This is a genomic window from Fusibacter ferrireducens (genome assembly GCF_015352425.1).
Lineage (GTDB): Bacteria > Bacillota > Clostridia > Peptostreptococcales > Acidaminobacteraceae > Fusibacter_A > Fusibacter_A ferrireducens.
The window spans coordinates 1-41,159 of sequence record NZ_JADKNH010000022.1 but is presented as its reverse complement, the minus strand read 5'-3'; the positions used below and the strand labels follow the sequence as shown (position 1 = coordinate 41,159).

Here is a 41,159-nt window from a genome sequence, read left to right as displayed (position 1 = left end):
ACCGTGCTTTGTAGTGTAATCTTCTCCTTAGTCTAATAATATCAGAATGGTGAAAACCGCACACCATTTTTTCATTACTATTTGTGCCGCCAGCGGTAGCGGCGGAATGGAGGTTATTATGGAACATCTTTTTTCAGAACGAGTAAAAAAAGCTAAAGCATCAGAAATTAGGGAGATTTTAAAACTAACTCAGCAACCTGAGATTATTTCATTTGCAGGTGGATTGCCTGCGCCTGAATTATTCCCAATTGAAGAGATGAAGGCAGTAACGCTTAAAGTACTTGAAACTATGGGAAAGGATGCACTTCAGTACAGTCCTACTGAGGGTTACGATCCACTGAGAGAAAAGATTGCAATGAGGATGGCAAAACAAGGTGTTCATGCTCAAAAAGAAGATATTTTAATCACCAGCGGTTCCCAACAAGGGCTTGACTTTACAGGAAAAGTTTTCATAAATCCGAACGATTACGTACTCTGCGAAAGTCCTAGTTATTTGGGTGCTATCAATGCTTTTAAGGCATATGAGTGTCAGTTTAAAGAAATCGATACAGATTCTGATGGCATGATCATGTCACATCTTGAATCCATAATTAATCAAACAGAAAACGTCAAGTATATTTATGTGATTCCTGATTTTCAAAACCCATCAGGGAGAACATGGTCGCTCGAAAGAAGAAAAGCACTTGTTGAAATAGCGAATAAGTACAACCTTGTAATCATTGAAGATAATCCATATGGTGAATTGAGATTTGAGGGAGAGTCACAGCCAGCAGTTAAGTCGCTGGATACAGAAGGTAGAGTGGTCTACTTGGGCACTTTTTCGAAAACGTTTTCACCTGGATTGAGAATTGGCTGGGTATGTGCGAGTGAAACGCTGCTTTCCAAGTATATTACTGTTAAACAAAGTGCAGATTTACAGTCGAGTTCAATAAGTCAAAGAGAACTTGATGTGTTTTTAGAGGACTATGATCTTGATGCGCATATAGAAAAGATTAAAAAAGTCTACAAGCATAGAAGGGATCTTATGATTTCTACAATGGCCGATCACTTTCCAAGGCAAGCTCATTACGAAGTACCTCAGGGCGGATTATTTGCTTGGATTGAATTACCAGAGCAGATTGATGCAAAAGTGCTTATGGAAAAAGCCGTAGCGCGCAAAGTTGCATTTGTACCCGGTGGATCATTTTTCCCTAATGGAGGCCATGAAAACACAATGAGAGTAAATTACTCCAACATGCCTGACGACAAAATTGTAGAGGGCATCATCAGATTAGGTGCGTTATTGAAAGAAGAACTATAAATCAGAATGCCATCTGGCAATCTCCGTATTTGATTTAAAATTAAATCAGAAGTATTTTATGAAATGTGATACCTTTTATGAACCGACTCCAATGAGTTATGTTTAATAATCTAACTCATTGGAGGTCGGTTTTTTCGTGCGGAATTCTTTTGAGCGGTTATCTCATACCTTTTTAAGTTTCAATTGCCTAGAGATTGGTATTTTCAAAAGGCAAAATTTTAATACTTCTTTATCCGTTATAAAAGTTATATACATGGGTATAATCAAAGAAAATATGGGATTGGTGATGTGATGAAGTTGTTAAAAAAATATCGATACAGCTTAAATTTTAGAATTACTATGATCACAATTGTATTCATCATTTTGGGTATGTTATCCATGATACTCTATACCAACGCATCTGTTGCAAAGCTCACGGATAAGACCTTGGGAACGATGGATCGAGAGCTTTATTATTTGATCGATGAATACTATACAAACTATATCAACGAGATTAGTTTGAGGATAGAGGAAAACTATAATGGTTATATGGAAGAAATTCAAATATTGGGTCAAATTTTCCAAGAAGTATTTGATAAAGAAGAGGATCTAGCGAGGGTTTTATCCGTGATTAAGGAAGACCCATATTTTAAAGATCAGATTATCTTTAATGGTAAATGGGGGCAGAATACTTCTGATGAACCTACAACTGTATTTCTTGGCAGCTGCCTCTATGATGATAATGGTGAGATCAAGCCGGATGTACAAAGTGCCATTGATAAAACCGCTATCTTTGATTTGATTATGCCTGCATTTTATAAGCATGGTAAGGATAAAATGCAAGTTTATTACACCGGTGGAGAAGATGAAGATTACACTCGAATGGCACCGTGGGCTGATATTGGACACAGTGTTTATGATATCTATCCAGAAATATATGATCGGCCAATATGGGATGTTTTTAATCCTGGATTGATAGAGGATTGGACTGAAAGGATGCTTGAAAAGGGGATTGGAAATCCTAATTTGATTAGAGTTTCACATCCCATCCAAGATGGTATAACGGATGGTATTGTTTTGAGCCTTACTCACCCCATATGGGATCGAAAGACTCAAACTTTTAAAGGACATGTGGTTTATGATATCACGATTGAATCCGTTATTGAGCAAGTTGAATCCATTAAAATCAGCAATAGTGGTTTTGCAATGCTCATACAATCTGATGGCAATATTTTTGCCATAAATGAAAAAGGCGCTTCTGTATTAGGCCTTAAAGCTGTGGTAGAGGATACAAATTCCAGTGCATCAGGTACAGGGTTTAAGAGCTTTGGTAGATATATTCAAGATAGCACAATGGAATCCGTCCGAAATCTTAAATTTCTAGAAACCAATGAGATCAAGGAAATAGATTTAAATGGAGAAACGTATCTTTTTATCCACAAAAAGATGAACTCGTTTGTATCGTGGACACCCCAATCAGGGTTCTACGATGAGGCATGGACGCTTGCTTTTTTAGTGCCAAGGGATGAAATTTATAAAATGTATATTAATTCGGAGAATCAGATTAAGAATGACCAAGATATCGCCATTAGACAGCAAGTTGGTATAGGTGTTGTAATTCTAGGATTCCTAGTGGTCTTTATTACTCTATATAATACCAGAATGACATCAAAACTCAACGCATTAACTCAAAAAGTTAAACAGATGAAGGCCAATAATTATCAAGTTGACTTCGATATTCATTCTGAAGACGAGATTGGTAAATTGGCAAGTGCCTTTGAAGACATGCAACATGAAATTCAAGATTCACTTTCAAGGTTGAAAGTACAGAATGAACTTCTTAAAAATGAAATTGATGAGCGCATTAAAAAAGATCGTATTATTGACTATCTTGAAAACTTTGACTCTCAAACAGATTTGCTCAATAAAAAAGCACTTTTAAATATGTTAAAAGATTTAAGTTTGGATCACGATCAAACCTTTGCATCACTTATTATTATAGGGCTGGATGAGTTTAGAAAAATTAATGATGCCTATACTTTTAAAGTAGGTGATGAGATCATTCAGGCATTGGCGACTAAGTTAGACCAAGTTGCACAGAGTCATGAGCTACTCTTTAGGATTGGTGGAGATGAATTTGCAATTCTGTTTAAAGGCAAAGATCTCAATGAACTCATTTTAAAAGTAGAGGAGATTAGCGCTCTATTCAAAAAGACATTTAGCATTAGAATGCACGATGTCACTTTAAGCGCTTCAATTGGTATAAGTACATTTCCACATGATACAAGCGATACCTTGGATCTTTTTAAATATGCCAACATTGCGATGAATCACGCTAAAGAGACTAACCGTGGGGGTAGTGAATACTATAATGAAGCAATGAATTACAGTGCGCGCAATCGAATTGAGATGATTCACGAACTCAATCAAGCTATTGAAAATAATGAACTGAGTTTAAATTTTCAACCCATTGTTGAAATTGAAACCAACAAAATAGCAGGTGTTGAAGTTCTTTTAAGATGGCGATCCAAAAAATTTGGACATGTTTCACCAACTGTTTTTATCAAACTCGCAGAGCAATCTAAGCTGATTGTAAAGATTGGCAGTTGGGTGCTAGAAGAGGCTCTCAAAGCACTAGGCAGGTTTGAAGCTGCTGGGTTTGGGCACATAGAAATGGCCATTAATATTTCTGTGATTCAACTGATGCAACATGATCTTGTTGAAGAGACGAGAATCCTGTTTGATAAATATCCTGTTAAAGATAAACAAATCACTTTCGAGGTTACAGAAGGACTCTTTATCAATGACTTTGAAAAAGTACGCACGACTTTTGATGCTTTAGAAGCGCTAGGGGTACAAATATCAATAGATGATTTTGGAACGGGTTATTCATCGTTATCCTATCTTAAGAATCTTGCAATAAATAGACTTAAAATTGATCGCTCATTTATTTCAGAGCTCCATGATAAAGCAGGTGGAGAAATTACAAATGCAGTTATTGCACTTGCAAATAATCTAAATCTCAGGGTCATTGCAGAAGGCGTTGAAAACGTTGAACAATTAGAGCATCTTCGAGAACGGGGTTGCGATGAAGCACAGGGATTCCTTTTTTCGAAGCCACTGGATTTTGAACATTGTATTGAGTTTTTAAAGCAAGATCGACTATAAAATAGAGACTCTTATTCTAACCGATATAGAATAAGAGTCTCTCTATGTTTTAACCTAATTTTAATATGAAAATGTTATTTTAAGATAGAGAAAAAATAAAGGGTGAAGACAATGTATAATAGGGCTTTAAAAGAATTAATCAATGAGTGGCATCATCTCAAAGTCAGTTCCACAATAGAGGGCAAACGGTTTACTGCTAAAGAGCAACAAAGGGAGTATAAATTGATCATGTCGTTGATTACCTCTATCATGGCGTTGCTAAAACAGCCTTATGATCAAAAAGCTTTTGATCAGATGATTAAAGATTATATGGATGAAAGCAAAATTTTAGATACATCCAATGTGGCGCTGCTCTTTAATAAGGAAATGATACAAGCTACTATAGATTTTTATGAACAGGCAAAAGCTTTCAATAGCGAGATGAATATTGAAGATATAGGTCAAGCCATGAGAAATGTCTGGATCATCAATTTGATTCAGCAGTTAGAAGGCAAACCCTCTAAATTGAGCAGCAGTGCCTTTGGATATAGTATGCTTTACCCGTACACGGATAATTTATTAGATGATACGGATATGGACCTGTCTTATAAAAAAGAAATTATGACTCGATTTGGGAAACGTCTCGCGGGCCTTCAGAGTAATTCAGATGATGCTTTAAACCCCTATGAACAGGACTTGTTTAAGCTGATTGCAATGGTGGAATCCGAGTATGAGAGGGATGACCATCCAATGGTATATGAAAGCATGCTGGGGATACACCATGCGCAACTGATGAGTCAAAGACAGCATTGTCTTTCGATACCCTATGAAACCTCTATTTTGGAATATACTTTTGAGAAGGGCGGGACCTCTGTATTGGCAGATGCCTGCATCGTTTGTGGAAAGTTGACAGAAGCCCAGATGCTTTTCTATATGCAATATGGCATTGTGCTTCAATTATGTGATGATTTCCAAGATATGGTCGAAGATCAAACCCATAGGCATCAAACGATTTTCAGCCAATTGATGGGACATTATAAATTAGATCCATTGATTTTAAAAACACTGTCATTTAATGAAAAAATGATTCAGAGATTGCCTCAAAAAAAATGGGCCTCTATTTATCGCAATTGTATTTTGATGATGATTGCCTTTTCCAGCTTAAATTATAGAGCATACTTATCACGCGATTTTTATAAAAAATTGATTGCTTATGCGCCTTTGACCAGAAGGCAATACAAAAAAATAGAAAGAGAAGTAAAGCGTTCGCAAAAGGTATTGCTTTTACCGGATACAATCAAACTTTTTAAGACCTACATCTCTGAAATGAGCCTTGACATCTAAAAAGAGTAACGGTATTATTATGTAAAGAAATGCATAATAATGCCGTTTTGTTTTGGAGGTTAATGTGGTGAAAAATATATTTGTAGACGGACAACATGGGACAACAGGTTTAGAAATTAAACGTTATATAGCGAAGCATCCCATGCTTGCTCTGGTTGAGATTGATTATGAGGAAAGAAGAGATTCAAATCGACGCAAGACATTAATGAATGCTTCTGATGCAGTAGTTCTCTGTCTTCCTGAAGAAGCTAGTATTGAAGCTTTAAGCTTGCTCGAGAGTCAGAAAGTAATCGTAGTGGACACGAGTACTGCGCATAGAACGCATTCTGAATGGACATATGGTTTGCCAGAGATGAATGTCAATCAAAAGGCGCTTATTTCGGAGTCTTTTAGAATTGCCAATCCTGGATGCCATGCATCGGCAGCGTTATTGGCGTTGTTTCCATTGCAATCAAAGGCACTCCTAAACAAGATGATGCCATTGACTTTGATCTCACATACTGGCTATACAGGTGGTGGAAAAGAACTGATCAAAATGTATAAAAATACAAAAAAACCAATTAGTGCTCAACATTATGCACTGGGACAAATGCATAAGCATATTCCTGAAATCATGAAATTTGGAGCACTTGAAATTAGACCTACCTTTTTGCCGATCTTGTGTAATTACCCTCGTGGTATTTTGCTCAGCATACCGTTTCATCAAAGTAACTTTGCACATAAGATCTCTTTGACGGAGATCTACAACACTTATGTTGATTATTATAAAGAATCCGTATTTGCAGTTGTTCATGAACCCAATAGTACTCAGAAATACCTTCATGGAGAAACGTCGGAAACCAACCAATTTGAAATTTTTATCAATGGGACGGATGAGAACTTTCAAATTGCAGTGAGAATTGATAATTTGGGTAAAGGCGCTTCAGGTGCAGTGATACAATCGCTAAATCTGAGATTTGGATTTCCAGAGGATATGGGCTTATAACATATATTTGAGGCGTTTACAATTTGATAAATTGGATATAAATGGGGAAAGGACATAAGAAATAATGGGGTGTTCGCATGTATCAAATCTTATTGTATGATGAAGCTCAATATATCCGATCTAAAGTCAAAAGTATTGTAAAGCGCTTCCAAGTGGAAACTTTTGAAGCGGGTTCTATACTGCAACTCAATCGTGCTCTCAATGGGACTCAAGGTGAATTTGATCTAATTCTGGCAGATCTTAATTTTGATAATGAATCAGTTGTTATATGGTTTGAAAAATATTTAGAGTTGCATCCTTTTACGCCACTTATTATTTATACCAGCACAGTGACGAGAAGTAATTTGGCCAGCGGTCTTAGATTGGGTGCTAAAGATTATATACTCAAATCCAGTGAAGATGATTTCTTGATAGAACGCATTATGAAGCATTTACAAGCTAAGGCTGTGTCCAATGTGAAAGTAGACCAACCAGAGCAGATCGTCATGGACTTGCAGTCTTTCTTGACAAGTGAAATCAGAAAGGCTCAGAAAGGGCGTTATGAGGTGAGTATTTGTTTAAGTTCAATTCAACCTGAGGATCATTCAGTGAAAGATGAAAAATTAGGTCATAATGAAGGGTCAATTATTATTCAAAAATTTAAAACAGAATACTGGGAAACCGATGTTATGTTCCAATTTGGCGTTTATTCGTTTGTTAGCTTTTTTCCTTTTTGTGGACATGAACAGGTTTTGGTTGTAGATCAGAAACTACAGAATGTTTTTCAAGAGATCAAGCGTGATTATGTGAGTTTGAGAGGGTTTGGCTTGGTTAATAATTTTGTGACATTTCCACATGATGGTGAAAACAAGCAAGAAATTCTGAAACAACTTGAAAAAATAATGCAAACAGATTAAATTTGAAAGTGTGATTATAGATATTTTTCTGTTACAATTGTTATAATAAATAAAAAAGAAATGGGAGTAGGCATGGCTAAAAAAACCATTGAAGATTTATTGATTACACTATCTTATTTAAGGCTTGTCATCATTGTGACGACAACAATCATAATGTTGCTCATCACAATAAATGGTTCTGATACAAAGACTCTATTGAGTCAATATAAAATAGGGTATTTGGCCCAAAATTTTAAAGATCTCAAGGGGAGTCCGTCTATAGTGTCTTTTTTGAGTTCTATTTGGCGCTATTTTGTTGAATTTTTATTGGGGAGCTTGGGTTTAATATGTTTGTTAAAACAGCAATTTGTAATCTATTTTCTTTTGTTACTCGTATCAATTGCCTTTTCTTTTTCGCTACAAGCTGAAATTGCAATTATTATTGGAATGGAAATAGCGCTTCAAATGGTGTACTCTGTAAAATGTAAATATTCGTGAAAATGCAATAGAGAAAATTTTAAAAATCCAGAAGAGGTCAAGCCAAAGGTTTGCCTCATCTGGATTTACTTATGTTAAATATATAGGGTTTAAATGCGTTAAAGGCATGTGATTAGCCAATTTCTGACACGTGAGCATCCAAACTTTTAAAAGGGATGGATGAGTTGGTCAAAGACATCGCCATAACTTTCCCGAAGGACTAGACTTGCGGTGTGATCATAGGGCGTTTCTGTCTTGTTGATTAAAACGAGATTTTTACCCTTATAGTATCTTAAAAAACTTGCAGCAGGATAGACCACAAGCGATGTCCCTGCGACAATTAACAGATCAGATTCTTGAATTGCCTTTACGGTTTTAGACATTACCTCTTGATCCAAAGGTTCTCCGTATAAAACGACATCTGGTTTGACGAGTCCCTCACATAGAGGGCATTTGATCGTATCTTCTCGTGTATTGAGAATCCAGTTCATATCATAAAATGCGTGACATTTAGTACAATAGTGTCTATGGACTGATCCGTGCAATTCGATGACATTAGATGAACCTGCCGCTTGGTGTAGGCCATCTATATTCTGTGTGATAATGGTACTCAATCCCATAGCTTCAAGCGCGACGGTTGCAAAATGACCTTTGTGCGGTTTGATGTTTGGAAGCAGAAGATATTCTTTGAGAAATGCATAAAATCGATCTGGATGTTTGTAAAAGTAATCGTGGCTTAAGATTTCTTCTGGAGAAACATCGTATTTTTTCAACGAGTATAGACCATTTTCCGATCTGAAATCGAGGACATTACTCTCTGTGGAAGTACCGGCACCGCCGAAGAGAACGATATTTTTACTTTCATGAATGAGTTTTTTTAATGTATCTATAGACATAGGCCCTCCTTATTGGTAATTTTCTATCTATAAGTATATGACTTTAAATGTGAAGATGCAATGCACATGCCCTTTATCTTGGATGGATGCGTTTAAAATAAGTTCATCTATGAAAAACAATGTTGAAAGAATATGACTTTTTGGTTTAAAACAGGTAAAATAGTAAGGGAACTTGATAAATAAAAGAACGCATAAGATTCTTTTATTAAGTAAATATTCACTAAATAATTTTGTTTATTGATTATATATGGGAAAGGGAGTACAAATATGGCAACGATCAAAGATATTGCTGAGAAGGCCAACGTTTCCTCTGCTACAGTGTCAAGGGTGTTGAACTACGATAATACCCTGTCAGTATCAGATGAAAAGCGTCAATTGATATTTGAAATTGCAGAATCTATGGATTATATGCCGCCTAGAAAACGCAATATCAAGAAGACTCAAAAGAAGCTCAGAATTGGGCTCGTACACTGGTACACAATGAGCCAAGAACTGGATGATCCATATTATATGTCAATACGACTTGGAATTGAGAAGACGTGTTATGGAACGAATATTGATATTATAAAGATCTTTAGACCGGATGAGTATGATTTCGGCAGTCTTGATCGGATGGATGGTTTTATTGCAATTGGCAAATTTACAGAGTCTCAAATAAAAAAATTGGCGGAAGTATCTTCCAATATCGTGTTTGTGGATTCTTCTCCTATGGAAGAACAATTTGACAGCGTCATCATTGATTTTGAAAAAGCAGTCGTTGGTGCACTGAATTACCTTTGGGAGAATGGACATAGAAAAATTGGCTACATAGGTGGTCGAGAATACATTGGACACGAAAAAATTGCCCTTGGAGAGCGACGTGAAGCGGTATTTAGAGATTATATGAAAAGTCACGAAGCACTGGATGAAGATCAAATTTACATTGGTGATTTTCTGGCGGAATCTGGATATGAGTTGATGAAAAAAGCGATTAAGCAATCGGGAAATTTGCCAACGGCATTTTTGGTTGCAAATGATTCCATGGCAATTGGCGTCTTAAGAGCTGCTCATGAAATGGGATTAAAAGTGCCAGAAAACATGAGTGTTATCGGATTTAACGATATTCCAACGTCCAAATTCACAGCACCGCCATTGACCTCGGTTAGAGTGCATAAGGAATTTATGGGAGAAACGGCAGTTGAACTTTTGCTTGAAAGGATTTTAAAGAAGAGAGTCATTTCAAAAAAAGTGGTTGTCCCGACGGAATTGTGCATGAGGGCAAGTTGTCGGAGCATTTAGATAATAATTGTGACGGTTTCATAAAATAGGACAGTTTTATAGAAAAATACGAATCTAAAATTGTGACGAACACAAAATAATTTTAGGAGATCATTAAGATGAAAAGACGAGCAAAGATTTTATTAATCATGGTGATGATGGTAGTCGCATCAGCGTGTGTTTTAACCGCTTGTGGTGCTAAATCTGCATCCGGAGAGGAAAAACCGGTAATTGGCGTTATCCTTTACAAATACGATGATACATTTATGTCTTTTGTAAGAAAAGCGATTGAAGCAAGTAATCACAATAGCGCCACAATTGAAATGAAAGACTCTCAAAGTTCTCAAACGATGCAAAATGATCAAGTGGATACTATGATTGCCAATGGTGTCAAAGCTTTGGCCATCAACTTAGTCGATACGCAATCTGCATCAACCATCATCGAGAAGGCTAGAGCCGCAGATCTCCCAGTTGTCTTTTTCAACAAAGAGCCTGAAGCGTCTGCATTATCAAGCTATGATAAAGCTTGGTATGTTGGTACGACATCTGCTGAAGCGGGTATCATTCAAGGCGAAATGATGGCTAAAATGTGGCATGATAATCCATTCTGGGATAAAAATTTTGATGGTATTGTCCAATATGTGCTTTTAAAAGGGGAGCAAGGACATCCAGATGCGGAAGCTAGAACTCAATATGCTTTAGAAGCAATGGCCAATAAAGGGCTCATGCTTGAAGCACTAGAGCTTAAAGCAGGTAGGTGGGAGAGTGAGAAAGGCAAATCCATGATGGAAGACTGGATTGCTAAACATGGTGATGCAATTGAACTCGTTATTAGTAACAACGACAATATGGCACTGGGTGCGATTGAATCGTTAACGGCTCATGGCTATTTTGATCAGGGACAGTACATGCCTGTATTTGGTGTAGATGCCCTTCCAGATGCTCTAGAGCAAATCAAGGCTGGCAAAATGGCGGGAACCGTGTTAAATGATGCTAAAAATCAAGGAAAAGCTACTTTTGAATTGACTTATAATGTTGCAATGGGTAGAGAACCATTGGATGGAACAAACTGGAAATTTGATGAAAATAAAGCGATCCGTGTGCCCTATGTGGCAGTTACAATTGATAACATTAAGTTTGCAGCAGAAGCTTATAAATAGGACACAACTGTTATGTTTGGGTCAAAAGAACACGTCAAAAGCACAAAGTTTAAGTGCGCTTATAGGGTCTAAGCCCATAAGATACGATGCTCTTGAATTTATAGCGCAAAAAAAGTTGACATATGAATCTGTGTCAACTTTTTTTGTGAGCTAAATCTATATAAATGGGATTATATACTATAACTTTTCAAGTTCGGTCAGCAAATCTTTAAAAATTTCAGGCACCGTACTCATCTCTTTAACTTTGTAGACATTTTCACCTGAGAAAATAAGGCCTTCATCGATATTCCCTGAAACGGCATTGACAAGTGCTTGGGAAATGCAAAACGGTGTCGTCTTAATATCACATGTTTTAAGACAGTTCACACATTTCTTTATTTTAGGGGGATTATGTGCATTGACTTTTTTTAAAAATGGATTTTGTACAGCTCTTCCAGGGAGCCCAACAGGTGAAATAATAATTTTGACATCGTCTTTCACAGCGTCGATATAAGCTTGTTTATAGCGTTCATGTGCATCACATTCTTCCGTAGCCACAAAGCGCGTTGCCATTTGTACACCATCGCCACCGGCTTTTAAGACATTGGCGATATCTTCACCTGAATAGATTCCACCAGCTACAATCAACGGAATCTTCTTTTGATATTTTTCTTCATAAGGCTTGAGGATAAATTTGATCTCAGAAATCGTCTTAAAGATATCATAATTTTCATTGATGATGTCATCCTTGCTGAACCCTAGATGACCACCGGCTTTAACGCCTTCAAGGACAACTGCATCGGGTGCTATGTTGTGATTTCTATCCCATAATTTTGCAATTAAGCGCGCACCTTTAGAAGATGAAATGATAGGTGCAATTTTCGTACTTGAACCTTTGACGAGTGCCGGTAGTTCCGAAGGAATACCTGCACCTGAAACGATAAAGTCAATGCCTTCTTTGACAGCTTCACGCACATGTTCGGCATACATATTCATAGCTACCATGAAATTGATGCCAATAGCACCGCCTTTGGTCATTTCTTTTGCCTTTCGAATTTCATTCCTTAAAGCGCGTAAATTGGCCTCAAGTGTATTGTCCATAAAATCAAGTTCATCAAAACCAAGATTGACCCCTGACATAACACCAAGGCCGCCAGCATTTGTCACTGCAGCGGCGAGTCCAGACCTTGTAACACCGACGCCCATGGCACCTAGAACGATGGGATATTTTATTTTTAAACTTCCAATATCTAAAGTTGGCAACTTCATTTTTCCTCCTTGTATAATGAAAATGCAGTCAAGCTACAATAATTAAAATCATATTCTATGGCTATGATACATCAGATAATAAAGCGATTTCAACGCTTGTATGAAAATGCTATAAAAATGCTATAAAAAATTTATAAATATACTGACAGTATTCAAAAAAATAGAAAATGAAAAGCATTGACAATATGTTCTACTGTGTGTAGAATATAACTACTACAACGTGTAGAATAATGAAAAGGGTGATCAAAATGAAATTTTCAAAAATCTCTGAAGCTGAGATGGAAGTGATGCAAATTATTTGGGCATCTGATGAACCGCTGGCTTCATCAGATATTATAGAGCAAATGCCCAGTAAAAGAGATATTAAAATCACAACCTTGTTGACATTTTTATCTAGATTGACAGAAAAAGGTCTATTATCCCATGAAAAGCGTGGAAAGAAGAATTATTATTTTGCCATTGTCACCGAAAGGGAATATAAAAAATTTGAATCTAAAAGTTTTCTTTCAACGATACATGGTGGGTCCATAAAAAGCTTTATGGTGGCGTTGTGCGATGATGATGAAATCAGCCGTGAAGAGCTTGAAGAGCTCAAAAAATGGCTATCTCAAAAGTAGGAGAGGTGTTTTATGTTACAAACATTGGTGAACACAATATGGATCATGTCTGTGGTAGGTGCGATTGTCTATACGGTGACGTATTTACTTCGTCCTATTACTGAGAAATTTTTTGATTCAACTTGGCATTTATATATGACTTGCATGATACTCTTGGTGCTTTTAATGCCTACTTCGCTGGTCTGGAATACTTCAGATATTGATTTATCAGGTCTCAGGACATACTCTGAGAAGATCATCTTTCAGATTGGAGAGGATCATGCTTTAGAGAGCGGCATGGCGTCACTGGATGTGTTATCGGCTCCAAACACTCAGAACTCAGTTTATAAGGCATTGCTTGAAAACCTTGTCGCCTGCATAAAATATATTTGGGTCGGTGGTGTGCTCGTATTTTCAGCCATAAATTTAAAACGTTACAGAGCGTTTAAAAGACTTGTTAAGAGCAGTCGTCTTGTTGAAGAGCATTTGCTTCAAGAGGTATTGAATTCATGCAAGCGGGAAATTGGCATCAGAAGACACGTAGAGATTTTAGAGCACAAAACACTGAGCACGCCGATCTTGGTGGGGCTCCTTAAACCACGTATTATATTGCCCGAAGGAACCATGCAGAAAAGTGAGCTAGAGCTTGTGTTTTCGCACGAATGCATTCATTTAAAAAGAAGCCATTTGTGGATTAAGGCCCTGTTGATTTGCGTGAGTATTATTCATTGGTTCAATCCACTGTGTATGTTGTTGAGAAAAGATGTGAATAGACTTTGTGAACTGGCTTGTGATGAAGAGCTTGTAGAAAAAATCGGTTATGGTAAACGTAAAAAGTATGCTGCAACCATCATCGGGATGCTAGACAGAAAGATGGAAATGTCAGGTGTTGTCTATTCTGCTTTTAATGAAAACGCTAAAAATCTAAAAGAGCGATTATCGAAAATTCTAGACTACAAAAAGCCTAAAAAGGGCATTCAATTTTTATCTTTAGGTGTTGCGTTAAGTATTGCTTTGTTTATAATACCGATATCCAGTGCTGTGGCCTATGAGGGCATGAGTACTATAGGTAAAAACGCTTTAAAGGAGAACGAGGTTCAAATACCTGTTCAAGAGACTCTAATTTCAGCTCAGGGTGAGCAAACGGCAGAAATGGCAGATGTGGCAAAGCAAGATTCAGCATCGACACCACTCGATGAAAGCAACTCGAATATCACTTTGAGCTGGCCTTTGCCAGACCATAACATCGTGACGGCGCCTTTTGGGGAGAGACAACATCCAATAACTAAAGAGGCATTTGTACACTCTGGTATAGATATTGCGGCTCAAAGGGGCACGGAGATTTTAGCTGCTGGCAGTGGTGAGGTCGTATACTCAGAGTGGCATGACGATTTTGGTTACACTATTAGAATAAAACATGATGATGTATATTCAACGGCGTATGCACATTGTAGCAAACTGTTCGTAAAATCAGGCGATTTTGTGGCAATGGGACAGAAGATAGCAGAAGTAGGCAGTACTGGAAAGTCAACTGGACCGCATTTGCATTTTGAAGTCACTCAATCTGGAGAAGTACAAGATCCATTGACCTATATAAATGCGCAGGATTAGTGTAGAGACATATATTTAGGACATCCTAGAGGGGTTAGAAATGAAGCGTAAAAGGCGAAAAAAAAAGACAAAGCAAAATGGGATAGAGACAAAGCGAAATGGGATACGGTATTATATGATTTTGTTTTTGGCAATACTATTTTATCCCATACAATTATTGCTGATTCAGGTGAAAAAAAAGAAACGGATAAATAGGTATCGGCAATGGTTCTGTCGTTATAAATCACTTGTGTTTTCAAGCCTAGCAGTGGGTGTCATTTTGGCAGGAGGCAGTTTTGCTTTTGTATATGCTTTGGGCCTGCAATCTGAAGTGTTGAGTGTTGCAAATCAAACGAGTGCATTGAAGCAAGATATAGTGGCCAATTCAGTTGCCATAACCGTTAGTAAACCAAAGCCTTTGTTGGAGAGGCCCAAATTGGAAGGATTGAGCTTTACGGATGTGCCCGCCTATGAGATTACAGCTAATGGCCGTATTGTCGCGTCGTTTAAGACAGAAGACGAAGCATATTGCTTGCTGGAGTCGTTAAAAGAGAAATACATCAGCGCAACCCCTGAAGCGGTACTTGAAGTCTATTTTGGTGAGACGATAGAGGTTTCCAAAAACAATATCGACATTGCTGGATTTAATGGTTATGATACTATAGATGAAGCGATGGCCTACGTCGCAAATGGATTTAAAGAGAATAAAACTCATGTGATTCAAAAGGGTGAAAACTATTGGATCATTGCAAATTATTATGGGATAAATCCATCAGATCTTGAAAATGCCAATCCAGAGATCAAACCTGAATTGCTTCAAATTGGACAAAAAATCAACTTAACTGTGCCTAAATCGTTGATTACGGTTTATACAGTGGAGCATTCTGATTATAGTACTGAGATGCCTTTTGAGACGGTCTATGAGCCCTCAGCAGATTTGTATAAAGAAGAATTGAAGACGAAAACCAAAGGAGAATTGGGTGAGAAGGCGGTTACTGCTGAAATCGTAAAGAAAAATGGCCTTGAGGTCAAACGTGAAATCATAAGTGAATCGGTCATCTCTGAACCCGTGAACAAAGTCGTCTATCAGGGCACCAAGGACCCACCGCCTAAGATGGGCAGTGGCATTCTTTCAAAACCCACATCAAGAGGGAGTGTTTCTTCTGAGTTTGGCTGGAGATGGGGCAGAAGACATGAAGGCATAGACATAGGTGTTCCAGAAAATACAGAGGTAAAAGCGGCTGATGGCGGCACGGTCACTTATGCGGCTTATAGTAGTTCATATGGCAATTACATTATTATTGACCACGGTGGCAATATTTCAACGCTCTATGCGCATAATAACAAACTTCTGGTTAGAAAAGGAGATCAGGTCTACAAGGGACAGGTGATATCTTTAAGTGGCAATACTGGTCGAAGTCAGGCGCCGCACTTGCACTTTGAAGTGCATAAAAACGGTGTCCCTCAAAATCCTAGAGATTATGTCACCTTTAATGGATCGTAGGGATTGTGTGATGAAACAAAATAGAAAGCAAATAATACTGTTGTTATTCAGTATAAGTATAATGTTGAGTCATACGGCTTGGTGCGATGATGACGATGTAAAAATCAGAGTACGTGAACTGGAGAAGGTAAAGGCGCAAATTGAAGCTATGGATCAGAGCATAGATCAGAATAAGAATCTTCAAAATCAAGCAAGTAATCGCATAAGTGAAACAAATGCAAAAATCAAAACAATTGAAAAAGAGCTTGCTCAATTAGAGGGTTTGATTGGTGCTTGCGAGCGAGAAATTGAGTCTAAAGGGCAAGAACTTTTACAAATTAAAGCCGAAATTGAGTATAAAAATGAAACTTTAAACAGTCGATTGAGAGCGATGTACAAGACTGATGTAATCGGCTATATAGATGTATTATTAGGTGCTGAAGATTTTGTAGACTTCCTGACAAGGATAGATATGATACAAAAAATACTCCAGTATGACCAAGAATTGATTCAATTCATGGAAGAGAGCAGAGCGCTCATAAATTCTAAATGCCTTGAGCTTGAAACACAAAGGGAAGTGTATAAAAAACTGTCTTCAAATAAAGTCGAAAAACAGGCTGATCTAGAGGTTGAATTAGAGGCTATGAAACAATATAAAGCGCATTTAGAAAATGATGAAAAAGCGCTTATGCGACTAGAATCCGAATTCTTGAATGAAGCGAATCAATTGACTCAAGTCATAAAAAATATGGACACATCAGAAGCTTATATAGGAGGAGAAATGACATGGCCTATTCCCAATCATCATACGATTTTCTCGCAATTTGGCAAGCAACTTCATCCAATTTCTAAAGAAGAAGTTATGCATACGGGCATTGATATTTTATGTGAAAGAAATAGTAATGTTGTTGCGGCTCAGTCAGGCACTGTAATTTATGCGAATTGGTATGGCGGGTATGGAAAAGTTGTCATTATAGATCATGGCGGTGGATATACGACTCTATATGGTTATAATGATAAGCTAAACATTCAAGTGGGCGATGTTGTTAAAAAAGGTGATATGATTTCGAAATCAGGCGCCAGCGGCAGCACGATAAAACCCTGCCTGCACTTTGAGATTAGAATCAATGGCGAATATTGCGATCCACTAACATATGTAAAGATGGAATAAGTATTATAAATGTTATAAATCGCGTCACTGCCCTTCTAAGCCTTGGAAGATTATGCTATACTCTTTAAAATGAGATAAAATAAAGAGATGACGAGGGCCAAATGCAGATAGAAAATTTAACGAAGCAAACATCGGTACTCACAACGCAATTTGCAAATGTGGGTATCTTTTTTTTAAACGAAAAAGAGGTAATCTTGATAGATACCGGGCACATTCATGAAGCGTTGGATTTGTGTCAGTATTTTCAGTCGAATAATCTAACCGTGGTTGGTATCATCAATACTCATGGGCACATTGATCATGTGGGTGCTAATTTTAAACTGCAAGAAATATACCATTGCCAAATCGCAATGCCTTATGTAGATCATATTTTTTGTGAAGACATTTCGAGATATTATATGTCATTTTCCACGTCTGTGGTGGGTGGGTTATCCGTCTATGGGCATGGTACATTCAATATTGATCATTTAATAGGTGAGAATGAAACCTCATTTGAGTTTTGCGGGATTCGGTTTGAATGTATTGGCCTTAAAGGACATACTTTCAATCAGAAAGGGATTGTAACACCAGATGGTGTTTGTTTTGTTGGAGATAGTCTCATTCATATGAATGTGTTAGAGAAAGTTAAATTTCCAGTAGTTACAAATATCGAATGGCATTTTGAAACATTGAATCTACTTAAGAGACTTGATTATCATACCTATGTTCTAGGTCATGGACCTGTGATCGCCACTCTAGGACAGACAATAGAAAGTAATGTTAAATATTTTCATCAAAAAATAGAGGAAGTGGCACTGTTGATTCAAAAGGTAAGTCAGTTTGATGAAATCATGTATGAGCTCAATAAAGTCTATAATATAAGAAAGAATATATTCAAATACTTTGTTGCTGAAAGGACCATACGCGCTATTTTGTCCTATTTGGAGCAAGAAGAACGCATTCAGATTAAGATTGAACAAGGTGTTATGGTCTATAAACCCTTATAAAACTTATTGTCAAAGTGAATATGAATAATATATAATAAGGATGGGTAACCTTTTCCAAGATCGATTTTATAAAAAACGAAAGGAGCTTGGAAGATGAGCAAAAATGTAAAGATTGATTGGAGTAAATTAGGCTTTGAGTACATGAAAACAGATTTTCGTTATATTTCTGTGTGGAAAGATGGGGCATGGGATGACGGTAAGTTAACTGAGGATAACATGATATCCATCAGTGAAGCTTCCACAGCACTTCATTATGGTCAACAGTGTTTTGAAGGCTTGAAGGCGTATTCGACTTCGACTGGAGAGATTCAACTCTTTAGACCAGATGAAAATGCGAAACGTATGAATAGAAGTTGTAGACGTGTATTGATGCCAGAAGTTCCAGTTGAAAAATTTATTGATGCATGTATCAAAGTTGTTAAAGCAAATATGGACTATGTGCCGCCTTATGGTACAGGTGCGACGTTATATCTTAGACCATATGTGATTGGCGTAGGTCATAATATAGGGGTAAAACCAGCACCAGAGTTTATTTTTGGTGTATTCTGTTTGCCAGTGGGACCTTATTTTAAAGGAGGCATGGCACCTGTTAATTTCACCATTGCAGATATGGATAGAGCGGCACCTTATGGTACAGGCGCTGCTAAAGTAGGCGGTAATTATGCAGGAAGCATGTTACCACATAAAGAAGCAGTTGACAGAGGCTTTGCAGATTGTATCTATCTTGATCCAATGACGCATTCTAAGATTGAAGAAGTCGGCGCGGCAAACTTCTTTGGAATCACTAAAGACAATAAGTTTGTGACACCTAAATCACCTTCGATTTTGCCAAGTATCACAAAATATTCTCTAATGTATCTTGCTGAGAACTACTTAAAAATGCCAGTGGAAGAAAGAGACTGTGAAATTGATAAGATTGATGAATTTGCTGAAGCAGGTGCTTGTGGTACAGCAGCAGTCATTACACCAATTGGTGGTATTGATTACAAAGACAAACTCCATGTATTCCATAGTGAAACAGAAGTGGGGCCAGTTACTAAAAAACTTTATGATACGCTCGTGGGCATTCAATTTGGTGATATTGAAGCGCCTGAAGGTTGGATTGTAAAAGTGAAATAATCTATTAAAAAAATCCGTACACTTGTACGGATTTTTTAGTAAAAAGACAAAATCAATGGACGGTTAGGGCTAAATGGCCTTCAAAATGATAATGCTTATGCACTTTAATCTTTGGAAAGCAACTTTTTGAACGTTTCTTCATGTAAAAATGCTTCAAATATTTTAAAATAAGGATTATCCGGTTTAGGCATAGATATAAAAGAGTATGTGTTGATTTCCAAATAATATGCCCATAGCGCAAGAGATTCATTTTTAAGAGGACATATGCCATATTTGGCATCGCCCATAACAGGGTATCCCATTGAAGAAAGCTGGACGCGAATCTGATGTTGACGCCCTGTTTCCAGTGTGATTTCAAGTAAACATAATGGGCCATAGGCACTGTCTATATGGACGATTTTTTTATAGTGTAGAGTGGCTTTTAATGCGCCTTGGGAAGCCGTTTTAGAGGCTGCTACAAAATTACACTTTGGATCGATCGTCAAATAATGTGTGAGCGTTCCAGCACTGTCTAAATTGTTACTTGGATCAGAGACCACTGTTAAATAGCGTTTTTCAACCTGATGTTCAGCGAAACATCTATTCAATTTTTTTAAACTGGCAGGTGTTTTAGCAAAGATACAAAGGCCACCCGTGTGACGATCTAGTCGGTGAACGAGACCGATAAAGGGCTCTTCAATGCCACGACTGAACTCAAAGTAATCCTCAAGAAGTGTTAATAGAGAAACTGTAGAGTTGCGATCTGGTTGAACGGGCAGATTTTGAGGCTTAATCACTGCAAGTAATTTTTTATCTTCGTATATAATCTCAGGTATGAGATTTTTTTGTTTGGGTAAATTGGATTTTGGGGAATTGTAACGATTCATTTTTTAGCCTCTATTTCTTATTCTTGTAGGATATATTTTCTAGATCATTATATAAAAAGAAAAAAGCCATTACAAATGTAATGGCGTGGTCTACTTAACCTAAAATGCTGTTTTAAGATCGTAAATGTGATAGTCCATCGGAAGTTCATCCACAACGAATTTCCCTAAAAATCCAGAGTGGTTGGCTAATTTTTGCTCAATAATTTGAGTTTCAGTTTCCGATAGCGTTGTTTTCAAAATTGTACCGGTGGATTTGCATTTGATGCCGACTTGATGATTCATCACAACGAGTTCGCCGAATACATTTGATTCTGTTTGGCCTCCGTCAGCCATAAAATAAGTACCATCTTCGAGTAATAAGTAATTTTTCATTGCTTTCCTCCTATTCTTGTCTCTCAGGACAACATTAATAATTGAAAGTGAATTTTTATGCATTGAGTTGTATAAATATTTATTAGATTTATTATACCACATTGAGCGAACAATGCAATAGAAAATATCAAAAAAAGTATTGAATATAAAAACTTAAATCGGGTATAAGTTAAGATTGAGGAGGTGCTTTTTATGAGTAACTCAGTGAATAACCCAATTAAAAACGCCATGAACAACCTTAACCATTATAATGCATCTGTATCGGAAAGGGAAGTTAAATTTGATAAAAAAGATCAAAAAATTATGCCCGGAGATGTGGTTCAACGTATCGGCAATATAAAGGAAGGTAAAATTATAGATCCTGAGAATCGGATAGATAAGCTCAAAGCGATTTATGGTGAAAAAGTTTTAAAGCAAATGGGTATTTTAGAGTGCGAATCCTGTCAATCCAGAACCTATGTGGATGGTTCCAATGATCCGAGCGTCTCCTTTAAAACACCCACTAATATCTCTCCCGAGGCATCTGAAGCCGCTGTGGCTACTCATGAAGGTGAGCATGTTGCCAATGAAAAGGCCAAGGCTCAAAGTGAAGATAGAGAAGTTGTCTCACAAAGTGTCCGAACTTTCAAAGCGATTTGCCCAGAGTGTGGTAGGATGTACACTTCTGGCGGGGTAACACATACAACGACTCAAAATAAACCCAAATACAATGAACAAAAACAGAATTTTCAAGGACAATTGTTAGATATAAAGGTATAATGGAGCTAGACGCCCACTCCGATAGGATTGCATTTGCACGGGGGTTGCGAAGGTAGCGTAGCGGACTGAGCATACGCTTTTATAATGAATTAGGGGATATATTAAACGAACTAGGGGATATGTTAATGGATAAAACCAAAAGAAAGGCACACATCTTAAAAGTTGCAAAGACTTGTTTTGAGGAGCATGGATTTAATCAGACCTCAATGGACTATTTGGCGCAACAATGCGATTTGACCAAGAGAACAGTGTATAAGTATTATAGAAGCAAGGATGAACTCTATTTTGATTTAGTCTGTGAATCCTTTAAGAAATTTGAATCCAAATACCTCACCATAGATGCCTCTATGAGTGCCCTTGATCAAATCAACACGCTCATGGACTGCTATATAGAGTTTTTCGAAGAGAGTCCTTTTTTGGCGAACTTGATGGTGACACGCAAAGTATATGAGCAAGAAGATCCACTTGTCTTGGAGAAAATAGCGCGTATAGAGGCATATGCCAAAGGCATACCTTTACCTGAACTGATTGATAAAGGCATTCAGGAAGGGCATTTGCGCGATGATATTGATCCCTATCAGCAGGCTCTTATCATTTGGGGAGCGCTTCATGGTGTGATTGAGATTGCAGTGAATAAGACACGCTTAATTGAAAATAGAGATGTCAAATCTTTTTTACTTCGATCAAAGGCGATGTTGATACAATCCATGCAGCGGTAGTTATGATATGGAGAGTCACTTATTTTGAAAAAGAAATAGGTGTTTTTTTGTGAAAAGAGTTGCATGAATATTAAAGTTAATGTATAATTACTTAAAAATAATCCTATTGATGAGAGGAGTGATTGTGGTGAAAGAAAAAGTAATCGTCGTTTATAGTGAAGACGCCAATAGTACCTTAATGTTGGAGTGGATGGAGAGGCAAGTGAATACTGAAATCGTCGCTATAAATTTTTCAAATGATGATGCTTTCCTATTATCCAATACTGCAATGATCGTAGGTGCTAAAAGAGTTTATATGATAGATTTAGTTTCAGCCATTGAGCCTTCACAAACACTTGAAGAGTTGGTTACCAGTAAAGTGCTCAAGATAGCAGCTAAAGAAAATGCAAGCTCTATCGTGGCAACTGATGATACTTATCAATGGTTGATGAAACAAAATCCATCCATAAAGATCATGCCGTTAGTTTCATAGAAAAGTCAGATGCATCATTTTTGAATGGTGCATTTTTTTAAGCCATTTGGTTGAAAGTAGTAGAAACACAAGACAAAATGTCATAAAATAAACGTATTGTGTTAATTAATAATGTACAGTGATACATTAATTATTGGAGGGTGTATGAAAGGATATTTGGTATTAGAGGATGGTTTTGTCCTCGAAGGGAAATTATTTGGATCTCTCGAAAAGAGTATTGGAGAGGTTGTCTTTAATACAGGAATGACAGGATATGAGGAGATCATCACAGATCCGTCTTATTTTGGACAAATGGTGATTTTAACCTACCCGATCATAGGTAACTATGGCATCAATTTAGAGGATATTCAGTCAGGTGGACCTCAAATTAAAGGCCTTATTGTAAGAGAATTTGTAGGCAATTATTCCAATTGGAGAGGGAAGATGACACTTTCAGCTTATTTGGAAGCGCATAAGATCATCGGCATAGAACAGTTGGACACAAGGGCTCTTGTGAAGCATATTCGTGATAAAGGCACCATGATTGGTGTTATTGTCACAGAAAAAGTCTTTAAATCAGTGGATGGCGATCTTCAAAAATTGTTAACTGAAAAGGACAATTTGGTCAGCGGAGAGGCACTGCTTGAAGCGGTTTCAACTAAAGAGAGTTATGTGATGGATACTGTCACAGAAGCAAATGATTATAAGGTGGCTGTCCTCGATTTTGGTATTAAGCGCAATATATTAGAATCTTTAGCGTATAGAACTGGACACGTAAAAGTTTTCCCAGCTTTTACAAGCTATGAAGAGATCATGGCTTATAATCCTGACGGCGTATTTTTATCAAACGGTCCTGGAGATCCTGAAGACTATAAAAGTGTTGTGGAAGTTGTTAAACGATTGCTGGATTCAAAACCTGTATTTGGCATTTGCTTGGGACATCAATTGATTGCACTTGCGCTTGGCGCCAAAACTCAAAAACTTAAATTTGGTCATAGAGGTTCTAATCATCCCGTTAAGGATTTAATGCTCAATAAAGTGATGATTACCTCTCAGAATCACGGCTATGTCGTTGTGAAAGAAACGCTTGAACCTCTAGATGTAACCATAACACATTTAAATGTAAATGATGGTTCTCTTGAAGGCATAAAGCACAATAGTAAACCTGTTTTTAGCGTTCAATATCATCCAGAAGCTTCGCCAGGACCTGGTGATTCAGCTTATTTGTTTGATCAATTTATTGCGATGATGGAGGAGACTAAAAATGCAAAATAGTGTAATAGAAAAAAAGAGAAGAGTATTGATTATAGGCTCAGGACCAATCGTTATTGGACAAGGTGCTGAATTTGACTATTCTGGAAGCCAAGCTTGCAAGGTTCTTAAAGAAGAAGGTCATTACACAATTTTGGTTAATAATAACCCTGCAACAATTATGACAGATCGAGAAATGGCAGATGCTATTTATCTTGAACCTGCTCAAATAGATTTTATAGAAAAAATCATCATTAAGGAAAAACCCGATGCCATTATTCCTGGAATTGGTGGTCAAACGGGTCTCAATGTGGCTGTGAATCTGCACGATTTGGGCTTATTAGACAAATACGGTATAGAAGTTTTGGGGACTACCATTGAAGGCATTAAAAAGTCCGAGGACAGAGAAGGCTTTAAAAAAGCAATGGAGAAAATAGGTATTCCAGTACTTCAGAGTTATGCGGTGACCACTTATGTGGAAGCGGTTAAATGCTTAGAGCATTTAAAACTGCCAGTGGTTGCACGCCCTGCCTATACGCTTGGTGGCACTGGCGGTGGTATTTGTCATACCATGGAGGAGTTCGAGGCCATTGTCAAAAGAGGTATTGCATTATCACCAGTGAATCAGGTGCTTATAGAGAAATCCTTGATGGGCTGGAAAGAAATTGAATATGAACTCATGAGAGATTCTGCTGGCAACTGTATTACGATTTGTAATATGGAAAATATAGACCCACTGGGCGTTCACACAGGTGACAGTATCGTTGTGGCACCTTCACAGACTTTGAGTGATAAAGAGTATCAAATGCTCAGAAAAGCGGCGATTGATATTGCAGCTGAACTCGAGATCGTTGGGGGATGTAATGTTCAATATGCGCTTGATCCTAAGAGTTTCCAATTTTATGTCATCGAAGTTAATCCAAGGGTGAGTCGCTCCTCAGCACTTGCTTCCAAGGCAACTGGATATCCTATTGCAAAGGTGTCCACTAAAATTGCGTTGGGATATCAGATGGATGAAATTGTCAATGATATCACTCAAAAGACAAAAGCATGTCACGAACCAGCGTTGGATTACTGCGTGGTCAAATTCCCTAAATGGGCATTTGATAAATTCCCAGAAGGGGATAAGAGTCTTGGCACGACTATGAAAGCAACGGGTGAAGTTATGGCTATTGGCAATAACTTTGAAGCGGCGTTTTTAAAAGCAGTGCGTTCACTTGAACTCAATCAGTACAGTTTAATCTTTGAACCGCTCAATAAGATGGTATTGGATGAATTGTTTAATGAAATTGGAAAACCTAAAAGTGATCGTATCTTTTATGTGGGCGAACTCTTGAGAAGAGAAGTGAGCATACCGAGCATTCATGCACAGACTGGTATTGATTTCTTTTTCCTTCACAAACTCAAAAAAATCATTACACTTGAAAACCTAGTTAGAAAATCGACGCTTACGTCTATTGGAAGAGAAAAAATGCTTGAAATGAAAAAAATCGGCATGTCTGATGCATTTCTTTCAAAGCATCTGCTCGGCAATCCAGATGAGATGAGCATTAGAGCTTATAGAAAAGAACTTGGCATTTTACCAACTTATAAGATGGTAGATACTTGCAGTGGCGAGTTTGAAGCACTTACACCTTATTATTACTCCACATACGATCAATTTGATGAAAATATCAGAACCGATAAGAAGAAAGTCATCGTGGTGGGTTCAGGTCCGATCAAAATCGGTCAAGGTGTTGAATTCGACTACTGTTCAGTGCATGGCATAAAAGCATTGAAAGCACAAGGCTATGAAGGCATTATCATCAATAATAATCCAGAGACTGTGAGTACGGACTTTGACGTTTCAGATAAGCTTTACTTTGAGCCCATTACAGTGGAAGATGTCTTAAACATCGTAGATTTCGAAAAACCAGATGGCGTTATCATACAATATGGAGGTCAAACAGGTTTAAAATTGGCTGAAGTATTGAAGGATTTAATTATTGGAACCTCATTTGACAATATTGAGGCCTCTGAAAATAGAGAAGATTTCTATGATTTACTAGATGAGGTGAATATTCTTCATCCAGAAGGATTAAGTGCTACAAATGTGGATGAAGTGATGGAGATTGCAAAAGGCTATGGATTCCCGGTACTCATAAGACCAAGTTATGTTATTGGTGGTTTAGGGATGAAAATCATTGATGATGCAGAGCAACTTAGAACGTATTCAACGATGTTGTTTGCACTTGGAAATGATGAACTTCTAGTGGATCGTTATATACTGGGCATGGAGATAGAAATTGATGCGATCTGCGATGGTGAAGAAATCTTGATCCCTGGTATTATGGAGCATCTTGAACGCGCTGGGATTCACTCGGGTGACAGTATCTCCATATATCCTTCAAAGGCATTGACAGAGTCTCTAAAAGCGGATCTATGTACATTAACACAGAAATTATCGAAGACCTTTAATGTGCGTGGACTTATGAACATACAGTTAGTTGAAAAAGATGGACAGTTCTACTGTATTGAAATCAATTTAAGAGCTTCTAGAACCGTGCCATTTTTGAGCAAGATTACAGGTGTTCCTATGATTGAATTGTCAACGCGCATCATGCTTGGTCAATCCCTTTCTGACATGGGTTACGGGTTAGGACTCTATCCTGAAAAATCTGTATTTGCTGTGAAACTACCTGTGTTTTCAAATGATAAACTCATAGGCGTTGATGTTGAACTCGGACCTAATATGAAGTCAACGGGTGAAATGATGTGCATTGAAACCACTGTGGATAAGGCACTTGCAAAGGGCTTTATGGCCATTGGCAATTCTTTTGATCATCATGGAAAAGTTGTTTGTATCATCGATGCCATTGATAGTAAAACGGCAGAAGCGCTTGAAATCATGAAGCAGTTCCAACACATTGGTTATGAACTCGTTTCTGATCAAGAAACAGCGGATTTAATAGAAAAGCATCAGATTGATTTGAAATTTGACACGGTGGTTGAAGCCATTTATACAGTGTTTGATGAAGAAAATATAAAATTTGTTGTGACCAATTTATCTGGTGGTGAGGCTAAGAAGTCCTTCAACATCAGAAGATTTGCCACAGAAAAGAAAATTCCATGTGTAACAGCTTATGACACGTATTTATCGTTCGTCAATATTTTGTCTAAACCTCAGATTTTTAACAGCTTAGACGTGTTTGACATCAATGCTTTGGCATAGGTTTTACTTGATGAATATAAGATAGGTTCAAAGTTAATCGTTGGAGTGGGGATTCCGTGAATCCCCACTCCTTAATTGTTTTTGTGGACTTTTAATTACGATTTTTAAAATGAGAAAGGCATTTTTCTTTGATTATCGCTGTATGCAATAGATTTTTATTTAGAAGCCAATATCGTCACACAATTTCGGCCTTGATCCTTAGAGATATACAAAGCTCTATCAGCGATATTAAAGAGATCTTCAAAAGTTTGGTTGCTTCCAGATGGGGCGGTTACGGCGCCAATGCTGCATGAAATAGCGGTTCGATTTTCTACAACTGGAATCATACCTGTTGTGTTGAGACCTTCAATGGCCTTTCGGGTGTCCTCTAATTTGCTATAAGCTTCTTCATAATCATATCCAACAAGTGTGACGAGAAACTCGTCTCCACCATATCTGAAAATGTCGCCACGATCTGAAGAAAGATTTGTTTTTATTATTTTTGCAACTTCAACGAGACAGGCGTCACCGTGAGCGTGACCAAACTGATCGTTGTGTAGCTTAAATTGATCCACATCGAAAAGTGCAATTATTGTTGGATGTTCATTGTTGATTTCAGTCCAAGTATTCATATATTCTCGAAGCGCAAACCGATTAGATAGACCGGTTAAAACATCCGATCGAGACATTTTATTGAGGGTATCCAGTTGTGTATGGAGCTGTGCGAATTTTACCGCTGTCTTAATGCTTTCACTTCTATGCTGGAGATTTGCAGCTTCTTGGTTTTTAATCAATTCTATATATTTTTTATAATGAGTATTTGCAAGTTCCAGTTGCCCCTTTGCATCGGCAATTTTCGCCAGTAATTCTTGAATCTCTGGAATTGCAGAATCAAAGCTGAAGTGGGTGCTGTTTTGGAAAAGGCGCTCAATTCTAGATTTTGCACCGTCCAGATCACCTTTTGCTAACAAGGTCCTAGCATGATTGAGGATAAAATCTCTGTAGTATACGAGAATCGCTTCGTTTTCAGCGTAGCGTTCCCCCATTTCATAGTATTTAATTGCGGTATCATAGTCTTCTTGTACATAGGCTAAATTGCCAAAGGCATTAAAAATATATGCAGTACCTTCTTTTTTTGTAAATGTACTTATTTGTGCTTGCGACAGTTCAAGATAATGTTTGGCTGCGTCGTAATGGCCAAAGGCGGTTTCACATTCAGCTATATTGCTATAGATAATGGCAAGAAGGCGGAAGTTTAAAGGATCGTCAAAGGCTTCTTCTGCTTGCTTATAATACCTGTATGCTTCATGCATGTCTCCCATATCGCTGAATATCGAGCCAATATTATTGATGACTCTTGGAGATTGAACGCATTTAAGAACGGCAAGATAGTGTTCGACGGCCTTTTCGTAATTGCCTCTGTTGTACGCAATAAAGCCAAGAAGGGTATGTATCTGTTCTGAAAGGAAAACATCTTTTTCAGTTTCAACTATTTTTAGCGCCCGGTTGGCGTGATCGATGGCAATTGCGTGATTGTTGTTCAGGTTGTTTAAGCAAGCCAATCTAAAATGCTCAAACTGAGAACCCGCTGTCCGAGTCTTTTCTCTTAGAGCTTCAAGCTTTCTCTTCGTTATATCTATATCAACATACTCATTGCGTAAAATAGCCTTTAGTTCACTGTATATGTCGTGCATGGCATAGTCCTCCATATCGAATTTTGGGCACATATTTACAATATTATATCAAAATCTATCCTTAATTTGTGCTACTTTATACCTATATCGTTTATTCTGTAATTCTTTTTTCTTTATCTGTATCGAAATAATAATCACTCGAGCCACTAACGAACTCAATGCGTTTTTTCTTGCCATTTTACTGGGGGAAGAGGGGCAATCCCCTGTGATCTCCTAAAGGTTTATAATCAAACAGATAGGGTATGCATATCAATAAGTACATTTAATCTGCCTGTATCACTATACATATATTAAATCGCATGATGCGAAATTTTGAGTAGAAGCAGTAGACCAGTTGAAAATGGAGGTCGATATGAAAAAGAAATTGATCATTGCATTTATTGTTTTTACAACAATAGGCGTCAGTTTATTTTATTTATTAACGACTGGGAATATTGGCGTGAAATACAATACAGCTTTAGTGAAAAGTGGTGAAGTGAGCCAATATGTTCAAGATGTGGGGAGGATCAGCTCTAGAAACATTAGAAAGTATCATGGAGGGGGCGTAAAAAAAATTGAAGAGATGTCTTTAGAACTGGGCGATTATGTAAAAAAAGGACAACTGCTGGTTAAATACGAAGACCATGTGGATAATGAAGTTCAAAAAGTTGAGAAGCAGATAGAAGCTTTAGAAGCCGCGTACAATGATGCCCTGTCTGGAACGGATATGGAAAGGGTCAGTAGTGCGCGGATCGAATTATCTCAAATAAAAAACAATTTAGAGATCGCAATGATAAATAAAGAGAGAACAGAATCGCTTTATAGCGTTGGGGCCGTATCTCTCTCAGATTTAGAGCAAGCTGTCAACAATATGGATCAGCTTCAGAGCAGCTTGAAAATAGCGCAAAACACTTATAATCAACTTGCAAAAGGAATTTCTAAAAATACAAGAGCCAAATATGAGGCTGAAATAGATGTATTGCTTTTAACTTTAAACGGATATGAGAAAAGCAGAGCAGATTACGCGATCTACTCAGATATTGAAGGCATCGTAACAGAACTCAATACCTTTAAAGGTGATACACCATCACCGGGCACTCTGATGATTGAAATTCAGGATACATCAGAGAAAATCATATTGGTGGATTTCATGGTGGCAGATGCAATTCAAATCAAACCAGATATGATGGCAGAGGTTAAGGATTTGAATCTGGATCTTTATATAAAAGACTTAAAAGTTGACCGAGTTTATCCAAAAGCTTTTGTGACGTTATCAGAACTCAGTGTAGAAGAGAATCGGCAGACTGTGGAGATTGGTTTGCCAAAATCTGCGGATGCGTTGCCCTATGGGCTTGAAGTAGAGACGAAGGTGATGATTGAGGCCCCAAGAGAAGTGCTTTTAATCCCAGAAGGGGCTGTTGTATCACAGAATTCAAGACAATATGTAGAGGTCCTTGTAAACGGAGATGTTGTTCAAAAGGAAGTCAAAACCGGCATAAGAGTTGACGGTAATATAGAGGTGAAAGAGGGCCTAAAAGAGGGTGAATCGGTTATCTTGAACTATCAAGAAGATTAGCTTGAAGAACTTTGAGAGTATGGATGCATAAATGAAAAATTAAAGCATCATGGCTATATGAAAGAATTGAAATTAAAAACTAAAACTGAAGTTTAAAGTTAAAGCCAAAGTTTAAAGTAAAACTGAAGTTAAAGTTATAAAGGTTTTAGAAGTGTCTGTCATGAAGGGGTGAATAGGATGATCAAAGTCAAAAACCTGTACCATTCATACAACAATGATGATAATTATGCAGTTAATGATGTCAATTTTGAAATTAAGAAGGGAGAGATATTTGGTTTTTTAGGGCCTTCAGGTGCAGGAAAATCAACCACTCAAAATATCCTTGTGGGTCTTTTACAGCTACAGCAGGGTGAAGTTGAGGTTGCAGGTTATGACATCAAGCACATTAAGAACAAGATGTTCAATAAGATAGGCATGTCTTTTGAACAATCTAATGTTTACAATAAAATGTCCGGAATTGAAAATCTTGAGTTTTACAGAAAATTATTTGATGTGGAGACGAGAGATCCCATGGAGCTCATAAGACTTGTGGGACTCGATGGCAAAGAAAATGTGAAGGCGGAGCGTTATTCAAAAGGGATGAAGCATCGACTGACTTTTGCAAGATCCATGATTAATAACCCTAAAATGTGGTTTCTGGATGAGCCAACCACAGGCCTTGATCCTGCAATTGCATCCAATATCAAAGATATTATAAAGCGTGAAAATGAAAAGGGCGTTACAATATTTCTGACGACTCATAATATGTATATTGCAGATGAATTGTGCCACCGTGTGGCATTTATCGTGGATGGGAAGATAAGACTTATAGATTCCCCCAAAGCATTAAAGCTCAAATATGGTGAAAAATTGGTAGATGTCGAATATTTTAAATCGGGACAATTGATTAAGGCGCATTTTTCGACGGTTTTTGAGGCGGAAAAAGAGCGTTTAATTGAAGTGATCAAAAATTATGATATTCAAACGATGCATACCAAAGAAGCCACACTTGAAGAAATATTTATCAAGGTAACCGGAAGGGGTCTGGTATAAATGAAACTCTGGTACAATTTTTCAAAGGAGTTGAGCTTATCCTCGAAGAGCTGGTACTTTTATGTTGAGCTGGGCATGGCGGTGATTATTTTATTGATACTCCTATTTGTAGTGCCAGAAGACTTTGACAGTAAGGGTAAATCGTATTATTATCTTGATTTGCCCCAAGTTCTTAAGGACAGATATATGAAGACATTGCTGGAAGACGATCTGGATGATGTCATAGAAATTGTGGAAGTGGGAGCAGATAAAAACACCTATGACGCAAGGCTATATGAGACAGATGAATCCAAAATTTTCTTGCTGGACAGTATAGAAGCGCTTAACGCTATTTCTGATTCGAAGAGAGTGCCAACGGTGCACGTACGTGTAAGTGAGTCCAATCAGATGGTTTTCACCTATTATTTACAAGGTTATGAAACGCAAAAGCTCCAAAATCTTTTATTGGTCTATCATAACCGATTGGCTGGTCATGACGTCATTAAAGCATATTCTGATAATATAGAGATCAGAAGCTTATATCAGGAGGTTGCGCCATTAAGCGATAAGGAGAATATGATTCCCGTGTTTTTAACCTTCAATGGCAGTCTTATGAGCTTATTCGTTATTGCGGCCTATATCTTTTTAGATAAGAGTGAGGGCATTATCAAGGCCTATGCCATAACGACATCGTCAGTATGGCATTATCTGTTGAGTAAAATTGGCGTTATCATTTTAACCAGTATTTTATCAACACTCATTATAACGGTGCCGATTATGGGGGGACAGCCTAATTACTTTGCAATGATTTTATTTATTGCATCTTCAGGTTTTTTTGCGGCATCACTTGGGTTGTTTCTCACAAGTTACTATAAGGATATCGTTGAAGCTTTCGGTGCCATGTACATTGTCATCATGATTATGATCATGCCCAATATTTCATACTTCACGCCAAGCTGGGACCCAAACTGGGTAAAGGTTATCCCGAGCTATATCATGTTACAGAGTTTTAAGGAAATCATATCGGTGCGTGGCAATATGACCTATGTATTGGTGGCATCCATTAGCTTTGTAGTAATTGGCCTTGATATTTTTATTTTGGCAAATTATAGATTCAAGAAGACACTGTCTCTGTGAAGGAGTGTTTCCAAATGATTAAAAAAGTAGGCATTATTTTTTTAAGGGATTTAAAGGCGAGCTTTAGAAATTTTTTAACCTTGTACATCATCATTGTACCGGTTATTTTTGCCGTGATCATTAATGTGTTTTCTCCAGGTATTAATGATACCACAGTTGAGATCGTATTATTGAAAGGAGAGAATCAAGAGCAAAGTGCCTATTTAACTCAGTTTGCAAAGGTAGAATGGAGGGATTCTCTAGAGGCAATTGAGGACAGGATTAGGAAAAGAGATCATATTATTGCTATACTCCCAAATCAAAAGGATGAATACTATATCTTGACTCAGGGCAATGAACCAGACTATATTGTAAATTATGTGAAAAAGTTAGCCGCTTTTGACCACTTTGACATTGGTATGGCAGATTCAATGGCTGAGATTGTAGACTATGGCAGAGATATCCCACCGCTTAAAAAAATCATGGTTAACGGTGCAATGATTTTCACTTCAATTTTAGGAGGGATGATCATTGCACTGAATATTGTTGAAGAAAAAACGGATAACACAATAAGCGCGATTCATTTATCACCCGTGTCTAGAATGACATTTATAGCTGGAAAAAGTCTGATTGGTGTATTTGTGCCACTGGTTGGGAGCATATTAATTCTAATCATAACAGGCTTTGGCGGTATCAACTTTTTCCATGTGCTTCTCATGGTGCTTACCTCGTGTATCATAAGCATACTCATAGGGTTTATTGAAGGTATAAATAATGATGATGTCATGAATGCCGCAGGCAATATGAAGCTGCTCTTTTTACCTCTATTTGGATCCATTGCAGGACAAGAACTTTTGGAAGATAAATGGCAGTTTCTATTTTACTGGATCCCCTTTTATTGGACTTACAAAGGCAATGTTCTCGTACTGTCCAACCAAGGCTCATGGCTTGATATCATCAAGTATTCAGGCATTGTACTCGGCATAAGTGCAATGGTATTTTTGATGTTAGCACCTAGGATCAGAAAAGGATTGGAATAGAGCCAGAAAATAGAGATTTAATGCATGAAAAGGAGGACATAAAAATGAAAAGCTGGGCAATCTTATCGATATTATATGCAGCATTAGTTGTTGTAATTGCTGTTGTGAAACCACCCCAAATTTGGCGTATGAAAAAAATTGAGTTGTTCAAAAAATTCTTAGGGGATACAGGGACGGAAATATTTTTCTACATCTGGGCTCTGATCTTTCTCGTACTGGGTGTTTGGTTGTTTACGAGATGACTTCCTTCTCATAGCAACAAGTGTTGCAGTTATACACTTGTAGTCATACACTTGTAGTCATACACTTTTTGAACTTTTAAAGTGGAGTTTCCGGATGTCTGTTCTTTCTAAAGATGGATATAGATTTATGTTGTATATCTGCACTTTTCAGCGAAATCATTATGACAAACATGGACGATTAACATCCAAGGAAGTGATACTTATTGTGAATGTGATTGAAATTTCTTTGGAATGGATTTTGAGGGATTGCATAGAAAACTTTACAGAGTGAGCATAGGAATCCAAGAGATTAAGGTAAGTCAAATGAGCAGAACTGATATTGTGAGTCTGCACCTTCTTTTTTATGAGAAGGTGCTTTTTTGTTTGAAATATGTTAATTGGACAGAGTGTCTCACAAAATAAATGTAAAAAAATGTTAACGATATATTGATTTATTGTAACAATTTATGATATACTTTAAAAAACATAATTGTTATTAATCGACAATAATAATAGCACAATTATATGACGGATATAAAAAATGTGATTAGAGGGAGATTAAAGATGGCGAAGATATATCTAGAAGATAATTTTAAAATACACACCATGGAAAATATATGCTATAAAAGTGAGGATCGAATCGAGAATGAAGGTAAAGAGCGGTTCACAGATATAAATTCAGATATACATAAACAAATTCAAAAGGAATAGAATCTCATGGAGATGTTTGCATGACATCTCTTTTTTTGGTGTATCTAAAACGAGAATTCAAGAGAAGATAAAAAGACTATTATAATCTAAAGTGAGATGAAAGGGAGTATAAGACAAATGGTATCAGATAAAATGGCAAAATTAAAACATCAAATTGTGGAGATGAACGATAGAAAAGGTGTATATGAGGCGCATGATTCTGTAGAAAATGTGAGAACAGGATGCCCGAAAATCAGAAGTATGGCAATTGAGTGCATGAGAATGGAGTGGAAAATGAAAAAAAAGATAAGAGAAATAGGCAAGATAAAAATGACAAAAATGACAATGAAAGCTGATTTGCAAATGTCTGAAGCGCCAAAAAAACGTGTTTTTTATAGAGAGCACTTGATTTTACCAGTGCTCAGCATTGTGTTATTCATATCAAGTGTTATAGTTGTGGCGCCACAAAGTTATGCAGATGCATTGCCAACGGATATCCAAGGGCACTGGTCAGAACCCTTTGTGACATCACTTGTGAACCAAGGCGTGATCTCGGGCTATCCAGATGGCACGTTCAAACCTGACAAAGCGATCAGCAATGTTGAATTTTTATCCCTAACCCTTAAAGCCATGAACGAGACTGTAGAAGGTGCAAGCATGGGTGAAACATGGGATATGCCCATCATGAAAAGAGCGCTTGAACTTGGACTTGTGAAAACGGGTGAGCCTATGACTAATGCCACAAGTGAGATCACAAGAGAGCAAGCCGCTGCCATTCTTTATAGAGCATTACAAATCAAAGAGGGCATTCAGTATGACCAGTGCTATACATCAATACTGGATCAAGTGATTTTCGACCATGATCAAATTGAGAGTGCATACAGAGACAGTGTTTATAGCATGCTTCAAAAAGGCGTATTTACTGGTAATGATAATCACTTTGATCCTAAAGGTGTAATGACAAGAGGGGCATCTTGTGTGGTGATTGAGAGGGTGCTTGATAAAGAGAAAAGAACAGATCCATCTTTGCTCACAGATGGAGTCAGAGTTCAAATAGAACTTGTGCAACCAGTAGTGAGTGGTGATGTAGTTCAATTGAAATTTGGAAACGGCAAACCTGTGATTGACCGTGAAAAAGTCCTTGATGAACTTAGACAACATACAAACAATGTTTTCTGTGGTTTTCTTGAAGATTTTTACTACTACGAAGACCTAATCAATATGAAATGGTATGGTGCAGGATATGATACTTATGAAGCGAAGAAAGAACGTGTGGACTCTGAAATTGCCATAGGTATTAAAGCCATGAAAACCTTTTATAACTTTGACTACAGAGACGATTTAGAAGCCTACAAGAAAGACCTTCAATGGGTTTCTGCCACCAATAATGGTAAGAAAAATCGCATTGAAGAACTCTTAAACAACATTAAGAACAATCAACTCGTCATGGAAAGCGAATTTATAACGGATTCTTCCCTTTTCTATTATGCATCGGACCAAACAGATCGATTAAGAGGACGTTTGTATTTTGCCTTTAAATCACCAAGCCAAAAGGCAGAGGTCTATCAAACCCATTTTGAAGATGCAGAAGGCATTGTTAAGCTAGATGTTGACCAGTGGTATTACATTGACTGTGAAATATTACTCGGTGATTTTCTTGAAAACATCAACAACAACTGGGAACACAGCAAACCTAATTATGGTGTGAACTACTACATTACAGACTATATTCCAGTGAACCCATTGAACTAAGGAGTCAATAACCTATGAAAAAGAAATTCAGTATTTTTCTTATACTTGCACTTTTAATCAACCTCTTAACGCCATTGAATTTTCTGGCGGATGATGAAAAGGCAAATCCGTATGATGACAAAACCAACACTTTTAAATTCACCACGGATACCCCCATTGTATCATCGGGTATTGCATATAGGACGGTTGGCTTTAAGGCACACTTTAATTCTAATGGCAAAGATTATAAAGCCTATTTCACTATGAAACATTATATGACTTCACCTGAATACACGAAATTTAATAGACAATGGCAAATCAACTATTTCAGAGTGCCTTTAAGCTATGATAATGGTTATCCACAAGATAACACTGTACCAATCTACGAATCTTTTGACCGTTCCTATACCGACCCTGTAGACCGTGAAAATATCGCTGCTTTTTTCGCTAATGACAACATCATTTACTTAGATGGGGTATTTGCAAAAGTCTATAACGGCGTTGAGCAAGGCACTTTCACAGTGGGGACAGATGGCAAGCCAACCCCACAAGGTACTATATGGATGACCAAAGATGAAATCTTAGGTTCGGGGATTGATTGGACTAAGTCAACTCAATCTGCCATAGAAACCTATTACAACATCCCTCTTGGCTACGTGGCACAACCAGTGGGCGATTTGAAGCCAGTTATTTCAAGACTAGATGAAAACAATCGAAGCGTGGTTGAACCTAATGGCATTTATACCTTCAAAGAAGGTGAGCCAATCAATCTCGTTGGGGTAGAATCAACCTTCCCAAACAAGACCGTACCACTTGGTTTTAAATGGCGTTATAAAAAACAAGGTGCATCTACCTTCACAGCGATTGATACTGTAAGTACCCCATCTTCTGTAATCCCAAGCACACTTGAAGTGGGGACATATACCGTTGAACTTGAAACTACAGCGACTTATGAAAGACCGTGGGACTCAACACCAGTAACTAAATCTTCAAGACAAAATAAAGACCCCAATATTCCCAAAGTTGCCACAGCAACACTTGTTATTGAAAAGAATCTTGAACCGCTAGCAACGGCGGTTATGAGTCCACCAAGTGAAATCATGCTAGCAGCCACTCAAAACACAATCAACATACCAGTGACTTTAAACACAGCAGTCCTTAATGTAGAACCAACTGACATTTTATCAGTTGAACTTCAAATGTCAACGTTAGAGAAAGACCAAACGAGGTCGCAGTTCTTTTTCCCAAGCCTTAACCAAAGTATGTCTCACAGCTTCACTATTGCTTACAATGGTATGCCTAAAACACAGATATTTGAAGGTAAGGCAATTGTAACCCTAAAGGGTGGAGGTATTATTGAGTCGCCAATAGCGAGGACAATGACCTATCTATATAAAGCAAATAACAATTTGCCGCCTGTTCCAATCATCAATGCCCCCAGTGAAACACTTGTAGGAAGTGTTTATATTTCTGGAGCTCAATCTTACGATATTGATGGTAAAATCGTAAAATATGATTTCAGAATTCCAAGCATTGGATTTTACCAAGAGGACACAAAATCATTTTGTTTTCCTAACTTTAACAGAACAGGCACGTTTCAAGTGATATTAGGCGTCACTGATGACGACGGTGCAAGAAGTGAAACAGGCACTTTTATAAAAGTCACACCAGTGCAGCCGTCGATCGAATTATCTACTGTAGGATTTTACAAAGAAAACCGTAAAATTACGATTAGAGCTATGAATTGGACCGAGTCCATGAGTGCGGTTGGCGATAATTACAATTGGACAATTAAACCGATGGACGTTACAGCGTCACAAAGTAACGTTAAGATGGTGTCTACATATGGCAAGCAAATTGAAGTGCTCATGAAAGTAAAAGGCAAATATCTGGTCACATGTAAGGGAACGAATAGTTACGGTATATCCGACACTAAAACTATGATTCTCAATGTAGTTGAAGATCAATCGCCCATCATGGTTATTGATTCTACAACTCCTAAGTTCCGTGATGGTACGAGAATAGCTGTTGTTAAAGCTTATGACCATTCCTATTCAACAGATGGCGACTTTATAAAGCGCAGAGTGTGGTCTTATCGTTTTGACTCTGATAATGATGGTCTCTTTACAGATGAATCCAGCGTCACTTTAAAGACAACAGAGGATTATGCAGATAACCAAGTCGAATTCAATGTGGGTTCAGTGGGCAAATACGAGATTTCACTAGCTGTTACAGAAGCCTTTGGACAAGAGACGATCTCTCAGTTTATTACGCAAGCGGATTACAGAACTGGTGCAATAAAGCAAGTGATCACAGTAGACAATTATAAGCCCTCAGTAAGCTTCATGGCAGTTAATGAAAAGAAGATCGATATTGATGTAATGACGGATTATGAAGGTCAAGACCTTCTTGATCTTGAAACAAAACTTAATACGATGGTGAATGAAGGTTACGAGGATTTTTTAAACGTGAATTTCAACATCATATCGGGTAAAAAATATATAGGGCGATATATGAACCCCGAAGCTGAAAACTATTTTTGTGTTCTTGACAGTGAATTGTCAAAATACGAAGTTGCAGAATGGAGTGGTGGGTTAATAGAGTTTAGTGATAATTCTTATCATGTTGAACAATCGACTACTAGATTATACTCAAACAAGACAGAAGTAACTGATAGTTTTTTTGATTCACGAATTAAAAGTGCTTATAAGTTTAACTATGATAATGCCAAAATGTATTGGCTTGAAAACGGCGATGTTTATTTTTTAGGTACAAACTCCAAAAATGATGCTGGTGCTTACGGAAGCGGCAGTATATGGGTTATGAAACCCTACAAAATAGCATCAAACATAAAACAAATCGAAGGTGGGGATAATAAATATCTATTACTTTCAACAAGTGGTGATGTTTATTGGTTTGGTAGCACGATCCTAGCTGCTGAACAACAGCAATTCGGTCCATATTTTACAGCAGTACACAATACTGTAGATTTTGGTGGGGTTTTACCATATACCCAAGACCCATATGGTTTAAATCCTTATGCGTCGTCAACTTATGATAATTTTTCGGGATTGAAGAATACTCAAAAGTTAACTGCAATTAGTGATGTTGATTACATGTGGTCTAACGGTGTGAGTACTGTTTTTAGAAAATCAAATGGAGACTGGTATGGGTTTGGAAGTGGCCTTAATGCTTTTGGCTTGGATACAGGTTATGAAAATGTACCGAGACAAACATTGAATGGATATGATGGTTATGATTACTATAAAGACACAGATAAACCTTATACTACAAGTTGGTACTTTGATAACGTTAATACGATAACTTATATTCCCAACTTAACAGACTTAGACAAAACGTTAAATGGAATAGCTAAAGTTGAACCAAATATCGTATATGCTAAAAATGGCGATAAGTACTCAATAAAGCAAACTCCTTTTACCCTTCATGGCTCTGAATTTTTTGCGGATGAAACAACGATACCTCAAGACGGAAGAACTTATACAACTTTGTATCGCTATATTACAAGTTATAATCCTTTAACTTATGGAGTTACTGTTTATTATGGCTTTCAAAATATTTTAAGTAAAGGCACATTCTCATATTCTAAAATTGGAACGTGGGAAGAAAAGCCTAATTCAAGAAAATTATGGCTAAATAGATCAAGTGAATCTGATATAAATCTTTATGGTGAAAGTGTTACGCCTTATTATCTTTCAAAGATACCCGAGCCAGATACTGTAGAAATCCGAAGCACTTATCAGTCACTACCTTTTACACAGGTCTATTCAATCTGGTTACAAGACCCTACCTCGTTAATAAATGATTATCAGACATTATCTTATACTGTTAATTACACTTATAGTTCTAAAGTGCCAACAGATTGGTACGATGAAGATGACCATTACTATGGTTATAAATATTACTTCAAAGGAACAATAGGTGATAAGGTATTAATTAAAAAAAATACTTTTGTAAACGGTTGGAAAAGTTATGGTGTAGATGCATCAAAAATCACAACAAGCACTCATCGGGCTGGGGCAGCTAAATATCTTTTATATTTAGCTAAAAACGATTCTTTTAAAAAGGTTAGTAAAGATATTGAGAATTATATTAAAGACGAGGATATATCTGTCAGAGTATCTACAAAGGCATCTTATGTAGATGACTATGCCATTAATCCCGATTTAGAAACGAACCTTAGAAATTTGATGAATGCTAACACCAAAGGCAAGCAATATGGAGAAGATGCAATTGAACAGATGATCGCTGACATTTTGGCAGAGAATAAGGTCAAATTGGCTCCTGATGGCGGCACATATGTGATCTTGGGAGAAGACACAATCTCTTATGATAAATTTTACAGAGACCTTGAAAATGACCCGAAACTCTCAGAAAGCTCCAAAGTAATTCATGAAAAAGATTACTATAAAAACTCAATGGGGTTATCAGCATACCATAATCAAACGCTCTCTGTCCCACTGACCACCTTTGATAAGGTGGGCAAATATGAAATTGAATATAGAGCCACAGATAAGCCCAGTACCAATTACAGATTTGCACAGTACAATCGGACCTCAGACCCTGCAACGCTAAAGGTATACGTTCACAGGCGACCTATAGCAGACTTTGACATCAATTACAATTACCAAACTTCAAGCATTGGCATAAATATGAAGAACCAGTCTTACGATCCAGACCATCAAGGGGAATGGGGGAACGGTATTGTCAAATCCACATGGGCTTATCGTAAAAAGGGTGACATCAATTGGACTTCTGGGACGCCTTCTACACTTAATTACAAAGATGCCATTGAGATTGCACTCACTGTCACGGACCTAGAAGGAGCCACTTCAAGCAAGGTGAAAAGCTACACCATG

The 41,159-nt window shown here is 37.4% G+C and carries 32 protein-coding genes; 27 read left to right on the top strand and 5 right to left on the bottom strand.

Features of this window, described 5'->3' with window-relative positions; translation table 11 throughout:
* Window positions 1–118 precede the first annotated feature (118 nt).
* The 6 genes from ISU02_RS22645 (at window position 119) to ISU02_RS22620 (ending at window position 8,128) form a co-directional block, all read left to right on the top strand.
* The gene (locus ISU02_RS22645; RefSeq protein WP_194704140.1) at window positions 119–1,300 is read left to right on the top strand and encodes an aminotransferase-like domain-containing protein; all 1,182 of its coding nucleotides are present in this window, start codon (window positions 119–121) and stop codon (window positions 1,298–1,300) included.
* Between the two features lie 291 nt (window positions 1,301–1,591).
* Window positions 1,592–4,447 carry a bifunctional diguanylate cyclase/phosphodiesterase gene (locus tag ISU02_RS22640; RefSeq protein ID WP_194704139.1) on the top strand — a complete coding sequence of 952 codons (2,856 nt, stop codon included), beginning with the start codon at window positions 1,592–1,594 and terminating at the stop codon, window positions 4,445–4,447.
* A 111-nt stretch (window positions 4,448–4,558) separates the two neighbouring features.
* Window positions 4,559–5,770, top strand: coding sequence for a hypothetical protein (locus ISU02_RS22635; protein WP_194704138.1), 1,212 nt, complete (start codon window positions 4,559–4,561; stop codon window positions 5,768–5,770).
* Window positions 5,771–5,837: 67 nt separating this feature from the next.
* Window positions 5,838–6,755 (top strand): N-acetyl-gamma-glutamyl-phosphate reductase, encoded by a 918-nt coding sequence (gene argC, locus ISU02_RS22630; protein ID WP_194704137.1) that lies wholly within the window; start codon window positions 5,838–5,840, stop codon window positions 6,753–6,755.
* Window positions 6,756–6,832: 77 nt separating this feature from the next.
* On the top strand, window positions 6,833–7,651 hold the full coding sequence (locus tag ISU02_RS22625) for a response regulator (RefSeq protein WP_194704136.1): 819 nt from the start codon (window positions 6,833–6,835) through the stop codon (window positions 7,649–7,651).
* A gap of 72 nt (window positions 7,652–7,723) precedes the next feature.
* A complete protein-coding gene (locus tag ISU02_RS22620) occupies window positions 7,724–8,128 on the top strand; it encodes a hypothetical protein (RefSeq protein ID WP_194704135.1) in 405 nt (134 codons plus the stop codon).
* Window positions 8,129–8,274: 146 nt separating this feature from the next.
* Here ISU02_RS22620 and ISU02_RS22615 read toward each other — a convergent pair whose 3' ends face one another.
* Complete coding sequence (locus ISU02_RS22615; protein WP_194704134.1) at window positions 8,275–9,003, bottom strand: NAD-dependent protein deacylase; 729 nt, start codon at window positions 9,001–9,003, stop codon at window positions 8,275–8,277.
* A gap of 267 nt (window positions 9,004–9,270) precedes the next feature.
* Here ISU02_RS22615 and ISU02_RS22610 point away from each other — a divergent pair, with 267 nt between their 5' ends.
* The gene (locus tag ISU02_RS22610) at window positions 9,271–10,281 is read left to right on the top strand and encodes a LacI family DNA-binding transcriptional regulator (RefSeq protein WP_194704133.1); all 1,011 of its coding nucleotides are present in this window, start codon (window positions 9,271–9,273) and stop codon (window positions 10,279–10,281) included.
* Window positions 10,282–10,379: 98 nt separating this feature from the next.
* The gene (locus ISU02_RS22605) at window positions 10,380–11,420 is read left to right on the top strand and encodes a galactose ABC transporter substrate-binding protein (RefSeq protein ID WP_194704132.1); all 1,041 of its coding nucleotides are present in this window, start codon (window positions 10,380–10,382) and stop codon (window positions 11,418–11,420) included.
* A gap of 177 nt (window positions 11,421–11,597) precedes the next feature.
* Here the strand turns inward: ISU02_RS22605 and ISU02_RS22600 are convergent, their stop codons facing one another.
* On the bottom strand, window positions 11,598–12,668 hold the full coding sequence (locus ISU02_RS22600) for an NAD(P)H-dependent flavin oxidoreductase (protein ID WP_194704131.1): 1,071 nt from the start codon (window positions 12,666–12,668) through the stop codon (window positions 11,598–11,600).
* Between the two features lie 248 nt (window positions 12,669–12,916).
* Here ISU02_RS22600 and ISU02_RS22595 point away from each other — a divergent pair, with 248 nt between their 5' ends.
* The 6 genes from ISU02_RS22595 (at window position 12,917) to ISU02_RS22570 (ending at window position 19,613) form a co-directional block, all read left to right on the top strand.
* Window positions 12,917–13,285: a BlaI/MecI/CopY family transcriptional regulator gene (locus ISU02_RS22595; protein ID WP_194704130.1), complete on the top strand. Its 369-nt coding sequence runs from the start codon at window positions 12,917–12,919 to the stop codon at window positions 13,283–13,285.
* A gap of 12 nt (window positions 13,286–13,297) precedes the next feature.
* Window positions 13,298–14,875 (top strand): M23/M56 family metallopeptidase, encoded by a 1,578-nt coding sequence (locus tag ISU02_RS22590; protein ID WP_194704129.1) that lies wholly within the window; start codon window positions 13,298–13,300, stop codon window positions 14,873–14,875.
* 40 nt (window positions 14,876–14,915) lie between these two features.
* Window positions 14,916–16,358 carry a M23 family metallopeptidase gene (locus ISU02_RS22585; protein WP_194704128.1) on the top strand — a complete coding sequence of 481 codons (1,443 nt, stop codon included), beginning with the start codon at window positions 14,916–14,918 and terminating at the stop codon, window positions 16,356–16,358.
* A 10-nt stretch (window positions 16,359–16,368) separates the two neighbouring features.
* Entirely contained in the window at window positions 16,369–17,508 is a 1,140-nt protein-coding gene (locus ISU02_RS22580) for a murein hydrolase activator EnvC family protein (protein WP_194704127.1), read from the top strand.
* 101 nt (window positions 17,509–17,609) lie between these two features.
* The gene (locus tag ISU02_RS22575; RefSeq protein WP_194704126.1) at window positions 17,610–18,494 is read left to right on the top strand and encodes an MBL fold metallo-hydrolase; all 885 of its coding nucleotides are present in this window, start codon (window positions 17,610–17,612) and stop codon (window positions 18,492–18,494) included.
* Between the two features lie 93 nt (window positions 18,495–18,587).
* Window positions 18,588–19,613 carry a branched-chain amino acid aminotransferase gene (locus ISU02_RS22570; protein ID WP_194704125.1) on the top strand — a complete coding sequence of 342 codons (1,026 nt, stop codon included), beginning with the start codon at window positions 18,588–18,590 and terminating at the stop codon, window positions 19,611–19,613.
* Window positions 19,614–19,717: 104 nt separating this feature from the next.
* Here the strand turns inward: ISU02_RS22570 and ISU02_RS22565 are convergent, their stop codons facing one another.
* Together ISU02_RS22565 and ISU02_RS22560 are read right to left on the bottom strand one after the other, a co-directional pair.
* Window positions 19,718–20,479 carry an RluA family pseudouridine synthase gene (locus ISU02_RS22565; protein WP_194704124.1) on the bottom strand — a complete coding sequence of 254 codons (762 nt, stop codon included), beginning with the start codon at window positions 20,477–20,479 and terminating at the stop codon, window positions 19,718–19,720.
* Between the two features lie 99 nt (window positions 20,480–20,578).
* Window positions 20,579–20,851: a hypothetical protein gene (locus ISU02_RS22560; RefSeq protein WP_194704123.1), complete on the bottom strand. Its 273-nt coding sequence runs from the start codon at window positions 20,849–20,851 to the stop codon at window positions 20,579–20,581.
* Between the two features lie 192 nt (window positions 20,852–21,043).
* On the opposite strand from ISU02_RS22560, the gene ISU02_RS22555 reads away from it, so the two are divergent.
* The 5 genes from ISU02_RS22555 (at window position 21,044) to carB (ending at window position 27,242) form a co-directional block, all read left to right on the top strand.
* Window positions 21,044–21,610, top strand: a complete 567-nt coding sequence (locus tag ISU02_RS22555) for a hypothetical protein (RefSeq protein WP_194704122.1) — start codon at window positions 21,044–21,046, stop codon at window positions 21,608–21,610.
* Window positions 21,611–21,735: 125 nt separating this feature from the next.
* Window positions 21,736–22,329 carry a TetR/AcrR family transcriptional regulator gene (locus tag ISU02_RS22550; RefSeq protein ID WP_194704121.1) on the top strand — a complete coding sequence of 198 codons (594 nt, stop codon included), beginning with the start codon at window positions 21,736–21,738 and terminating at the stop codon, window positions 22,327–22,329.
* Window positions 22,330–22,456: 127 nt separating this feature from the next.
* On the top strand, window positions 22,457–22,801 hold the full coding sequence (locus ISU02_RS22545; RefSeq protein ID WP_194704120.1) for a hypothetical protein: 345 nt from the start codon (window positions 22,457–22,459) through the stop codon (window positions 22,799–22,801).
* 144 nt (window positions 22,802–22,945) lie between these two features.
* On the top strand, window positions 22,946–24,055 hold the full coding sequence (gene carA / locus ISU02_RS22540) for a glutamine-hydrolyzing carbamoyl-phosphate synthase small subunit (RefSeq protein ID WP_194704119.1): 1,110 nt from the start codon (window positions 22,946–22,948) through the stop codon (window positions 24,053–24,055).
* Window positions 24,045–27,242, top strand: coding sequence for a carbamoyl-phosphate synthase (glutamine-hydrolyzing) large subunit (gene carB / locus ISU02_RS22535; protein WP_194704118.1), 3,198 nt, complete (start codon window positions 24,045–24,047; stop codon window positions 27,240–27,242). Before carA ends, carB begins: the two co-directional genes overlap by 11 nt.
* Before the next feature lie 155 nt (window positions 27,243–27,397).
* On the opposite strand, the gene ISU02_RS22530 is transcribed toward carB, so the two are convergent.
* Window positions 27,398–28,915 carry a tetratricopeptide repeat-containing diguanylate cyclase gene (locus ISU02_RS22530; RefSeq protein ID WP_194704117.1) on the bottom strand — a complete coding sequence of 506 codons (1,518 nt, stop codon included), beginning with the start codon at window positions 28,913–28,915 and terminating at the stop codon, window positions 27,398–27,400.
* A 352-nt stretch (window positions 28,916–29,267) separates the two neighbouring features.
* Between ISU02_RS22530 and ISU02_RS22525 the strand changes: the two genes are divergently transcribed.
* From ISU02_RS22525 to ISU02_RS22490, 8 genes are all read left to right on the top strand, one after another.
* Window positions 29,268–30,470, top strand: a complete 1,203-nt coding sequence (locus ISU02_RS22525; RefSeq protein WP_194704116.1) for an efflux RND transporter periplasmic adaptor subunit — start codon at window positions 29,268–29,270, stop codon at window positions 30,468–30,470.
* A gap of 177 nt (window positions 30,471–30,647) precedes the next feature.
* Window positions 30,648–31,502 (top strand): ABC transporter ATP-binding protein, encoded by an 855-nt coding sequence (locus ISU02_RS22520; RefSeq protein WP_194704115.1) that lies wholly within the window; start codon window positions 30,648–30,650, stop codon window positions 31,500–31,502.
* Window positions 31,503–32,618 carry an ABC transporter permease gene (locus ISU02_RS22515; protein ID WP_194704114.1) on the top strand — a complete coding sequence of 372 codons (1,116 nt, stop codon included), beginning with the start codon at window positions 31,503–31,505 and terminating at the stop codon, window positions 32,616–32,618.
* A 14-nt stretch (window positions 32,619–32,632) separates the two neighbouring features.
* The gene (locus ISU02_RS22510) at window positions 32,633–33,637 is read left to right on the top strand and encodes an ABC transporter permease (protein WP_194704113.1); all 1,005 of its coding nucleotides are present in this window, start codon (window positions 32,633–32,635) and stop codon (window positions 33,635–33,637) included.
* Window positions 33,638–33,681: 44 nt separating this feature from the next.
* Entirely contained in the window at window positions 33,682–33,879 is a 198-nt protein-coding gene (locus ISU02_RS22505; RefSeq protein ID WP_194704112.1) for a hypothetical protein, read from the top strand.
* A gap of 543 nt (window positions 33,880–34,422) precedes the next feature.
* Entirely contained in the window at window positions 34,423–34,569 is a 147-nt protein-coding gene (locus tag ISU02_RS22500) for a hypothetical protein (protein WP_194704111.1), read from the top strand.
* Window positions 34,570–34,686: 117 nt separating this feature from the next.
* On the top strand, window positions 34,687–36,300 hold the full coding sequence (locus tag ISU02_RS22495; RefSeq protein WP_207736507.1) for an S-layer homology domain-containing protein: 1,614 nt from the start codon (window positions 34,687–34,689) through the stop codon (window positions 36,298–36,300).
* A 14-nt stretch (window positions 36,301–36,314) separates the two neighbouring features.
* Window positions 36,315–41,159, top strand: a 4,845-nt coding sequence (locus tag ISU02_RS22490) for a hypothetical protein (RefSeq protein ID WP_194704109.1), incomplete at its 3' end; no start/stop codon positions are given.

Bases quoted from the DNA above. Each gene is read 5' to 3' on its own strand.
- ISU02_RS22555 (WP_194704122.1), top strand. From the start codon at position 21,044: ATGAGTAACTCAGTGAATAACCCAATTAAAAACGCCATGAACAACCTT.
- ISU02_RS22590 (WP_194704129.1), top strand. From the start codon at position 13,298: ATGTTACAAACATTGGTGAACACAATATGGATCATGTCTGTGGTAGGT.
- ISU02_RS22565 (WP_194704124.1), bottom strand. From the start codon at position 20,479: ATGAATCGTTACAATTCCCCAAAATCCAATTTACCCAAACAAAAAAAT.
- ISU02_RS22595 (WP_194704130.1), top strand. From the start codon at position 12,917: ATGAAATTTTCAAAAATCTCTGAAGCTGAGATGGAAGTGATGCAAATT.
- ISU02_RS22615 (WP_194704134.1), bottom strand. From the start codon at position 9,003: ATGTCTATAGATACATTAAAAAAACTCATTCATGAAAGTAAAAATATC.
- ISU02_RS22550 (WP_194704121.1), top strand. From the start codon at position 21,736: ATGGATAAAACCAAAAGAAAGGCACACATCTTAAAAGTTGCAAAGACT.
- ISU02_RS22585 (WP_194704128.1), top strand. From the start codon at position 14,916: ATGAAGCGTAAAAGGCGAAAAAAAAAGACAAAGCAAAATGGGATAGAG.
- ISU02_RS22620 (WP_194704135.1), top strand. From the start codon at position 7,724: ATGGCTAAAAAAACCATTGAAGATTTATTGATTACACTATCTTATTTA.
- ISU02_RS22560 (WP_194704123.1), bottom strand. From the start codon at position 20,851: ATGAAAAATTACTTATTACTCGAAGATGGTACTTATTTTATGGCTGAC.
- carB (WP_194704118.1), top strand. From the start codon at position 24,045: ATGCAAAATAGTGTAATAGAAAAAAAGAGAAGAGTATTGATTATAGGC.
- ISU02_RS22530 (WP_194704117.1), bottom strand. From the start codon at position 28,915: ATGCACGACATATACAGTGAACTAAAGGCTATTTTACGCAATGAGTAT.
- ISU02_RS22635 (WP_194704138.1), top strand. From the start codon at position 4,559: ATGTATAATAGGGCTTTAAAAGAATTAATCAATGAGTGGCATCATCTC.
- ISU02_RS22525 (WP_194704116.1), top strand. From the start codon at position 29,268: ATGAAAAAGAAATTGATCATTGCATTTATTGTTTTTACAACAATAGGC.
- ISU02_RS22610 (WP_194704133.1), top strand. From the start codon at position 9,271: ATGGCAACGATCAAAGATATTGCTGAGAAGGCCAACGTTTCCTCTGCT.
- ISU02_RS22495 (WP_207736507.1), top strand. From the start codon at position 34,687: ATGGTATCAGATAAAATGGCAAAATTAAAACATCAAATTGTGGAGATG.
- ISU02_RS22600 (WP_194704131.1), bottom strand. From the start codon at position 12,668: ATGAAGTTGCCAACTTTAGATATTGGAAGTTTAAAAATAAAATATCCC.
- carA (WP_194704119.1), top strand. From the start codon at position 22,946: ATGAAAGGATATTTGGTATTAGAGGATGGTTTTGTCCTCGAAGGGAAA.
- ISU02_RS22520 (WP_194704115.1), top strand. From the start codon at position 30,648: ATGATCAAAGTCAAAAACCTGTACCATTCATACAACAATGATGATAAT.
- ISU02_RS22625 (WP_194704136.1), top strand. From the start codon at position 6,833: ATGTATCAAATCTTATTGTATGATGAAGCTCAATATATCCGATCTAAA.
- ISU02_RS22505 (WP_194704112.1), top strand. From the start codon at position 33,682: ATGAAAAGCTGGGCAATCTTATCGATATTATATGCAGCATTAGTTGTT.
- ISU02_RS22645 (WP_194704140.1), top strand. From the start codon at position 119: ATGGAACATCTTTTTTCAGAACGAGTAAAAAAAGCTAAAGCATCAGAA.
- ISU02_RS22575 (WP_194704126.1), top strand. From the start codon at position 17,610: ATGCAGATAGAAAATTTAACGAAGCAAACATCGGTACTCACAACGCAA.
- ISU02_RS22640 (WP_194704139.1), top strand. From the start codon at position 1,592: ATGAAGTTGTTAAAAAAATATCGATACAGCTTAAATTTTAGAATTACT.
- ISU02_RS22500 (WP_194704111.1), top strand. From the start codon at position 34,423: ATGGCGAAGATATATCTAGAAGATAATTTTAAAATACACACCATGGAA.
- ISU02_RS22605 (WP_194704132.1), top strand. From the start codon at position 10,380: ATGAAAAGACGAGCAAAGATTTTATTAATCATGGTGATGATGGTAGTC.
- ISU02_RS22570 (WP_194704125.1), top strand. From the start codon at position 18,588: ATGAGCAAAAATGTAAAGATTGATTGGAGTAAATTAGGCTTTGAGTAC.
- ISU02_RS22510 (WP_194704113.1), top strand. From the start codon at position 32,633: ATGATTAAAAAAGTAGGCATTATTTTTTTAAGGGATTTAAAGGCGAGC.
- ISU02_RS22580 (WP_194704127.1), top strand. From the start codon at position 16,369: ATGAAACAAAATAGAAAGCAAATAATACTGTTGTTATTCAGTATAAGT.
- ISU02_RS22515 (WP_194704114.1), top strand. From the start codon at position 31,503: ATGAAACTCTGGTACAATTTTTCAAAGGAGTTGAGCTTATCCTCGAAG.